Origin of the sequence: Pararhizobium sp. PWRC1-1 (assembly GCF_049897905.1) — a bacterium.
Lineage (GTDB): Bacteria > Pseudomonadota > Alphaproteobacteria > Rhizobiales > Rhizobiaceae > Pararhizobium.
Window position 1 is genome coordinate 111759 of record NZ_JAFCXE010000007.1, and the last position, 56670, is coordinate 168428.

Annotated in this window: 53 protein-coding genes (2 of these 53 running past the window's edge); 22 read left to right on the forward strand and 31 right to left on the reverse strand. The window is 59.8% G+C overall.

Translation table 11 applies throughout. The features are described 5' to 3' along the window. The 3 genes from murI to ACP7E0_RS13265 all read right to left on the reverse strand — a co-directional run. On the reverse strand, positions 1-201 hold the beginning of the coding sequence (gene murI / locus ACP7E0_RS13255; RefSeq protein ID WP_426125474.1) for a glutamate racemase. It extends 606 nt beyond the left edge of the window; the window shows 201 of its 807 coding nt (coding positions 1-201); it begins with the start codon at positions 199-201; the stop codon falls past the left edge of the window. Continuing rightward, positions 188-1021, reverse strand: a complete 834-nt coding sequence (locus ACP7E0_RS13260; protein WP_426125476.1) for an RNA methyltransferase — start codon at positions 1019-1021, stop codon at positions 188-190. Before ACP7E0_RS13260 ends, murI begins: the two co-directional genes overlap by 14 nt. A gap of 89 nt (positions 1022-1110) precedes the next feature. Continuing rightward, positions 1111-1638 (reverse strand): hypothetical protein, encoded by a 528-nt coding sequence (locus ACP7E0_RS13265; protein ID WP_426125478.1) that lies wholly within the window; start codon positions 1636-1638, stop codon positions 1111-1113. 203 nt (positions 1639-1841) lie between these two features. Between ACP7E0_RS13265 and ACP7E0_RS13270 the strand changes: the two genes are divergently transcribed. The 5 genes from ACP7E0_RS13270 (at position 1842) to ACP7E0_RS13290 (ending at position 6478) form a co-directional block, all read left to right on the forward strand. Further along, the gene (locus tag ACP7E0_RS13270; RefSeq protein WP_426125633.1) at positions 1842-2450 is read left to right on the forward strand and encodes a DJ-1/PfpI family protein; all 609 of its coding nucleotides are present in this window, start codon (positions 1842-1844) and stop codon (positions 2448-2450) included. A gap of 63 nt (positions 2451-2513) precedes the next feature. Further along, positions 2514-2906: a ribbon-helix-helix domain-containing protein gene (locus ACP7E0_RS13275; RefSeq protein WP_426125479.1), complete on the forward strand. Its 393-nt coding sequence runs from the start codon at positions 2514-2516 to the stop codon at positions 2904-2906. 125 nt (positions 2907-3031) lie between these two features. Beyond that, the gene (locus tag ACP7E0_RS13280) at positions 3032-4246 is read left to right on the forward strand and encodes an NADP-dependent isocitrate dehydrogenase (RefSeq protein WP_426125481.1); all 1215 of its coding nucleotides are present in this window, start codon (positions 3032-3034) and stop codon (positions 4244-4246) included. A 145-nt stretch (positions 4247-4391) separates the two neighbouring features. After that, positions 4392-5735, forward strand: a complete 1344-nt coding sequence (locus tag ACP7E0_RS13285; RefSeq protein WP_426125483.1) for a glycosyltransferase family 4 protein — start codon at positions 4392-4394, stop codon at positions 5733-5735. Beyond that, positions 5705-6478 (forward strand): HAD-IIB family hydrolase, encoded by a 774-nt coding sequence (locus ACP7E0_RS13290; protein WP_426125485.1) that lies wholly within the window; start codon positions 5705-5707, stop codon positions 6476-6478. Before ACP7E0_RS13285 ends, ACP7E0_RS13290 begins: the two co-directional genes overlap by 31 nt. 89 nt (positions 6479-6567) lie before the next feature. Here the strand turns inward: ACP7E0_RS13290 and ACP7E0_RS13295 are convergent, their stop codons facing one another. The 3 genes from ACP7E0_RS13295 to recA form a co-directional block, all read right to left on the reverse strand. After that, the gene (locus ACP7E0_RS13295) at positions 6568-7419 is read right to left on the reverse strand and encodes an AraC family transcriptional regulator (RefSeq protein ID WP_426125487.1); all 852 of its coding nucleotides are present in this window, start codon (positions 7417-7419) and stop codon (positions 6568-6570) included. Positions 7420-7584: 165 nt separating this feature from the next. Beyond that, on the reverse strand, positions 7585-10248 hold the full coding sequence (gene alaS, locus ACP7E0_RS13300) for an alanine--tRNA ligase (protein WP_426125488.1): 2664 nt from the start codon (positions 10246-10248) through the stop codon (positions 7585-7587). Positions 10249-10473: 225 nt separating this feature from the next. Beyond that, positions 10474-11565: a recombinase RecA gene (recA, locus tag ACP7E0_RS13305; protein WP_113318207.1), complete on the reverse strand. Its 1092-nt coding sequence runs from the start codon at positions 11563-11565 to the stop codon at positions 10474-10476. A 248-nt stretch (positions 11566-11813) separates the two neighbouring features. Between recA and ACP7E0_RS13310 the strand changes: the two genes are divergently transcribed. After that, positions 11814-12761 (forward strand): carbohydrate kinase family protein, encoded by a 948-nt coding sequence (locus ACP7E0_RS13310; protein WP_426125489.1) that lies wholly within the window; start codon positions 11814-11816, stop codon positions 12759-12761. Positions 12762-12793: 32 nt separating this feature from the next. Continuing rightward, positions 12794-13717: a pseudouridine-5'-phosphate glycosidase gene (locus ACP7E0_RS13315; RefSeq protein WP_426125490.1), complete on the forward strand. Its 924-nt coding sequence runs from the start codon at positions 12794-12796 to the stop codon at positions 13715-13717. Positions 13718-13768: 51 nt separating this feature from the next. Here the strand turns inward: ACP7E0_RS13315 and ACP7E0_RS13320 are convergent, their stop codons facing one another. After that, on the reverse strand, positions 13769-14842 hold the full coding sequence (locus ACP7E0_RS13320; protein WP_426125491.1) for a D-alanine--D-alanine ligase family protein: 1074 nt from the start codon (positions 14840-14842) through the stop codon (positions 13769-13771). A 247-nt stretch (positions 14843-15089) separates the two neighbouring features. After that, positions 15090-17690, reverse strand: a complete 2601-nt coding sequence (cckA, locus tag ACP7E0_RS13325) for a cell cycle histidine kinase CckA (RefSeq protein WP_426125492.1) — start codon at positions 17688-17690, stop codon at positions 15090-15092. 349 nt (positions 17691-18039) lie between these two features. Between cckA and ACP7E0_RS13330 the strand changes: the two genes are divergently transcribed. Next, on the forward strand, positions 18040-19062 hold the full coding sequence (locus ACP7E0_RS13330; protein ID WP_426125493.1) for a flagellar biosynthetic protein FliO: 1023 nt from the start codon (positions 18040-18042) through the stop codon (positions 19060-19062). 111 nt (positions 19063-19173) lie between these two features. On the opposite strand, the gene dksA is transcribed toward ACP7E0_RS13330, so the two are convergent. Next, positions 19174-19593 (reverse strand): RNA polymerase-binding protein DksA, encoded by a 420-nt coding sequence (dksA, locus tag ACP7E0_RS13335; protein WP_426125495.1) that lies wholly within the window; start codon positions 19591-19593, stop codon positions 19174-19176. A gap of 491 nt (positions 19594-20084) precedes the next feature. Between dksA and ACP7E0_RS13340 the strand changes: the two genes are divergently transcribed. The 3 genes from ACP7E0_RS13340 (at position 20085) to ACP7E0_RS13350 (ending at position 23282) form a co-directional block, all read left to right on the forward strand. Further along, on the forward strand, positions 20085-20615 hold the full coding sequence (locus ACP7E0_RS13340; protein WP_426125496.1) for a SixA phosphatase family protein: 531 nt from the start codon (positions 20085-20087) through the stop codon (positions 20613-20615). Between the two features lie 115 nt (positions 20616-20730). Next, on the forward strand, positions 20731-22206 hold the full coding sequence (locus tag ACP7E0_RS13345; RefSeq protein WP_426125634.1) for a YcjX family protein: 1476 nt from the start codon (positions 20731-20733) through the stop codon (positions 22204-22206). Then, complete coding sequence (locus ACP7E0_RS13350) at positions 22203-23282, forward strand: YcjF family protein (RefSeq protein WP_426125498.1); 1080 nt, start codon at positions 22203-22205, stop codon at positions 23280-23282. The genes ACP7E0_RS13345 and ACP7E0_RS13350 overlap by 4 nt, the downstream gene beginning before the upstream one ends. On the opposite strand, the gene ACP7E0_RS13355 is transcribed toward ACP7E0_RS13350, so the two are convergent. Further along, positions 23279-24070: a molybdopterin-binding protein gene (locus tag ACP7E0_RS13355; protein ID WP_426125499.1), complete on the reverse strand. Its 792-nt coding sequence runs from the start codon at positions 24068-24070 to the stop codon at positions 23279-23281. The two genes, ACP7E0_RS13350 and ACP7E0_RS13355, sit on opposite strands and share 4 nt — an antisense overlap. Further along, a complete protein-coding gene (locus ACP7E0_RS13360; protein ID WP_426125501.1) occupies positions 24067-24930 on the reverse strand; it encodes a cytochrome b/b6 domain-containing protein in 864 nt (287 codons plus the stop codon). The genes ACP7E0_RS13355 and ACP7E0_RS13360 overlap by 4 nt, the downstream gene beginning before the upstream one ends. 258 nt (positions 24931-25188) lie before the next feature. Here ACP7E0_RS13360 and ACP7E0_RS13365 point away from each other — a divergent pair, with 258 nt between their 5' ends. Continuing rightward, positions 25189-25740, forward strand: coding sequence for a hypothetical protein (locus ACP7E0_RS13365; protein ID WP_426125503.1), 552 nt, complete (start codon positions 25189-25191; stop codon positions 25738-25740). A gap of 51 nt (positions 25741-25791) precedes the next feature. On the opposite strand, the gene folK is transcribed toward ACP7E0_RS13365, so the two are convergent. From folK to folP, 3 genes are read right to left on the reverse strand one after another with little or no spacing between them, the layout of a single operon-like run. Next, a complete protein-coding gene (gene folK, locus ACP7E0_RS13370; RefSeq protein WP_426125505.1) occupies positions 25792-26319 on the reverse strand; it encodes a 2-amino-4-hydroxy-6-hydroxymethyldihydropteridine diphosphokinase in 528 nt (175 codons plus the stop codon). Between the two features lies 1 nt (position 26320). Then, positions 26321-26689 (reverse strand): dihydroneopterin aldolase, encoded by a 369-nt coding sequence (gene folB / locus ACP7E0_RS13375; protein ID WP_037159786.1) that lies wholly within the window; start codon positions 26687-26689, stop codon positions 26321-26323. Further along, the gene (gene folP / locus ACP7E0_RS13380) at positions 26686-27567 is read right to left on the reverse strand and encodes a dihydropteroate synthase (protein ID WP_426125508.1); all 882 of its coding nucleotides are present in this window, start codon (positions 27565-27567) and stop codon (positions 26686-26688) included. Before folP ends, folB begins: the two co-directional genes overlap by 4 nt. A gap of 219 nt (positions 27568-27786) precedes the next feature. On the opposite strand from folP, the gene ACP7E0_RS13385 reads away from it, so the two are divergent. Next, on the forward strand, positions 27787-28410 hold the full coding sequence (locus ACP7E0_RS13385; RefSeq protein ID WP_426125509.1) for a DUF922 domain-containing Zn-dependent protease: 624 nt from the start codon (positions 27787-27789) through the stop codon (positions 28408-28410). Between the two features lie 428 nt (positions 28411-28838). On the opposite strand, the gene ACP7E0_RS13390 is transcribed toward ACP7E0_RS13385, so the two are convergent. Next, the gene (locus tag ACP7E0_RS13390) at positions 28839-29159 is read right to left on the reverse strand and encodes a 2Fe-2S iron-sulfur cluster-binding protein (RefSeq protein ID WP_037095683.1); all 321 of its coding nucleotides are present in this window, start codon (positions 29157-29159) and stop codon (positions 28839-28841) included. Here ACP7E0_RS13390 and ACP7E0_RS13395 point away from each other — a divergent pair. Next, positions 29153-29338, forward strand: a complete 186-nt coding sequence (locus ACP7E0_RS13395; protein ID WP_426125511.1) for a hypothetical protein — start codon at positions 29153-29155, stop codon at positions 29336-29338. The two genes, ACP7E0_RS13390 and ACP7E0_RS13395, sit on opposite strands and share 7 nt — an antisense overlap. Positions 29339-29381: 43 nt before the next feature. On the opposite strand, the gene ACP7E0_RS13400 is transcribed toward ACP7E0_RS13395, so the two are convergent. Continuing rightward, the gene (locus ACP7E0_RS13400) at positions 29382-29750 is read right to left on the reverse strand and encodes an Hpt domain-containing protein (RefSeq protein ID WP_426125513.1); all 369 of its coding nucleotides are present in this window, start codon (positions 29748-29750) and stop codon (positions 29382-29384) included. Between the two features lie 662 nt (positions 29751-30412). Between ACP7E0_RS13400 and ACP7E0_RS13405 the strand changes: the two genes are divergently transcribed. The 3 genes from ACP7E0_RS13405 to ACP7E0_RS13415 all read left to right on the forward strand — a co-directional run bounded on the left by ACP7E0_RS13405 (position 30413) and on the right by ACP7E0_RS13415 (position 37965). Beyond that, a complete protein-coding gene (locus ACP7E0_RS13405) occupies positions 30413-37120 on the forward strand; it encodes a kinesin (protein ID WP_426125515.1) in 6708 nt (2235 codons plus the stop codon). 169 nt (positions 37121-37289) lie between these two features. Then, positions 37290-37643, forward strand: coding sequence for a hypothetical protein (locus ACP7E0_RS13410; protein WP_426125518.1), 354 nt, complete (start codon positions 37290-37292; stop codon positions 37641-37643). Continuing rightward, entirely contained in the window at positions 37633-37965 is a 333-nt protein-coding gene (locus ACP7E0_RS13415) for a type II toxin-antitoxin system PemK/MazF family toxin (protein ID WP_426125521.1), read from the forward strand. The genes ACP7E0_RS13410 and ACP7E0_RS13415 overlap by 11 nt, the downstream gene beginning before the upstream one ends. Before the next feature lie 80 nt (positions 37966-38045). Here ACP7E0_RS13415 and ACP7E0_RS13420 read toward each other — a convergent pair whose 3' ends face one another. The 6 genes from ACP7E0_RS13420 to ACP7E0_RS13445 all read right to left on the reverse strand — a co-directional run bounded on the left by ACP7E0_RS13420 (position 38046) and on the right by ACP7E0_RS13445 (position 45522). Continuing rightward, entirely contained in the window at positions 38046-38939 is an 894-nt protein-coding gene (locus tag ACP7E0_RS13420; protein ID WP_426125522.1) for a cytochrome c1, read from the reverse strand. Positions 38940-38968: 29 nt separating this feature from the next. Continuing rightward, a complete protein-coding gene (locus ACP7E0_RS13425; RefSeq protein ID WP_426125523.1) occupies positions 38969-40282 on the reverse strand; it encodes a cytochrome b in 1314 nt (437 codons plus the stop codon). 14 nt (positions 40283-40296) lie between these two features. Then, the gene (gene petA / locus ACP7E0_RS13430; RefSeq protein WP_037095693.1) at positions 40297-40875 is read right to left on the reverse strand and encodes a ubiquinol-cytochrome c reductase iron-sulfur subunit; all 579 of its coding nucleotides are present in this window, start codon (positions 40873-40875) and stop codon (positions 40297-40299) included. A gap of 370 nt (positions 40876-41245) precedes the next feature. Then, positions 41246-43114 (reverse strand): ABC transporter ATP-binding protein, encoded by a 1869-nt coding sequence (locus ACP7E0_RS13435; RefSeq protein WP_426125635.1) that lies wholly within the window; start codon positions 43112-43114, stop codon positions 41246-41248. 113 nt (positions 43115-43227) lie between these two features. Continuing rightward, entirely contained in the window at positions 43228-43611 is a 384-nt protein-coding gene (locus tag ACP7E0_RS13440; RefSeq protein ID WP_426125524.1) for a hypothetical protein, read from the reverse strand. 42 nt (positions 43612-43653) lie between these two features. Continuing rightward, positions 43654-45522, reverse strand: coding sequence for an ABC transporter ATP-binding protein (locus ACP7E0_RS13445; RefSeq protein ID WP_426125525.1), 1869 nt, complete (start codon positions 45520-45522; stop codon positions 43654-43656). A gap of 393 nt (positions 45523-45915) precedes the next feature. On the opposite strand from ACP7E0_RS13445, the gene ACP7E0_RS13450 reads away from it, so the two are divergent. Next, positions 45916-46380: a tRNA (cytidine(34)-2'-O)-methyltransferase gene (locus tag ACP7E0_RS13450; RefSeq protein ID WP_426125526.1), complete on the forward strand. Its 465-nt coding sequence runs from the start codon at positions 45916-45918 to the stop codon at positions 46378-46380. 15 nt (positions 46381-46395) lie between these two features. Here ACP7E0_RS13450 and ACP7E0_RS13455 read toward each other — a convergent pair whose 3' ends face one another. After that, entirely contained in the window at positions 46396-46965 is a 570-nt protein-coding gene (locus ACP7E0_RS13455) for an NADPH-dependent FMN reductase (RefSeq protein WP_426125527.1), read from the reverse strand. Between the two features lie 74 nt (positions 46966-47039). Between ACP7E0_RS13455 and soxR the strand changes: the two genes are divergently transcribed. Continuing rightward, positions 47040-47519, forward strand: coding sequence for a redox-sensitive transcriptional activator SoxR (soxR, locus tag ACP7E0_RS13460; RefSeq protein WP_426125528.1), 480 nt, complete (start codon positions 47040-47042; stop codon positions 47517-47519). Between the two features lie 34 nt (positions 47520-47553). Here the strand turns inward: soxR and ACP7E0_RS13465 are convergent, their stop codons facing one another. Then, entirely contained in the window at positions 47554-47814 is a 261-nt protein-coding gene (locus tag ACP7E0_RS13465; protein WP_426125637.1) for a hypothetical protein, read from the reverse strand. A gap of 211 nt (positions 47815-48025) precedes the next feature. Between ACP7E0_RS13465 and hemF the strand changes: the two genes are divergently transcribed. Continuing rightward, entirely contained in the window at positions 48026-48937 is a 912-nt protein-coding gene (hemF, locus tag ACP7E0_RS13470; protein WP_426125529.1) for an oxygen-dependent coproporphyrinogen oxidase, read from the forward strand. A 69-nt stretch (positions 48938-49006) separates the two neighbouring features. Here hemF and ACP7E0_RS13475 read toward each other — a convergent pair whose 3' ends face one another. Next, entirely contained in the window at positions 49007-49261 is a 255-nt protein-coding gene (locus ACP7E0_RS13475; RefSeq protein ID WP_426125530.1) for a sulfur globule protein precursor, read from the reverse strand. Positions 49262-49417: 156 nt separating this feature from the next. Between ACP7E0_RS13475 and ACP7E0_RS13480 the strand changes: the two genes are divergently transcribed. Beyond that, positions 49418-49681, forward strand: a complete 264-nt coding sequence (locus ACP7E0_RS13480) for a BON domain-containing protein (protein WP_426125531.1) — start codon at positions 49418-49420, stop codon at positions 49679-49681. Here ACP7E0_RS13480 and ACP7E0_RS13485 read toward each other — a convergent pair whose 3' ends face one another. From ACP7E0_RS13485 to ACP7E0_RS13500, 4 genes are all read right to left on the reverse strand, one after another. Further along, a complete protein-coding gene (locus tag ACP7E0_RS13485; RefSeq protein ID WP_426125532.1) occupies positions 49682-50296 on the reverse strand; it encodes an ABC-type transport auxiliary lipoprotein family protein in 615 nt (204 codons plus the stop codon). A 212-nt stretch (positions 50297-50508) separates the two neighbouring features. Next, entirely contained in the window at positions 50509-51879 is a 1371-nt protein-coding gene (locus ACP7E0_RS13490) for an MlaD family protein (protein ID WP_426125533.1), read from the reverse strand. Positions 51880-51981: 102 nt separating this feature from the next. After that, positions 51982-52797 carry an ABC transporter ATP-binding protein gene (locus ACP7E0_RS13495; RefSeq protein ID WP_426125534.1) on the reverse strand — a complete coding sequence of 272 codons (816 nt, stop codon included), beginning with the start codon at positions 52795-52797 and terminating at the stop codon, positions 51982-51984. Positions 52798-52832: 35 nt separating this feature from the next. Further along, complete coding sequence (locus ACP7E0_RS13500; protein ID WP_426125535.1) at positions 52833-53975, reverse strand: MlaE family ABC transporter permease; 1143 nt, start codon at positions 53973-53975, stop codon at positions 52833-52835. A gap of 140 nt (positions 53976-54115) precedes the next feature. Between ACP7E0_RS13500 and dgcA the strand changes: the two genes are divergently transcribed. Continuing rightward, positions 54116-55099, forward strand: coding sequence for an N-acetyl-D-Glu racemase DgcA (gene dgcA / locus ACP7E0_RS13505; RefSeq protein ID WP_426125536.1), 984 nt, complete (start codon positions 54116-54118; stop codon positions 55097-55099). Here dgcA and ACP7E0_RS13510 read toward each other — a convergent pair. Together ACP7E0_RS13510 and ACP7E0_RS13515 are read right to left on the reverse strand one after the other, a co-directional pair. Continuing rightward, a complete protein-coding gene (locus ACP7E0_RS13510) occupies positions 55051-56271 on the reverse strand; it encodes an MFS transporter (RefSeq protein ID WP_426125537.1) in 1221 nt (406 codons plus the stop codon). The two genes, dgcA and ACP7E0_RS13510, sit on opposite strands and share 49 nt — an antisense overlap. 93 nt (positions 56272-56364) lie before the next feature. After that, positions 56365-56670, reverse strand: the 3' end of a protein-coding gene (locus tag ACP7E0_RS13515) for a UDP-2,3-diacylglucosamine diphosphatase (RefSeq protein ID WP_426125538.1). The gene runs 528 nt beyond the window's last position; only the last 306 of its 834 coding nucleotides appear in the window; the start codon falls outside the window, past its right edge; it ends in the stop codon at positions 56365-56367.

The window sequence follows — 56670 nt, forward strand, 5'->3', positions numbered from 1 at the left end:
CTCGGTGAGCAGCTTGGCGAACAGCGAGATGACGCGCTGCTTCAGCGCTTCCTCTTCCCAGCCGCCATAGGGGAAACCGGCATCATCGGCGATGTAGATAAAATGCCGCTCCGGCATCAGCACGCGCGCTTCGCGCAGCACGGTCAGCCCGCCGATGCCGCTGTCGAAAACCAGGATGGGTTTTAGCTCAGGTATCGTCACCGGCGTCGTCAACCTTGTTCGCGCGCGAATTTTCCGGCGCTCCGGTACCGCGCGGCGCCTCGCGGGTGAAACGGTCGAGCGACGAAATGACGCCGCGCACCAGACGGATTTCGGATTCGGTAAAGCCGGGGCGGGTCAGGACTGCGCGCAAATTGTCGACCAATTTCGGCTTTTTGGCGACAGGCCGGAAGTAACCGCGCGCCTCCAGCGCCTCCTCGACATGGTCAAACAGTCCCTGCAACTGGTCCTTGGTCGCCGGGTTCTGCGGCAGTGCCTGAAACGACGTGTCCTCCCGCGATTCCATGGATGTCTTCAGCCATTCGTAGGACATCAGAAGAACCGCCTGCGCCAGATTGAGTGAGGCAAAGGCCGGGTTGACCGGGAAGGTGACGATCTCGTCGGCCAGCGCCACCTCTTCGTTGGTGAGCCCGGTGCGCTCGCGGCCAAACAGGATGCCGGTCGCCTCGCCGAGATTAAAGCGGTTGCGCAACGTTTCGGCGGCCACCAGCGGCGAGCGCACCGGCTTGTAGCCGTAGCGGTCACGTGCGGTCGTCGCATAGACGAAATTCAGGTCGGCGATCGCTTCGGGGACCGTCTCGTAGACCTTGGCCGCATCGATGACGTGATCGGCCCGGCTTGCGGCAGAGCGGGCCTTTTCGCTTGGCCAGCCATCGCGCGGGCTGACCAGCCGCAACTCGGAAAGACCGAAATTGGCCATGGCGCGCGCCACCATGCCGATGTTCTCGCCAAGCTGCGGATGCACCAGAATGATCGCCGGTCCTTCGGTGAGAAGTACGCGCTCGCTATTGGTTCCTGCCATTCCGGTGCTTTCGTCTCTGTTTCAGCGTCTGGGTTTCCGCGCTTCCTTGCACAGATGCACGCATTTTGAAAGCCGCAGCCCGCGACGGCCTATTGCGGATTGGTGACACCCTGGCTGGCGATCCCCTGTAACTCGCCTTTCAGCGAGCCTGTTTCGCCCGTCCGGACAATATCGTCGATGACGGCTTTACCGGCTTCCTCGATCACCATGAAATGCAACTCGCTCGGTTTCCAGTCGCTGGCGCGCTCGCCAAAACAATGGGTATTGTCGAAGGTGACCTTCACATCGGTCTTGCCGTCCGTTTGCGGACCAGCGGTGACGGAGAGGTCCTTGATCGAGCAGCTGTCCTGACCGCTAACGATCACATCATAGTCGAAGGGCGAATCGCCTTCGTCATAGGCCGGGAATTTTGCCGCCTCGTGGTAGGTCTTGGCGAAATCCTGGCTATAGATGCGGCCCAGTCGCGCCTTAGAGAAATAGTCCTCGCCGGATTGCGCCTCTTCCGCCCAGCCCTTGACCGCCTCCTGCATGATCTCGTTGACGGGGGCCGCCGGGTCGGCCGCCTGCGCCGTCGAAAAGGCCGCGCAGGCAAGAACGACAAGCATCAACCGTTTCATCGACCATCTCCAATTTAAGGCGCAGCTGGTCTGCCGGCGCCACACCATGTTCGGTTGGTCATAACCATTTTCTGAGCGTCAGGCGAGGCCGGAATGAGCGGCAGAGCCCCTCGCACACCTGCAGCAATGTAGTATCCGGCTAATACCCGGCAGGGCAACGCCCGTGGCATCCTGACTGCTGACGCAACCCGATGGAGGATATGATGGGCGGCAAGAAAATTCTGATGATCTGCGGCGATTTCACCGAGGACTACGAGACGATGGTGCCGTTCCAGGCGCTGCTCGCGGTTGGTCATACGGTTCACGCGGTCTGCCCCGGCAAGGCGGCCGGCCAGCAGATCGCAACGGCCATCCATGATTTCGAGGGCGACCAGACCTATTCGGAAAAACGCGGCCACAATTTCACCCTGAACGCGACCTTCGCCGATACCAAGGTCGAAAGCTACGACGCGCTGGTTATCCCAGGCGGCCGCGCACCGGAATATCTGCGGCTCGATGCCAACGTCATCGCCATGGTTCGACACTTCTTCGACGCCGGCAAACCGGTGGCGGCGATCTGCCATGGTGCGCAATTGCTGTCGGCGGCCGGCGTGCTGAAGGGACGCACCTGCTCTGCCTACCCCGCCTGCCGTTTCGACGTCGAGCTTGCCGGTGGACATTATGCGGATATCCCGGTGGACCAGGCAGTCACCGACGGCAATCTGGTGTCGGCACCCGCCTGGCCCGCCCACCCCGCCTGGATCGGCCAGTTCCTGACAGTGCTCGGCACAGAAATCCGCCACAGCACGCCGTTGACAAGATCAGCCGCCTGACAGCGGCCTTGCCAAACCGCACCGAAGGGTGAACACTTCAGGCTGGAGTTCTGGGAGGAACGGATGTGCAGGCTATTCATCGGCGCCGACCCGGCGCTCTGGCAAAGTGTCACCCGCTCGGTGCGGATCGACGGGGTAGCGACAAGCATCAGGCTTGAAAGCTTCTTCTGGTCCATTCTGGACGATATCGGCGACCGCGACGGCATGTCGGTTGGCCGTCTGATTGGCCGGCTCTATGTCGAATCGCTCGGCGAAGGCCATCCGCCGGAGAATTTCACATCCTTCCTGAGGGTTTGCTGCGGCCGCTATCTGGCGCTGCAAGTCGAAGGGCTCGTGCCAACTGATCGCCATACACCGATTGCCGCGCTCGATGCGGACAGCATTCTTGTCCGCGAGGACAGACGCTATGCAAAACCGCGCGCTGCAGATTTTTCGCGCTCCGTCCGGGGCCATTGAACAGAGGTTTTGCAATCGGCAGGTAACGCAGGCGGAATCGCGCGCGTATGTCTTTGCCTGTGGTGAACTGGATGCTATAGGGGCGCAAACCCTTCTCCATCCAACCCCATGCAGAGGTTTGCAACATGACAAAGATCAAGGTCGCCAATCCGGTCGTCGAGCTCGACGGCGATGAAATGACCCGCATCATCTGGCAGTTCATCAAGGAAAAGCTGATCCATCCCTATCTGGATATCGATCTGGAATATTACGACCTTGGCATGGAAAACCGCGATGCGACAAACGATCAGGTGACGATCGATAGCGCCAACGCCATCAAGAAGCACGGCGTCGGCGTCAAGTGCGCGACCATCACCCCGGACGAACAGCGCGTCGAGGAATTCGGCCTGAAGAAGATGTGGAAGTCGCCGAACGGCACAATCCGCAACATTCTGGGCGGCGTCATCTTCCGCGAACCGATCATCTGCAAGAACGTGCCCCGGCTTGTTCCCGGCTGGACCAAGCCGATCATCGTCGGCCGTCACGCCTTCGGCGACCAGTACCGCGCCACCGACTTTAAATTCCCAGGCAAGGGCAAGCTGACGATGAAGTTCGTCGGCGAAGACGGTACGGAAATCGAGCACGAAGTCTACGACGCGCCGGCAGCCGGCGTTGCCATGGGCATGTACAACCTCGACGAATCGATCACCGATTTCGCCCGCGCATCGCTGAACTACGGCCTGCAGCGCGGCGTCCCGGTCTATCTGTCGACCAAGAACACCATCCTCAAGGTCTATGACGGCCGCTTCAAGGATATCTTCCAGGCTGTCTTCGACGCCGAATTCGCGGACAAATTCAAGGAAGCCAAGATCTGGTACGAACACCGCCTGATCGACGACATGGTCGCTTCGGCGCTCAAGTGGTCCGGCGGTTACGTCTGGGCTTGCAAGAACTATGACGGCGACGTCCAGTCCGACATCGTGGCCCAGGGCTTTGGCTCGCTCGGCCTGATGACCTCGGTTCTGATGACGCCGGATGGCCAGACGGTCGAAGCCGAAGCCGCCCACGGCACGGTGACGCGCCACTACCGCCAGCACCAGAAGGGCGAGGAAACCTCGACCAACTCGATCGCCTCGATCTTCGCCTGGACGCGTGGCCTTGCCCACCGCGCCAAGCTCGACAACAACACTGAGCTGGCAAAGTTCGCCGACACGCTGGAAAAGGTCTGCGTCGACACGGTCGAGAGCGGCTTCATGACCAAGGATCTGGCGCTGCTGATCGGCCCCGACCAGCCATGGCTTTCCACCACCGGCTTCCTCGATAAGATCGACGAGAACCTGAAGAAGGCAATGGCTGCCTAAGCATACACGGAGTCATCAACAGATAACCCGGCCACCGTGCCGGGTTTTTTTATGGAACCTTCTTATGCTTCGCCCGTTCGCGATGTGAGACCCTTGCATGCTGCGCTGCATGCTTCACCTCCCAAAAGATCGTGAACCTTTTTAAATGACTGTTTCTACCGAGAGAACCCAACCGCTTCTTCCGCGCATCGCGCTGGTTTCAACGCATGGATATGTCGCCGCCGAACCACCGCTTGGCGCTGCCGACACGGGCGGTCAGGTCGTCTATGTCATCGAACTCGCCCGCAAGCTGGCGCTGCTCGGTCATCAGGTCGATATCTACACGCGCCGGTTCGAGGACCAGCCGGAATTCGACGAAGTCGATGACCGCGTCCGCGTCATTCGCATCCCCTGCGGCGGCAATGACTTCATTCCGAAGGAATATCTCTATAGGCACCTGCTGGAATGGTGCGAAAACGCTGTGCGCTTCATTCGCAAGAACAATTTTACCTACACGCTGATCAACAGCCACTACTGGGACGCCGGTATTGCCGGACAACGGTTGTCCGAAGCGCTTGCCGTTACCCATATCCATACGCCGCATTCGCTGGGCATATGGAAGAAGAGCCAGATGGAGACGGATTATCCGGACAAGGCGGCCGAGTTTGACAAGGAATTCAATTTTTCCGAACGCATCAAGCATGAGCTGATCATCTACCGCTCCTGCAGCATGGTGATTGCCACGACGCCGATTCAGCTGGAAATGCTGGTCAACGACTATAATCTGCCGCGCGACCGGGTGCACATGATCCCGCCCGGCTACGACGACAACCGCTTCTTCCCCGTATCGAGGGCAACGCGCGAAATGGCCCGCCAGCGCTTTGGCTTCGAGGGCAAGGTGGTGATGGCCATGGGGCGTCTGGCCACCAACAAGGGCTACGACCTCCTGATCGACGGCTTTTCGGTGTTGGCTGAGCGTGTGCCGGAAGCGCGGCTGCACCTGGCCGTCGGCGGCGAGAACATGGACCCACAGGAGGCAGGCATTCTCGCCGAACTGAAGGGCCGCGTAGCCTCGCTGGGCCTTGAGGACAAAGTCGTCTTTTCCGGTTTCGTGGCCGACGACGACCTGCCGGATTTCTACCGTGCTGCCGATATTTTCGTGCTGTCGAGCCGCTACGAGCCGTTCGGCATGACCGCTATCGAGGCCATGGCCAGCGGCACGCCGACTATCATCACCATTCACGGCGGATTGTTCCGCGCCGTTAGTTATGGCCGCCACGCGCTGTTTGCCGATCCGTTCGACAAATACGACCTGGGCATCACCATGATGAAGCCGCTGAAACACGAGCGGCTCTACGGCCGCCTGTCGCGCATGGGTGCCCATAAGGCCCGCAGTCTGTTTACCTGGACCGGCATTGCCCAGCAGCTGATCGGCGTCGTCGAAGGACGGCCGATGCCGCAGGCAATGGATGACAACGAATGGGCGGAACCATGGACGGATGGAGATTGAAGCGCGTCCGGTTGTTCTGCAGCGACATAGACGGGACGCTGGCAGGAAACACGGATGCAGAGGCAAGATTTGGTCAGGCATGGCAAAGCCTCAGCCCGGACGAGCGGCCGCTTCTGGTGCTCAACAGCGGCCGGCTGATCGCCGATCAGAAGGCCTTTGTCGCCACGACGGCATTACCGAGGCCGGATGTCTATATTGGCGGCGTCGGCACGATGCTCGACCACGAAAATGAACCATCCCATGGCGCGGCCTATTCCAGCTCCATCGGAGCGGGTTTCGACCGTGAGAGAATTGCCGAAGCTCTTGCCGGTATCACCGGCATCGCCGTCCAACCCGACGCCTACCAGCATGCGCAGAAATCCAGCTGGTATCTGCTGGACGCCGATGCGGTAACCCTGGCTGGCATCGAGGAACGGCTGGCGAGCGCTGGCATTGCCGCACGCCTGGTCTATTCCAGCAACCGAGATCTCGACATCTTGCCCGACGGCGTCGACAAGGGGGCCGCCCTCTCCTGGCTCTGCCGCCAGCTTGGCCTGTCGCATGACGATGTCGTGGTGGCCGGCGATACCAACAACGACCGCAGCATGTTCGAACTGCCGGGCGTGCGCGGTATCGTCGTATCCAATGCTTTGGCGGAATTGAAGGCCATCGCTGAGGATCGGCCGGAGATTTACAGCGCCCAGGGTTCCGTCGCCGATGGCGTGCTTGAGGGGCTTGTGCATTGGGGTGTCCTTGAAAAGTGATCCCCACGCCTCACAAGCCGAATTTCATTAGCCAGCTCATGAAATAGAGTACCCGGCATCGCGATTTCAACGCCGGGTCCTGCTAACTGCTATTTCAACGGCAGATGAATGTCGGTCAACAGCTCCGTCGGCGCGGCATCTCGCGGGTTGTTGACATATTCCTCGAACATCACGGTATCGCGGACTTCCCGGCCCGATTGCGGTAGCCATGTGCCATAGAGCCACTGATAGGCCTTGTGCATATCGGCGTAAGGCCCCTTGTGGCGCAGAACGGCATAGTCGCCGCCATCCAGATGCTGTCGAACCAGCGGCTCGTCCGCCGGCACATGCTCGCCTTCGGTCACGCAGGCAAACGCACGCAGCTTGTCCTCCGCCACCAGATCCGGGTCGTCCAGATAGAGGCCGACCATCTTCATCTCCGGCCTGTAGAGACCGCGCGCCTGTAGCGTGCCGCCCAGTGTTTCGAAAGCCCGGCCTATGCCCATATAGGAGCCGGTATGGCTGACCCCGACCAGTTCACGCGGGGAAATCGTTATCGTCGTAACAGGATACATGTCGCCAAATCCTTTGCCGTTTGCCGATTGAAAGACCGTGTGGCTGCCCTCTCTCCGGTAGCGGGCCGGTGGTATGCCGAACACCGATTTGAAAATCCTGTTGAAGGATTGGAGATTGGGATAGCCGGTCCGTCTTGCGATTTCCTCGACAGAAAGAGGGGTGCGCGCCAGATCACCCGCCGCCCGGTGCAGCCGCAACCGCTTGACGGTCGCCGCCAGCGTCTCGCCGTGCACGGCCCGGTAGATCCGGTGCCAATGATGCGGCGATAGGCACGCAATATCCGAGAGCCGATCGAGATCGAGCTCCTCGTCCAGGTGATCGTGAATATAGGCCGATACGCGCCGCAGACGCTGCTCGTAAACCGCCCAGATGCTGTCTTCCTTCATGCCGATCCTCATACAAGCCGAACAACCAGACAGAACCACATCCGCATTTGACAAATCCTGCGGAGTTGGCGCGCACGATTTGAGCACGAGAAAAAACGATTGGGCAAAGAAAAACCGGGCCTTTCCGCCCGGTTTCTCAAACATCGCAAGGAACCGAAGGCCGGATTACCCGGCCAGTGCCGCAGCAACCGCATCGATCGCTTCCGCAGCCTTAGTAACATCCGGGCCACCGGCCTGCGCCATGTCGGCACGGCCGCCGCCGCCTTTGCCGCCGAGCGCTGCGGAGGCGATGCGAACCAGATCGACAGCGCTGAAACGCGACGTTAGATCGTCGGTCACCGCCACGACGGCGCTTGCCTTGCCGTCTGCGGAAACGCCGACGAAGGTGACGACGCCGGAGCCGAGGCTCGTCTTACCGTCATCGGCGAGACTCTTCAGGTCCTTCGGCTCGACGCCGGTAACCACCTTGCCGAGGAATTTGACCCCGCCGATATCCTGGATCTGATCGGCAGAACCACCGGAGCCGCCGCCGCCGAGCGCCAGCTTCTTCTTCGCCTCGTTCAGTTCGCGCTCCAGCTTGCGGCGCTCATCCATCAAGGCTTCGACACGGGTCAGAACGTCGGCCGGTTGAACCTTGAGCGTCGTTGCCAATGTCTTGACCCGCTCGTCCTGTTCGTTGAGATAGGCAAGTGCCGACACCCCGGTCAAAGCTTCCAAACGGCGAACGCCCGCACCGACGGCGCTTTCGCCGACGATCCGCACAAGGCCGATCTCGCCGGTGGCGCCGACATGGGTGCCGCCGCAGAGTTCGACGGAGTAGGGCCGGTTGGCCTTGGCGCCATGGATGCCCTGCCCCATAGACACGACGCGCACTTCATCGCCGTATTTTTCGCCGAACAGCGCCATCGCACCCTCGGCAATCGCGTCATCGACGCTCATCAGCCGCGTCGTCACCGGGCTGTTCTGCACGATGATCTCGTTGGCCATGTCCTCGACGATCTTCAGCTCCTCAGCCGACATCGGCTTGGGATGCGAGACGTCGAAACGCAGGCGTTCGGGCGCAACCAGTGAGCCCTTCTGGGCAATATGGGTTCCCAGCACTTCGCGCAGCGCTTCATGCAGCAGATGCGTGGCCGAATGGTTGGCACGCAGGCGCGAGCGTCGGGCGTGATCGACCGTGAGTGCGGCAGCGTCGCCAACCTTGACCGTTCCGTCTTCCACAACACAGGAGTGCACGAACAGGCCTTCGCCGCGCTTCTGCACGTCGGTCACCGTCAGCTTGGCGTGATCGGTCGAGATGACGCCGGTATCGCCCATCTGGCCGCCGGACTCGCCGTAGAATGGGGTCTGGTTGAGCACCAGCTGCACCGTGTCGCCCTTCGACGCGGTTTGGATCGCCTTGCCATCGGCAACGATCGCCTGAACCACGCCCTCGGCGGTCTCTGTGTCATAACCGAGGAATTCGGTGGCGCCGAGCTTTTCCTTCAGCTCATACCAGATCGTTTCCGTTGCCTTGTCGCCGGAACCGGACCATGAGGCGCGGGCCTCCGCCTTCTGTCGTTGCATGGCCGCGGTGAAAGCCTCGGTATCGACACCGATGCCGCGAGCGCGAAGTGCGTCCTGCGTTAGGTCAAGCGGAAAACCGAACGTGTCGTAAAGCTTGAAGGCGGTATCGCCGTTCAGCTGGTCACCTTCGACCAGATCCGTCGTTGCATCTGACAGCAGGCCGAGACCACGCTCCAGCGTCTTGCGGAAACGGGTCTCTTCCAGCTTCAAAGTTTCCGAAATCAGCGATTCCGCCCGGATGAGCTCCGGATAAGCGCGGCCCATCTGGCCGATCAGCGCCGGCAACAGCCGCCACATCAGCGGGTCACGGGCGCCCAGCAGCTCCGCATGGCGCATGGCGCGGCGCATGATCCGGCGCAGCACGTAGCCACGGCCTTCCTTCGACGGCAGAACACCATCGGCAATCAGGAAGGCGGACGCGCGCAGATGGTCGGCGATCACACGGTGGCTGGCGCGACTGTCGCCTTCAGCCTTGACGCCCGTCGCCTCTTCCGAAGCTGCGATCAGCGCGCGGAAAAGGTCGATTTCGTAATTGTCATGCTTGCCCTGCAGCAGGGCCGCAACACGCTCGAGGCCCATGCCGGTATCGATCGACGGACGCGGCAGGTCGACGCGTTCTTCCTCCGTCACCTGCTCGTACTGCATGAAGACGAGGTTCCAGATCTCGATGAAGCGGTCGCCGTCTTCATCCTTGGAACCGGGTGGGCCGCCCCAGATATGATCGCCGTGATCGTAGAAAATTTCAGAACAGGGACCGCACGGACCGGTATCGCCCATCGCCCAGAAATTGTCGCTGGTGGGGATACGGATGATCCGGTCGCCGGTCAGACCGGCAATCTTCTTCCACAGGCCGAAGGCCTCGTCGTCCGTATGATAGACGGTGACCAGCAGGCGTTTGGCGTCGATGCCATACTCCTTGGTGATCAGGTTCCAGGCAAGCTCGATCGCCCGCTCCTTGAAATAATCGCCGAAGGAGAAATTGCCGAGCATTTCGAAGAAGGTGTGGTGACGCGCGGTATAACCGACATTGTCGAGGTCATTGTGCTTGCCGCCGGCGCGCACGCATTTCTGCGCGGTCGCAGCCGTCGAATAGGGGCGCTGCTCGAGGCCGGTAAAGACGTTCTTGAACTGCACCATACCGGCATTGGTGAACATCAGGGTCGGGTCGTTGCGTGGAACCAGCGGGCTCGACGCTACGACTTCATGGCCGTTCTTCTTGAAGTAGTCGAGGAACGTCGACCGGATTTCATTCACGCCGCTCATATTGCGCCCTTATCTCTTGCATCGGACCGTCCGCGACCTGCCTGGCCGAACCGCGAACCGGAAACTTTTGAAAATTGCGGATCACCGGACATCCGCCGATCCTCTCCCGCCCCATGGGAACACAGGCTTTTATCGTCCGGGCCAATCCCTGTCCAGACGGCAAAAGAAAACCGGCCGCCCTTGGAAAGGGCGGCCGGCAAACATGATGTCGAAAATCAAGCGATCTTATGCCAGAGCGGCATCGTCATCCTCGTCTCCGGCTTCCGGGCCGCCGTTCTCAAGGAATTTTTCAGCGATCAAGCCTGCATTCTGGCGCAGCGACAGCTCGATCTCCTTGGCCGTATCGGGATTGTCACGCAGGAACATCTTGGCATTCTCGCGGCCCTGGCCGAGGCGCTGGCTGTTATAGGAGAACCAGGCACCGGATTTTTCCACAATGCCAGCCTTGACGCCCAGGTCGACCAGTTCGCCGGTCTTGGACACGCCTTCGCCATACATGATGTCAAATTCGACCTGCTTGAAGGGCGGCGCCATCTTGTTCTTGACGACCTTGACGCGTGTCTGGTTGCCGATCACCTCTTCGCGATCCTTGACCGCGCCGATACGGCGAATGTCGAGGCGAACGGAAGCGTAGAATTTCAGGGCGTTACCGCCTGTCGTCGTTTCCGGTGAACCGAACATGACACCGATCTTCATGCGAATCTGGTTGATGAAGATGACCATGCAGTTCGACTTGGAGATCGAAGCGGTCAGCTTGCGTAGCGCCTGGCTCATCAGGCGGGCCTGGAGGCCCGGCAGGCTGTCGCCCATTTCGCCTTCGATTTCAGCGCGCGGCACGAGTGCAGCAACCGAATCGATGACCAGTACGTCGATAGCGCCGGAGCGCACCAGAGTGTCAGTAATTTCCAGGGCCTGTTCGCCGGTATCCGGCTGCGAGATCAAAAGGTTTTCGAGATCGACGCCAAGCTTGCGGGCATAGACCGGATCCAGCGCATGTTCCGCATCGACGAAGGCGCAGATGCCACCCTTCTTCTGGGCTTCGGCAATGGTCTGCAGCGCCAGCGTCGTCTTGCCCGAGCTTTCCGGTCCATAAATTTCGATGACGCGCCCCTTGGGCAGCCCGCCAATACCGAGCGCGATATCCAGGCTCAACGATCCCGTCGAAACGGTTTCGATTTCGACAATGCTGTCTTTTCCACCGAGCTTCATGATCGATCCCTTGCCGAACGAACGTTCGATCTGGGAGAGTGCCGCTTCAAGTGCCTTGCTTTTATCCACCGATTTGTCCTCTACAAGCCGCAAAGAGTTTTGTGCCATGTGATCCACCTTTAAATTATGGAAGCTGTTGAGGCAATGAAGTCGCCGATGAAAGCTATGTACACTTTTTGTTCTCATTTTGCAAGAGCTATCTATGGACTTGAATTATCAACATAAACGGTTGCGTGTTCTTTTCTTGTTCCACGTTTGGTCCCACGGATTTCACAATCGGTGGAAATGACTGAAACAAAAAGCGGATCAACATCATAGCGCAACGAATCGCCAGGGATCGGCACACGGGAAAACGCATGACAGGCAGACAAGTTTCCATCTTTGGCGGCGCGCATATCGACCGCAGGGCACGCATCTTCGGCACCACCGTTCCGGGATCGAGCAATCCCGGCAGCTGGTTCGAGGAGGCCGGCGGCGGCGGGTTCAACGCGGCCCGCAATCTGGCGCGGCTTGGACTTGACGTTCGCATGATCAGCCCGCGCGGCGGCGATGCCGCTGGCGAGACGGTCGCCCGGGCTGCGAGTGAAGCCGGCGTTATCGATTGCCCCTTTATCTTCCTTGATCGCAAGACGCCAAGCTACACGGCCATTCTCGAAAACGACGGTAATCTGGTGATCGCACTTGCCGACATGGAACTCTACCGCCTGTTTTCTCCCCGCCGATTGCAGCAAAAGGCCATGCGCGAGATCATCTCGCTGAGCGATCTGATCGTCACCGATGCCAACCTGCCCGAAGAGACGCTGACTGGCCTGGTTGCCCGTGCAAACGCCGAATCAAAGCCGATCACCGCCATTGCCATCTCACCGGCGAAAGTCGCGCGGCTGGTGAAAAGTCTGTCCGGGCTCGATTTTCTCTTCATGAACGAGGCGGAAGCGCGGGCCCTGACAGGCCGCGACAGCGCCGAGGCGGCGGAATGGCCTGTTCTGCTGAAGGCGACCGGCTTGGCCGGCGGCGTCATTACCCGCGGCGGCAAGCCCGCGATTGCATTTCACGACGGGCAAACCGTTACGGTGGCACCGCCGCAGCTTGACGCGCTTGCCGACGTCACTGGTGCTGGCGATTCGCTTGCCGCCGGGTTCCTGTCGGCATTTGTTGCGGGCGAACCGCTCGACATATGCCTTCGTTCTGGCGTCGCCGCTGCCGGCATCACCGTCCGTTCGCCGCTGGCCGTATCGGAAAAAATGTCGCGGGCAATGCTCGAAGAAGCAATTCGACTTGTGCCGCCAGCCGAAATCCTGTCATGAACGCGCCTTAAAAAGCCAAATAAGGATCCGCGATGACCAAGCCCTTCTCCCCCCTTCTGCCGATGGAATATTCCAGAGAAGTCGCGGCCGCCAAGGCTCGCGGCGCAGCGATCGTCGCGCTGGAATCGACCATCATCACCCATGGCATGCCCTTCCCCGGCAATCTCAACATGGCGCGCAGCGTCGAAGCGATCATCCGCGAGGAAGGTGCTGTTCCGGCAACCATCGCCGTCATCGACGGCATCCTGCATATCGGCCTGGAAGACGCCCAGCTGGAAGCTCTGGCGCAGACGGAAGGCGCCATGAAACTGTCGCGTGCCGATCTTGCCTTTGCGATCGCCGAGCGCCGCACCGGTGCGACCACAGTTGCCGCAACGATGATCGCTGCAGCCCGCGCCGGCATCCGCGTCTTTGCCACCGGCGGTATCGGCGGCGTGCATCGCAAGGCCGAAGAGAGCTTTGACATCTCCGCCGACCTCGACGAGCTGGCGCGCACCGGCGTCATCGTCGTCTGCGCCGGTGCAAAGGCCATCCTCGACATTCCAAAGACCCTGGAAGTCCTGGAAACGCGCGGCGTTCCGGTCGTCACCTATGACAGCGACATCTTCCCGGCCTTCTGGTCGCGCGACAGCGGCCTGAAGAGCCCGTTGATGCTCAACAGCCCGGCGGCAATCGCCAATTTCCAGAAGATGCGCGACCTGCTCGGCGTCGATGGCGGCATGCTGATTGCCAATCCGGTGCCGGAGGCAAACGAAATTCCGCGCGACGAAATGGAAATCTACATCACGCGGGCACTGGACAATGCCGCCCGCGACGAGATCTCCGGCAAGAAAGTCACGCCCTACCTGCTCGACAGCATTTTCGGCCTGACCGACGGCCGCAGCCTCGAGACCAATATCGCGCTGGTCGAGAACAACGCCCGGCTCGCGGCCGAAATTGCCGTTGCACTGGTCTGAGTTAGAACAACCATTGGAAAAATCGGGGGCTGGCTGCCAGCCCCCGTAACGTCAGCTCTGCCGCCCTGCCCGTGCAAGGCCATGTTCGATCAGCCGGTCGATGATATCGGCATAGGCAATTCCGCTAGCGGCCAAAGCCTTGGCATACATGCTGATATCGGTAAAGCCGGGGATCGTGTTGACCTCGTTGACGACGGCGCTGAGGTCAGGCCGCACAAAAAAGTCGATACGGGCCATGCCGTCGCATCCGAGCGCCCTGAAAGCGCCTTGCGCCATCGATCTGAGATTTTGCGCAATTTCATCCGGAAGTTGAGCGGGAATGCTGAGAATGGCACCGTCCGGGTCGATATATTTGGCATCATAGCTGTAAAAACCGTGGCTACCGGCGGGAATGATCTCTCCTGGAAGAGAGGCGATGAGCGTGCCGTCGGCCTGTTCAAGAATGCTGCACTCGATCTCCCGCCCCTCGATAAATTCTTCGACGAGGATTTTCTGATCGTGGTGGAAGCCTTCCGCGAGTGCAGCGAGAAATTCGTCTGCCGTTCGAGCCTTGCTGACGCCGACTGACGAGCCCTGCCGGGCCGGCTTGACGAAAACCGTCGATCCCAGCGCCCCGACGACATCGTCGAAGGATGGAGCGTCGCCCTCATAGAAGGTCAATGAGCGCGCCACGGGCAATCCGGCTTCGTTCAGCAGGCGCTTTGCCACATCCTTGTCGATGGCGGTGGCCGAGCCCAGAATCCCACATCCGGCAAACGGCACCATCGCAACCTCGGCAAGCCCCTGCACCGAACCATCCTCGCCATGCGGCCCATGCAGAACCGGAAACACAACATCGATCGGCGGCAGTTCGCGGATGGCTTCGTCTTCGGGAACGATGAAAAGGCGGCCGCGGCCGCCGGGTAAAAGGCAGACTTGTGTATTCGCGGCTGGCAGCGGATCCGGCAAGGCTCTATCGCGTAGCTGCTGCAGAAGCCATTTCCCCTGACGGTCGATCAGAATCGGCACGACATCATATTTTTCAGTATCAAGCGCCTTGAAGACATTGCGCGCCGAAAGAACGGAAACATCGTGTTCGGCAGAACGTCCGCCAAAAAGAACTGCAACCCTTAGCTTTGAATTCATTCGAGCGCTCGCAAAATCGGGGAATGGGACGCTGCGTTTGAGCTAAAGGCCGGAAAACCTGTCGGACCATGGCGCAACGCGTGACACCGGTAGATGCAATCGCGAAACGGGCCTTTTTACGACGGCCGAAATCCGGCTGAACATATCTCAGCAAGCGGTTAACGCACAGCTCTCAGCCGATTGGCGGCCGCCCTCAGAACCAGCCGAGAACGGCTCTAGAATCTTGTCGATGGCTGGCGGTTGCAGATCAGCTGTCGAGCATTTCGCGCACAGCGACAGCCAATTGCTTCAATGAGAAAGGCTTGGGCAGGAAGCCGAATTTGGCGTCGGCCGGCAGGTTTCTTGCAAAAGCATCCTCGGCATAACCGGAGACGAAGATGAACTTCAGATCCGGATAGGTCTTGCGAATTTCCTTCAGCAAGGTCGGCCCATCCATTTCCGGCATGACCACATCGGACACGACGATATCGACGGCGCCGTTCAGTTCCGCCATGACTTCGAGCGCTTCGACACCGGAACCGGCCTCGTGCACCGTGTAGCCGCGGGTTTCCAGCATCCGCTTGCCACCGCGCCGCACGGCCTCTTCGTCTTCCACCAGAAGAACCACTGCCGAATTTCCGGTCAGGTCAGTCGGTTCCGGCTTGGTTGGGGCTTTTGCGGCGAGCGCGGCCGCAGCTTGCGCCTCGCCGGCTTCGCCCGGCAGTGGCGGTTCTTCGATGTAACGCGGCAGCAGGATGCGGAACGTCGTTCCCTTGCCGACTTCGGATTCGGGATAGATGTAGCCGCCGGACTGCTTGATGATGCCGTAGACCATCGACAGTCCGAGCCCGGTGCCCTTGCCGACTTCCTTGGTAGTGAAGAAAGGTTCGAAAATCTTGTCGAGGATTTCCGGTGGTATTCCGGTCCCCTGATCCGCCACCTCGACCATCACATAGTCGTCTTCCGGAAGTTCGCGCAGATTAAGCGCTGCAACTTCGGCGGCCGGCAGGTTGCGGGTGCGCAAGGTGATGACGCCGCCATTGGGCATGGCATCGCGGGCGTTGACGGCCAGATTGAGCACGACCTGCTCGAACTGGCCGAGATCTGTGCGTACCGGCCAGAGATCACGGCCATAATCGACCTCAAGCTTGACATTGGTTCCGGTCATCCGGTCAACCAGCATGCGCAGGTCGCCAACGACATCGGTCATTGACAGCACGCTCGGCCGCATCGTCTGTTTGCGCGAGAAGGCGAGAAGTTGGCGCACCAGCACTGCCGCGCGGTTGGCGTTGCGCTTGATCTCCATCAGATCGGCAAAACTCGCATCCGACGGCCGGGCGGACAAAAGCAGATGGTCTGAAGAGAGCAGGATCGCCGTTAGCACATTGTTGAAGTCATGGGCAATACCGCCCGCCAAAGTGCCGACGGCATTCATCTTCTGCGTCTGCGCCATCTGGGTTTCGAGCGCTTTTTGCTCGGTGATCTCGACCGCATAGACGATCGCCGCCTCTTCCGGCGCCTGGTCGCTCTGGTCGATGACCGCGTTCACATAGAAGCGGAAATGCCGCGTCTCATCGGTGGGGTGGAGCGAATCGATCGGTGCGATGTCGCCCTGCCGGTCCTTGGCGGCGTCCAGAGCAGCGCGCAGGCGCGTCTGGTCGGTCGCGTGAACGAAGGCCTCCAGCAATGCGCCGTGCTCCATGTCATCCTGCGAGACGACAGCGGAGAACAGCTTGAGGAATGGTGCGTTGGTTCGCAAAATCCGGCCATCGCCATCGACGGAGGCGATCGCCATCGGCGTATTGTTGAAGAATCGGGTAAAGCGCATCGCAGCGATCGAGGCTGACTGGTCGCTTTCGTCGTCGTTGGACCGGGCAAGAACAATCGTGCGGCTTTCACCGGGGGCACCATCGCGGGCTGAGGAAACCCGGTGCACCATGCGCACGGCAAAGCTTTGACCATTGGCCTTGCGCAGATCGAGATCGAGCGTCTTGGTCTTTTTCAGACCAGGTTCGGCCTGCACCGACTGAACCAGCGCCAGTCCCTCGCCCGCGACGAGATCCGCTATCGTCATCGATCCCGGCTGGAACTTGGTCAGATCCAGGCCCAGCCAGTCGGCCAGCGTCGCGTTGACATAGAAAATCTCGCCCTTCTTGCCGGCCGAGAAGAACCCGGCCGGGGCGTGATCGAGATAGTCGATCGCGTTCTGCAATTCCTTGAAAAAGCGCTCCTGATCGTCACGCTCGGACGTGATGTCGGAAATCTGCCAGATATAGAACGGGTTGCGGTCGCCGTCTTCGAGTGGCAGGACACGCGCCTTCAGACGGAACCAATGGGCGCCGGACCCAGCCGAACCGCCGGCTGCCCGCAGCGGCTTCAGCAGACGAAACTCCTCGTGACCGGCCTTACTTTCATGCAGCCCGTTGGTCAGCCGGTAGATTGCCTCGGTCGCTTCGCGATTGCGCGACAGGATGGTCTCAAGCGACTGTATTTCGGTCGCCTTGGTCGCACCGGTCAACGCGCCATAGGCAGCGTTGGCATAGATGATCCGGCCTTTGCGGTCGGTGACCAGTGTGCCGTCCTGATGACCATCGAGAAATGCGCGGGCAAGCTCGTCGGGACGCGACTGCGGCATCACCTCGATGAAGCCGATGACCGAGGACACCAGGAAGAAAATGCCGACCATGGCCAGCACGCCCAGGATGCCAAGCACGATCTGGTTTTCCAGCTGGTTCTTGAAGATGACGAAGGCAACGGCCGAAGCAGTCAGCACGATGGCGAGCAGAATGATCCGCAGCACCGTGCCGGGCCGCGTTCCACGGTCTACAATCGGCATGTGGTAGTCACCTGCCTGCCGCAATTTCGTCATAAGGCCCTCGTTTTCAACCGTACTAGTTGCGCCCGGAATGAACGCGCGGGTTCGGTCTGTCTGCTTTGCTCAACGGCAGCCGGGGCGGATCAGCAACCCGCGCCGGCGGACCGCGAAACACCGAGCAAGAATCATCTTTAACAGCCGCAGGGAAGAGCAGAAAGCATCTGTTTCAACGCCCTTGGCCTGAATTCACAGGGAATGTCCGCTAAGGCCTCGCCGATGATAAAAACAGCGCTACATTGGCGCTAGGACAATCAGACTTGGACAATACCTATCACGGCTTGTATCAGTCTGAAAAAAGCCGTCAAATAGGCCCAGGATAGGGGTTCACGAAGGAGTACAGCACATGATCGAAGATATCGTTGGCAACAACGGTACCCGTTTCATCATTGCCGCAGGCGCTGTGGCCCTTGGCCTGCTTTGTCTCGTGGCAGTGCTCTGGTTCATCCGCAACCGCCCGTCATCACCTTTTATCCGTGGCGGCAAGAACCGCCAGCCGCGGCTGGCCGTGCTAGATGCCGCAGCAATCGATACGCGAAGGCGGCTCGTTCTCGTCCGTCGCGATGATGTCGAGCACCTGATCATGATCGGCGGGCCGACGGACGTGGTCATCGAAAGCCGCATCGCATCCACCGCCCAACCATCGGTGCAAACTGCCATTGCTCAGCCTCCGGCCGATGCCGCGATTGCCACGCGGCCAGCTACAGAGCGCCCAGCGCCTGAACGCCGGATTGCCCCTGCCCTACAGGCCGAAGTTAAATCAGCGCCGGTGTCCGCAATGGGCCAGGTTCTCTATGGCGAAGGCGCAGATGTCTCCACGCCACCGGCGCGGACTGTCCAGCCGGTGCAGACACGAACCGATGCCGTGGCACCGCGCCAAGCCCTGCCGGAACGAACTATTCCGATGCAGGCTCAGGTTCGTCCTCAATCCGTCGCATCCAACACGCCGCCCGTAATGCTCGATACGGCCAGATCGCCTGAAGATATCTTGTACGCTGCACGATCGCGGGTGCTAACGGCAAATCAGCCGGCCGCCGCCGAGCAGCCTTTGCGTCAGACGCCTCCTGTTGCGGTCACTGCGGTGCAGACACCAGCCGTTCAAAACCAGCCAGATGCTCAAGCTCAGAAGGACGCGACCGCGCTTGAGTTTGAACGTATTCTCGATGCGCAGATTACCGGTGACCTTGGCAAGCTGACCGCCGATCCCGTCCATGTTGATGGCGAAACGCGAGCAGGCACCACCGTGCCCAATCCGGCTGGCCGCCAGGAACCTCGACTGGGTGCAGCACAGGGCAACCGCACTGAACCCTCGTTGGAAGATGAGATGAACCGAATGTTGAACGAGATCGCCGCAAACCGTAAGAACTGAGCGACGCTACAGACATCGACAGGGATGTGGCGTTCGGCACAAGCACCAATGACCACAAAGCAAAAACGGCGCGATCATCTCGCGCCGTTTTTATGTTTATGACTGAAACGATTACTCGTCGCGGTAGACTTTTTCCCGCCGTTCGTGACGCTCCTGCGCCTCGATAGACAGGGTGGCGATCGGCCTTGCGTCGAGACGCTTCAGTCCGATCGGTTCGCCGGTTTCCTCGCAGTAACCGTACGTCCCCTCATCAATTCTCTGCAGGGCTGCATCGATCTTGGAGATCAACTTGCGCTGCCGGTCACGTGCCCGAAGCTCAATGGCCCGGTCGGTTTCCGAAGATGCTCTATCTGCAAGATCAGGGTGGTTTGCACTTTCCTCGGCCAGATGTCCGAGAGTTTCCCGGGCCTCACGGAGTATGTCATTTTTCCAGGCGTTCAGCTTTGCTCTAAAATATGCACGCTGGTTGGTATTCATGAATTCCTCGGCCTCAGACAAGACAAAGGAACTAAGATCGATCTTCTCACTCAACGCGATTCTCCTGAAGAACATCTCATGTGCGGCGGTGTATAGACCCATGCACGCGCCGTTTCAAGTCTTTGAAAAACAGCCCACCGTTTTTTAAGCCTTGCTTACGTGAAAGGCTAACAGATTAATATTTCATCAAAATTACAGAATTTGAAGTTTTCCGAAATTTGCCTTGCGGCAGACATGCATCATCTCCAGCAAAATCCCCACGCGAGTTCCGCAATTTGGCCGCAACCGTTTTTCGCGGGAAGATTCACTGCACAAAAAATAGGCGCAGAATTTTTCGTGATTTTCCGCCATACACCGGATACTGGAAAAGAGCTTCTACTCGCACACCACAACTGCAACCGAAGCAAATACCATCCGTATCACGCCGAAAAGCGAACTCTGCGACTTGATCTTTCATCTGCCCCGGCAGACAAAGTGGGCGCAGATCCGATTGAAGCCGCTCGGCTATATCTTCGTTTGCACCGTGATTTTCTGGAACCAGCCTTATGCCTTCTCAACCCGCCCCGGTTTTCCGGCTCTATCTCCTCCGGCATGCCAAAGCTGCCTGGACGCTTCCAGGTCAGAAGGACTTTGACAGAACGCTGGACGAGACCGGTTATGCCGACGCGGAAATCGTCGCCGACATGGCGGCGGACAAGGGCTTCATTCCGGATCTCGTTGTCTGCTCGACGGCCGTCCGTTGCCGCCAGACGGCCGAAGCGCTGCGGCGCGCCATGGGCGAGGACCTGGAGATCCAATATATCGACGCGCTCTATGCCGGCGCTTCCGCTGTCTACCTCGACCTCATCGGCAGCCAGGACGCCTCTCTCTCCTCACTGATGGTGGTCGGACACAATCCGGTGATCGAGGAGGTGTTACGCGGAGTTTTGGGCGAAGAGGCAGCGATGGAGGCTATTCCAGCCGGCTACCCGCCGGGCGCTCTCGCCGTCATCGACGTCTATGAGCCCCCTTGCGATGGTGTACTTCCGTCCGGAAAGCTGGTCGATTGGCTCGATCCGGATCACCGAAAACCGTGAGTGCCTGGCGCCAACGGCGTGCCTCAACCTTTATTCGGTCGCTCCCGCGCCCTATATCCCAGCAAACGACCATGGCCTTGATGCCATACCCACCGCGTATTCGAGGCTCGAAATCTTGCCGCCATTCATGACCCGCTTCACCGATGACGCACGGCTCGCGCTCGATACCTTGACCGATCGAGCATCCAGCCTGGTCAATCCGACGTTGCGGCTAGGCGTCACCGGGCTTTCGCGCGCCGGCAAGACCGTGTTCATCTCGTCGCTGGTCCATAATCTCTTGAACGGCGGCCGCCTGCCGGTGTTCGATGCCGTTCGTTCCGGCCGGGTATCGAAGATCCGGCTGGAGCCGCAACCGGACGATGCGGTACCGCGCTTCCAATACGAAGACCACATAACCGCCCTTGTCCGCGACCGCGTCTGGCCGGATTCGACCCGTGCGATCTCGCAGCTGCGCATCACGCTTGACTACGAGAGCGCCAGTGGCTGGAACAGGCTGTTTTCTCCCGGCCGGCTGTCGATCGATATCGTTGACTATCCCGGCGAATGGCTGCTCGACCTGCCGCTGCTCACCCAGGATTTCCGCACCTTCAGCGCCCGCACAGCTGATCAGGCCAAAACCGGCATGCGAACTGAACTTTCGGCAGACTGGCTGGCGATGGCCGTGTCGGTGGATATCACCGCACCCGCCGTCGAGGCCGATGCCCGCAGGCTCGCCGAAACCTTCACCCTCTACCTCAAGGCCTGCAAATCCGACGAGCGCTCCCTGTCGACCCTGCCGCCCGGCCGCTTCCTGATGCCCGGTGACCTTGAAGGTTCACCGGCGCTGACCTTCTCGCCGCTGCCCGCCCTGCCCGACGGCCGCGCGCCAAAAGGCTCGCTCTGGGCGATGATGGAGCGGCGCTACGAGGCCTACAAGACGCATGTGGTCAAGCCGTTTTATCGCGAGCACTTTGCCCGGCTCGACCGGCAGATCGTGCTGATCGATGCGCTGCAGGCGATCAACCGCGGCCCGGAATCGCTGCTCGATCTGGAGACCGCGCTTGCCGATGTGCTGGCAAGCTTCCAGCCGGGAACCAATTCCTTCCTGTCGTCCTTCCTCACCAAGCGGATCGACAAGGTGTTGATTGCCGCGACCAAGGCCGATCACCTGCATCATGAAAGCCACGACCGGCTGGAGCGGATCACCGAGCGGCTCGTCCACCGGGCAGTCGAGCGTATCGGCATGAGTGGCGCCGGCCTCGACGTGATGGCGATTGCCTCCGTCCGGGCGACCCGGGAGGCGACTGTCAATCATGATGGCCATGTCCTGCCCGTCATCGTCGGAACACCGATTGCCGGTGAGACGATCAATGGCGAGACCTTCAACGGAGAACGGAAAACAGCCATATTCACCGGTGACTTACCGAAGAATCCGGATTCTCTTTTTCAAGACCTTGCATCAAAACCGGAGGAAAGCCTGGTTCCCGATCTAACCTTCGTGCGCTTCCGCCCGCCGCATATCGAGGAGACCGGCGGCGGCCTGAAATTGTCCGTGCCGCACATCCGGCTCGACCGGGCGATGCAATTCCTGTTCGGAGACCGCCTGGCATGAGCGACCCATCCAACAAACCGGGGCGAAAGCCCACCGTATTCACCATCGAGAACGACCCGTCCGGCACGCCCGAAAAACGGAGCGCCACACGCCGTTCGCCAGCCAGCTTCGACGAGAATATCGTCATGACGCCGGATGCCGAAGACCCCTTCGCCGCGACCACGAGAACCCTGCCCGACACGCCGGAAGCAGCGCCGCGCAAACGGCGTTTTTCGTTCGCCAAGATCGCCTTCGGTGCACTGAGCATTCTGGTTTCACTGGCAGTGGGCCTGTGGATCGACAGCCTTATCCGTGACCTTTTCACGCGCGCCGACTGGCTGGGTTATCTTGCCATCGCGGCAACCGCAATCGGCCTCCTAGCCTTCCTCATCATCATCGCCAGGGAGCTTTCCGGCCTGATGCGATTGAACGCGGTGCAGGCCCTCAAACAGGAAGCGATCGAGGCGAGTCTCTCGCCGACGGCAAAGCCCGCCCGGCAGGTGATGGCGCACCTCGTTCACCTGCTTGCTGCCAAACCGCAGACGGCGCGGGGGCGCCTGCGGCTGAAGGAAACGGAAACCGAGATCATCGATGGGTCGCATCTGCTCGACCTGACGGAGCGGGAATTGCTGTCGCCCCTCGACCGCGAAGCGAGGGGGCTCATCCTCAACGCATCGAAGCGCGTTTCGATCGTCACGGCGGTCAGCCCCCGCGCATTGGTCGATCTCGGCTATGTGATCTACGAATCTGCCCGGCTGATCCGGGCGATGGCCGATCTCTATGGCGGCCGCCCTGGCTCGCTTGGCCTGTTGAGGCTGATGCGTGACGTCATTGCGCATCTCGCCGTCACTGGCTCGATTGCAGTTGGCGACAGCCTGATCCAGCAGGTTCTGGGCCATGGTCTGGCATCGAAGCTTTCGGCACGGCTTGGAGAAGGCGTGATCAACGGCCTGATGACTGCGCGCATCGGAATTGCAGCGATGGACCTCTGCCGGCCGATGCCGTTCAGAGCCCTCAAGCGCCCCGGAATCGGCGATTTCATCGGCGACCTGACACCGGGCACGATGAAGGCAAGGCCGCCGGAAACCGGCGGCTAGATGCCGCCGTACCAATCGTAGCCAAGGTCTTCCCAGAAGCCGCCCTTGCCGCTGCCGAACGGGGCGAGCGTCGAGACAAGCTCGATGCCCTTGATATATTTCGCCATCTTGTAGCCGAGCTGGCGCTCGACCCTAACCCGCAGCGGTGCACCATTGGCCACCGGCAACGGCTTGTCGTTGTTGCCATAGGCAAGGATCGTCTGCGGATGCCGTGCATCGATGAGGTCGATCGATTCATAGTAGGGCACGGCACCCTGCAGGCCGAGATTCATCGTGTCGTAACAGTGGAACACCACGAAGCGCGCCTGCGATTTCACCTGTGCCTCATCGAGAATGTGGTGCAGTGGCACGCCGGTCCATTTGGCGATGCAACTCCAGCCCTCGACGCAGTCATGCCGGGTGATCTGCGTGCGGGCCGGCATATTGCGCAATTCATCAAGACTGAAGCTGACCGGCTTTTCGACCAGCCCGCCAACCGCCAGCCGGTAATTGGCAAAGGACGTGTCCTTGAGTGCCAGATAATCGGCCTCGGTCGGATCGGTGGACCCGTTCGGCCGTTGCCCCTGGCGGATTTCGCTGGCGGCAAATTCCGGCGCCAGCGTATTGTCCCCGATCAGCATGCGGTGTGCGCGGTATGTCAGGCTGTTGGCCGATGCGAGAAAATCGCGCACGGGGCTCTGGCCGGACAGCAGAGTGTCAAAGGCATCACAGCCTGACAAAGGCACGGTGGCAGCCGCAACGCCGGCAAGGGTCAAGAATTTCCGGCGGTTGACGATGAACTGGCTCATGCCGAATGCTCCGGATTCTTTTTTTCGTCTGTGCGGTACCAGCCAGTGATGATCGAGCGCATTTCGTTCAACAGGCCTGCCGCAAGAACCATGAAAATGTGGATCAGGAAGAAAGCGACCAGCGCCGCCATGCAGAGGAAGTGGATGGTGCGTGCCGTCTGCCTGCCACCGAAAATATCGAGCAACCAGGGCCATGCTGCATTCATGCCCGGCGACATGGTCAGCCCGGTCAGGATGATCAGCGGGAAGATCCCCAAGAGAACGCCGGCATAGGCAAACTTCTGCAGACCATTGTAGCGGCCATCATGATGGAAGCGGAAGCGCAGGTGATCGGCAAAGCTCTGCGGCAAGGCCTTGATATCGGCAATCGACGGAAGAATGTCGCGTTTCAGGTGTCCGCTGATCAGGCTGCTCACGAACCAGACCAGGAAAGCAGCAACGAAGAACCAGGCAAAGAAGAAGTGGATGACGCGCCCGGTAGAGAGATCCTGATAGGACGGCAATGTCGCCCATGCGGGAAAACCGCGATAGGACGGGTTGTCCGCCGGGCCGCTCATGCCGAAGACGCCGGTCGTCTTGAAACTGCGTCCGAAAACGGTGGTGTAGCCATCGACGCTGCCATCGCCAGCCTGCATCGCCCGCATCGACAATACGCTGTTTTCGAACTCGAAGCCCGATTGTTTGCCGATATAGAGTTCCGGATGGGCGTTGAATATCTGTAGACCGCTCAAAAGCAGGAAGAACAGGGCGATCGTCCAGGTCCAGTGCGTGACGCGGGTGGCAATCCGGTGCCGGTAAATCACCCTGCCCTCGTCGGGCTGTGGAGCGGTGCGCGATTCGATGTCGTCAACGATGGTCATGGCGATCTCCTATATGCGCAATTACGTAACAAACCGGGTTATTGTTTCAATGCAACTCCTGTCACCGGTACACACATCAGGGTGATGCTGGCGTGAAAGGGTAATGATTTCCTATGATTTCCAGAAGCTTGGCAAAGACCGGCGAAATACATCGCGAGCGCCGCAAAAGCCGCTGCAATAGCGCCAGGCAACGCTCCATTAACCATTTAAGTGCAAAGGTAACCTCACATTAATGACATCGACCATCAAGGATCGTTTATGTTTTCGCGCCCTTCTTTGATTGCCTGCAGCATAGCCGCAGCCTCGCTCGCAGCCGTAACCGGCACCGCATCGCCGGCGTTTTCGGGCAGTAATGACAAGGCGTTCTTCGGGCAAGTCTCCGGCCAGTGGAAAGGCCCCGGCGAGATCGTTGCCGGCAAATACAAGGGCACGAAATTCACCTGCGACCTGATCGGGGAACCCGTGGACGGCTCCTCCGCCGGCATCAAGCTGGATGGCACCTGCCGCGTCGGGGTGTTCAAGCAGCCGATGTCTGCCGTCATCACCCAGAAGGGCAAGAGCTATACCGGCCAGTTCCTCGACGGTGCCGATGGCAAGGGGCTTGATATCGTTTCTGGAAACGTCGCCAAGGACAAGGTTGTGCTCGGCATCAATCGCAAGAAGCTCAACGGCGCGATGATCGCGAGGCTCCAGGACTCTTCGACCCTCAACATCACCATCTCCGTCAAGGTCGAGGACACCATGGTCCCGGTGATTGGCGTCAGCCTCAACCGGCAGGTCGATAACATGGCCGTCGGATCGATCGAGTAAAGATTGCCGGATTAAAGTTCAAAGAGCCGGCTTGTCCGGCTCTTTTGCGTTTTAGCCAGGTGATTCAGTGCTATTCTGCCGCCACCAGCCGTCCGACGGGTTGGCGATTTCTATGCCCTTTACATCCGCATCCCGCAGCCATTCGGCAACCGTCCGCCCGGCAACGGTAAGATCGGGAGCAAAATCTGCGAGAGGCATCAGTACAAATCCGCGCTCTGTCATGCGCGGATGCGGAAGTTCCAGCATCGCAGACTGGTGCTGGGTATCCCCATAGGTCAGAATATCGATATCGATCGTCCGCGGGCCCCATCGCTCCAACCGCTCACGTTTCATCTGGCGCTCGATCGAAAGGCAGGCGTCAAGCAGGTCCTCGGGAGAGAGCAAGGTGCGCACCGCCGCACAGGCATTGAAAAACCACGCCTGATCGGTCTTCCCCCAGGGCGGCGTGCGGTAGAGTTTCGACACGGCCGTGACCGTGCAATCCGGCCGGGCATCGAGAAGGTTGAGCGCCCGCGCCATCGCAGCGGCGGGATCGCCGATATTGCCACCAAGGCCCAGTGTGGCGATCTGCCCGTCCATATCAGGCAAAATGCTCGACCGTCACTTCGACGTAATCCAGCACGCCTGGAACCGGTGCGTTCGGCTTGCGAATCGATATTTTCGCCCGGCGGATCTGCGGGAAAACCGAACAGAGCGTGGTTGCCACTTCCAGCGCCAAGGCCTCGATCAGGTAGCGGCGGCGCCCGGTGATGATCTTCTCGATCTCGGTGAAGGCAATGCCGTAATGCACTGTATCATTGATCGAATCTTCGACCAGCGCTGTTCCCTGCTCGACATCCAGTTCCGCATCGACGAAGAAGCGCTGCCCCAGGAATTCCTCCTCGTCATGGACGCCGTGGCGCGCAAAGAAGGCGCAGTTCTTCAGGGTGATCGTGTAGATCGCTTTCATGGTCGATTTTCCTTCCCAGGCAGTCCGGTCATGTTTCTTTTTGCGGCCAGCATAGCATCCGCCACCAGAAGCGCATCCCTGTTGATTGCGACATCGTGTACCCGGAAAACAGCAGCACCGGCCATTCTGAGGAGCGCCGTCGTTGCAGCCGTGGCGGTATCCCGATCCTGCGCCTCACGATTTGTAATGGTTCCGAGAAAACGTTTTCGCGAGGTGCCGGCCAACAGCGGCAGCCCGAAAGCGGACAACTCGTCAAAACGCGCCATCAACGCGACGTTCTCGTCGGTATCCTTGGCAAAGCCGAAGCCTGGATCGAGAACGATCCGCTGACGCTCCACCCCGGCCGCAGCGGCAATTTCCAGTGACCGCCCGAGGAAATGAAATTGATCGCGCACCACGTCGGTGAGCTTCTCGCGGTCGCGGCCCGTGTGCATGATGCACAGCCCCGCCCCGGTCGCGGCGGCAACATTGGCAAGATCGGGCTCGCGCTGCAGTCCGTGCACGTCGTTGATGATATGAGCGCCGGCAGCGATCGCGAGGCTTGCGGTCTCTGCCCGGTAGGTATCCACAGAAATGATCGCATCGGTCCGGCTGGCAAGCGCTGAGATCACCGGCAGCACACGGGCCTGCTCCTCACCGGCCGTTACCACGGCGGCGCCCGGACGGGTCGATTCACCGCCGATATCAATGATCTCGGCGCCATCTTCGATACAACGCAGCGCCTGCGAAACTGCCGAATCTGTTTCGGTGTAGCTGCCGCCATCGGAAAACGAATCCGGCGTCACGTTGATGATCGCCATCAACCGTCCCGTCGGACCAAGCGTCAATGTACGGCCATGTGCCAATGCCCATTCAAAAGGCTGGAAAGGATCGATCATGATGGTTTCATTCCCTTTCTTGCACCTGGCCAGTCACCCGGTAAGTCACCTTGCGGGCACTGGACGACACGGAGAGGCACACGCAAACCGGGTAGCCGCAAATATCCGAAATTCATTGGCTTTTCCGGTTTGCCGGGAGCTGTTGCCTATTTGCTGTTGCGCTTCGGCTGGCTATGCCCCAAGCTCTTGGGAAGTTCAACTGCCGAGACCTGTAAACATATGCCGACTGGCCGCATTTCATTCGCCGCGCTTTTGATAGCAAGCATCGTGGCGAGCACTTTTTCGACAGCCTACGCCGAAACCGTCGTGAACAAGAGCATCACGTATTTTTCGATCGGCGGCCGCACGGCGGAGGAGCTGGACAAGGCTCTGTCAGAAAACGGGCCGATGATGAAAAGCAGCGGCTCGCGCCATCCCGGCGCCACCAAGATCAAGTTCGGCGGCACGGTCACCTATGTGAAACACGGCAACCGCTGTGCCGTCGGCAGCGCAAAGGTCACGCTCAGCACCCGGTTGATCCTGCCGCGCTGGAAAAATCGCCGCAAGGCGAGCCGCGACCTCGGCCTCGTCTGGGATACGCTGTCGAGCGACATCAAGCGCCACGAGGAACGTCACGCCGAAATCGCCCGCAACCACGCGCGCAAGCTCGAAAGGGACTTCCTCGCGCTGAAACCCGAATCGGATTGCGAGCGCATGCAGGCCCGCGTCGCACGGCTGAGCGAAACGGCCATCCAGGACCATGATCGCGATCAGGCCCGTTTCGACAGGATGGAAGCCGCCAATTTTGACCGCCGGATGATCCGGCTGCTGCAGTACCGGCTTGATACGCTGACCAAGCGGTAAACACCGCGCTTATGGCAGAATCCGCAGCCCCAAACAATCCAACTGGTGCATCACGTGGCCTGCCCGAAGCTTGCGCGTCAACAGTATCTCATTGGTGATTTCTAGCGATACAACAACGCCGCAATATGAGGTACAGTGCAAGCATAGAATGAAGAACTGGCAAACAGACCGGCTTCATTCCAGCCCGGATTACTGAGTACGCATCCATACGGCGGCGCCAAATCCGGAGTATTGTTTCGTGCTTGACTGTCTCGTCCGGATTGATGTTCGACCGGCCGGAGCCATCATGCAGGTTGTGTTCTCCTGGCGTATCCTTATGCAGCAGATGTTCCCTCCCTCATCTGCATGCGATGCGCCCTCCTGGCCCTGCCCGTCGATCGCGACAGGCGGGGCTATTTTTGGGCAATCTCAATGGAGTTGGCCTCAACTCAGGCCTGGCGCTCGGGAACATGAACGACGAGCCCGTCAAGGCCGTCGCTCATCTTGATCTGACAGGACAGCCGCGAGGTCGGCTTCACGTCATAGGCGAAGTCGAGCATGTCTTCTTCCATCGCCTCCGGTGCGCCCACCCTCGCCGACCATTCGTCATCCACATAGACATGACAGGTGGCACAGGCACAGGCGCCGCCGCATTCGGCCTCGATGCCAGGCACCGAGTTGCGGACGGCGTTTTCCATGACGGTGGAACCAGCTTGAACCTCAAGATCGTGGCGCGTGCCGTCAAAGGCAATGATACTCAGTTTTGGCATTGTTTCTTCCGGATGCTTGTCGTTGTGTCGGCTTGCCGCAAGAACAAACGCGCCGCCCCGAAAAAGAGGCGGCGGCGGAACGCGGCGAATTCAGCCGATTTCTTCCAACAAATCCCATCGCCAGTCAACTCGGCCAGTCAACTCGCATGGATTTTGGCAAAGTCCGGCATCATCCGTGACCCTGTGTGACTGAGGCGTTTCACCGGCGGATGCCGATGGAAATTACCGGCAGAGTTTCAGGATAAACAGTTCGGCCTCAAGCACGGCCGCCCCGAGTGCGGCAAGATTGCCGGCATCCTGCGGAGCAGCCTCGACGGCGGCTGCAGTCTCGGCCACACCAAAAGCGCCAACCGCAAGAGCAGCGCCCCGCAGCCGGTGGGCAGTGGCCAGGCGGGCATCGGCGCTGTCGGACGACAGGTCTTTCATCAACTGCCGGGTCTGGCGGGCAAACATTTGCAGCACTTCGATTTCGAGAAGCTTGTCACCCATCGTCTGCGTTGCCAGATGCACGAGATCGATGGGCCTCGACGTGGAAGAGCAAGCGCCCCCGAAATTGTCGGGTGCTTCGAATGCGATCTTGAGAGCCGCCATGTGCCAATGTCCTTGTTGTGTTTTCTTCTGACGCACCGGCTCGCAACCGATCGTCCCGTTTTTTCCCGGTTCGCACTGCCATGACGCCCCGGACTGCCCGGATTTGTCTGGAAGTACCTGACCAGTCTATCTATTATACGGCTTCAAGATGGCGCGGACCGTGTGGTCCCGTGCCCTGCAAAGCCGCTATTTCCATCGTCTCTGGCACTGATTAAGCCGGAGCGGGGCTGCTATCTGATTAAAACGCGGCGCAATGAGGGCAGCTTTCGCTTGGCATGGTTAACGGCCATTAAACCGCCTGATTACAAGGGTTTTTGACCAAAACACCTCCAATTTTCATTAAGAACTTGTTAGGATTTTAACGAATGCCGGAGGGCCTTAATTGTAAGAAACCGGTGAATGTGTCACTACGGTACGTTGAGGGATAAGTTTATGTCTTTGGGTGTAAACGGTCCTGACGGAAAACTGTATTGAATGAAGCACCTACGGGTCTCAATGCGTTATCCGTCGGTGCGTGGTTGAAATGGGTGCATGTCAGGGTTCTGCGTAGATGTGATGCGCGTATCCTCATGTCACCGTCCGAGTTTCGGAGGTGTTCCCAATGCAGGCGGTGTTGCGGCGGATCCTTCTGGAAGGACAGTTTGGTAACGAGGCGTATCCGCATGGCGACAAATAAAAGCAATGAGTCGATCGACGACAAGGCATTTCAAGCGTTGGAAGACGCTCTGAAAATCGATTTTGACGAGCTTAAGTCTGCCCTCAACGACAAGATTTCCCTGGACCACCCGGGGGAAAAGGTGTCTGAGCCGAACAAGCAGGCACCTGTGCCCAACCAGGCGAAGACCTCCAACGCACAGCAGGAACAAGCCGCCAAGGCTGCCCGCGCCGCCGAAACCCAAAGGAGCCTGTCTCCCGAGCCCGCTCCCAAAGCCCCCTCGTTTGCCCCTGCAAACGACGATGGCCGCAAGACGCCGGCTGCGATCCTGCGATCGTTGGATGTCCGCTCCAGCCGTTCGGCGATGCGCATTGCCGCCGCCGTCTCGGCTCTGTGGATTGTCGGTGGCCTCGGTGTCGCCAATCTTCTTTACGGCCCGGAAATCTGGCAGATCCGCTCGCTTGCCGATCTGTCGGCCATGCCGGGCGCCATTGGCGTGGCGATTTTCATCATCCTGCCGGTGATGCTGTTCTTCTCGTTCGCCATCATGATTTCCCGCGCCCAGGAATTGCGTAGCGCCGCCCGCTCCATGGCAGAGGTCGCCCTGCGCCTCGCCGAACCGGAAACCGCCGCCTCCGAGCGCATCATGACCGTCGGCCAGGCGGTTCGCCGCGAAGTATCGGCGATGAACGAGGGCATCGAGCGGACGATCGCGCGTGCCACCGAACTCGAAACGCTGGTTCATTCCGAAGTCAACGCGCTGGAGCGCAGCTATAGCGACAACGAACTGCGTGTCCGTACGCTGGTCCAGGAACTCGGCCTTGAGCGCGAATCCATCGTTGGCCATGCCGAGCGCATCCGCTCGTCGATCTCTGGTGCCCATACCCAGCTCAAGGACGAACTGGCGATTGCCGGCGACGATATTTCCAACCGTATCGCCACATCCGGCGAGGCGTTTGCCTCGATGATCGAAACCCGCGCCGCCGCACTGATGGAGCGCTCCAACAGCGCCACCCAGACGATCGGCGCCATGCTGTCGACACGCACCGACGCCCTGGTCTCAGGCCTGACGACGGCGGGCGTTTCGCTCAGCAACGAATTCGATACCCGCCTCGACAATCTGAGCCAGACGCTGGCAAAGCGCGGCCAGCAGCTGCTCGGTCAGTTCGAGACCCGCGCCTCCTCGCTCGATGCCAATACCGAAAAGCTGAACGCAGCGCTCAACGAGCGCGCCCGCCAGCTCAACGAGACGCTAATTGCCCGCACACGCGATCTCAACGAGAGCCTGAACATCGGCCAGCAGGCTATCACCGGCGGCCTCGACGATATCCTCAACACGCTGAATGCCACGCTCGACGAAAAGGGCGCGAATTTCCGCCAGAGCCTGAAGTCCAGCGCCGACGACATGATCATGGACATCGACCTGCGCACCGGCTTTTTCGACGAAAAGCTGCAGACGACGGTGGGTCATCTGTCGACGGCCTTCGACAGCCGCTTCCATGAGTTCGCCACAGCCTTCGACAAGCGCGCAGGCATGCTCGATTCCAAGCTGATGGAAAGCCTGGCCCGCATCAACCAGTCGGTGACCGGCGGTGCCGACTCGATTGGCGGTATTCTTGACGGCGGTATCGAACGTTTCGAATCCGCGCTGTCGGATCAGTCGCTGACACTGGCGACGACGCTTGGCACCACGCAGGATTTCATCGAGCAGACCATCAGCGGCAAGACTGCCGAACTCAGCGACGCCATCGGCAACGCGCATGTCCGCATCGATAGCGTTCTACAGGAGCGCTCCGGCACCCTGATGGGCGCACTGACGGCGGCGCAGGATCGGCTTGAAACCGGCTTTGCCCACCGCGCAATCTCGCTTGAAACGGCCCTCACCGAGAGCCAGCAGCGGCTTGCCGAAACGCTTGATGCCCGCACCAGCGCGATTACGGCCAGCAATCAGCAGCTTGCTCAGAACTTGGATACGCACACCACCGGCTTTATCGACGGTCTGCAGGCAATCCACGGCCGAATCGAGGAAACCCTCACCAACCGTGCCGACGAGATCACCACATCGATCGCCGCCAGCCAGCTGCGTCTCGACAACACGCTTTCGGAACGGACCGTCGAACTCTCCGGCCTGCTCGCCGCAAGCTCGGAATCCATCGACAGCGCCTTTGAAGGTACGGCGGAACGGATCGATACGATCCTGTCGCAACGTACCGGTCACCTTGCAAACGTGCTCTCATCCTCGACGGCAGCGATCGACGGTGCATTCGATGGCACCGCAGAGCGGATCGATACGATCCTGTCGCAACGTACCGGTCACCTTGCAAACGTGCTGTCCTCATCGACCGCAGCGATCGACGGCGCGTTCGATGGTACCGCAGAACGCCTCGATACCATCCTGTCGCAGCGCACGGGCGCACTTGCAAACGTGCTGTCATCCTCAGCGGCAGCGATCGACGGTGCATTTGATGGCACCGCAGAACGTCTCGACACCATCCTGTCGCAGCGCACCGGTGCCCTTGTAAACGTGCTGTCCTCATCGACCGCAGCGATCGACGGCGCGTTCGATGGTACCGCAGAACGCCTCGATACCATCCTGGCGCACCGCACCGGCGCGCTCGCCAATGTGCTGACGTCCTCGGCCGGTGCAATCGAACAGGCCATCGGCGGCACCACCGAGCGCCTGGACAGCGTGATGTCCGAACGCAGCCGTGCCCTTGGCGAAACACTCTCGGCCCAGACCGCCACCCTCGACACGCTGCTCTCCGAACGCTCTGCTGAAATCGCCGGCACGATGTCTGCGCGTGCCACCGAAATGACGGAGACGCTCAGCAGCCACACTGAAGAAATTGCCGACAGCCTGTCCTATCGCGCCAGTGCGATTGCCGAAACGATGGCCGACCGGGTCGGTGACATCGAAAAGCAGCTTTCCGGCCGCGTTGCCGAAATCGCCGACAATCTCTCCGGCCGTGTCAGCGATATCGCCGGCACAATGACCAGCACATCGGCGGAGATTGCCAGCGCCCTTTCCGGCCACGCCTCCGAACTGGCCCTGGCCATGACAGGAAGGGCCTCCGATATCGAGCAGACCCTCTCTGGCCGTGCTGACCAGCTGGCGACATCGCTTGCATCCACACATGACCAGATCCGGGCAACGCTCGACGACCGGATCAACGCGATCAACGTCGCGGTTGCCAGCGGAACCGACCAGCTCTCCGACGTCTTGGCCGAACAGTCGATGTCGATTGCCACGACGCTGGCCACCAGTGCCAGCATGCTGGAAATGTCGCTAGACGAACGCCAGGCAGAACTCGGCAGCACCATCGACAAGAGCGCGCTTGCCCTTGAGCAACGCATGCTTGCCAGCACCAGCCACGTCGCCACCCAGCTTGGCGAAACCGCCGACCAGATCAGCCGCGCTGCCGACACCCTGACGCACCGGATGGACACGTCGCTCACCAACATCAACAGCAGCGTCGACGAGACCGGCGCACGCATTGAAAGCAGCCTCGGCGTACTGGAAGGCCGCATCCGCGAAAGCGTCGGCGGCGTCAGCGAATTCGTTGACAATGCAGGTCAGCGAATCGCCGATACCCTGTCGGCCAAGGTGTCCGAACTGGATCAGGTAAGCGACCGTGCAGCCGCGCGCATCGCAAACAGCCTTTCCGGCCATACCGGCGAAATCGACCGGATCGGCGGCGTTGCCGCAGCACGGATCGCCGAAACGCTGTCTGCGCACACGGCTGAATTCGATCAGATCAGCACGGCCGCTGCCGCGATGATTACCGACAGCCTGGCTGGCCGGACAGAAGAGATCGACCGCGTCGGCAATGCTGCCGCAGCGCGCATCGCCTCGACGCTCTCTGACCACACGGCAGAATTGGACCGCGTCAGCACCCTCGCCGCCGACCGGATTGCCGGCAGCCTGACCGGCCGCACCGAAGAGATCGACCGGATCAGTGGCGCAGCCGCAAGCCGCATCACCGAGACGCTCACCACCCACACCGCCGAACTTGACCGCGTTACGGCAGCTGCCGCGACACGGATCGAGGCCAGCATCGAAGGCGGCACAGGCCGCATCGAAGAGCGCCTCGGCACAATGGACCGTGCCCTTTCGATCGGCCTCGACAATGTCAGCCGCACGATCGAGAGCAAGGCCGCAGGCCTCGTCACCAATCTGCGCGGCGCTGTCGGCGAAGCGGCCCAGGGCATCGACGCGGAAGCATTGCGTTCTGCCGAACTGTTGGCCAAGGCTGGCGGCGATTTCGCCCAGGCGATGGCTGCGAGACAGGCCGATTTCCAGTCGGCTGTAGAACAGACGGCCGCGACCGCAGCAATGCGCAGCGCCGAACTGGCCCGTTCCGTCGGTGAAGCATCCGATGGCGCAGCCGCCCGGATTGCCCAGACACAGTCGCGCGTTGCCGAACAGGCGTCGTCGCTGAGCCAGAGCCTCACGGATGTCGAGAAGGCCCTGGAAGCGCGTGGCAACACCATCCGCACCACCCTCGACGACAGCACCCGCGAGCTCAACTCGATGCTGGCCGGCCGCTCCGCCGAGCTGTCACGCATTATCGACGAGCAGGCCCGCCCGATCATCGATCAGTATGCCGCAACAGGCAAGGAAGCAGCCGACCGGATCAGTGAAGTGGCTCAGCAGAGTGCAGAGCGCCTGCGCGCCGAAAATGCCACCCTGCTTGACAGCCTGAGCGCACGCACCGGCGAAACGCTGAATGCGATCTCAAGCCGCGCCGAAGAGACGGCCAAGGCCATGAAGATGGTCGAGAACCGTCTGCAGTCGACGGCGATGGGCCTGATCGACCAGTTGGCCGCAAGCAACAGCTCGATTGCCGGCGTCATCGAACAGGCCAGCACCAATCTCGGTGCCATGGACGAACAGCTGGAATCGACAACCGCACGCTTCTCCGAATCCGCCACCCGCGCCTCCGACATGCTGTCCACCTCAACCCGTCTTCTCGAAGGCAAGGTCGACAAGCTGGCGGATATTTCCGGCTCGACCCTGTCGCAGATCGGCGGCATCGTCGGGCGCTTCGAGGATCATTCCAAGGTTCTCGGCCAGGCGTCCGATCTCCTGGCCGCCGCCCAGTCCAATCTGGTCAGCACGCTGGAAGAACGCCAGGACGCCCTGCGGACACTTTCCATCGGCCTCGTCAGCCGGTCCGAAGAAATTGAAAAGACCATGCATGCTCTTGAAGGCTTCGTCGATGGCGCCTTCCAGCGTGCAGAAGACCGCTCGGCCCAGGTCGCAGGCAATCTGCGTTCCGGCATCCAGTCGTCCTTCAGCGATGTCGGCCGCATTCTGAGCGAAGCCGAACAACGCGCCGCATCGGCCGCCGAAGCCATGCGCAATGCGGTCGTCAAAGCCGGCGACGAAGCCAGCATGTCGGTCGAATCGGTGTTCGTGCGGGCCGAAGAACGCTCCAACGAGATCGCCAGCAACCTGCGTGCCGGCGTCCAGTCATCCTTCGCCAACGTCAGCAAGACCCTGTCGGAAGCTGAAGCCCGTGCCGCATCGGCCAGCGAAGCCATGCGCGCCGCCGTCACCAAGGCCGGTGAAGACGCAAGCCTCTCGGTCGAAGGCGCCTTCGTCCGCGCCGAGGAACGTTCCAAGGAAGTCGCTTCCCGCCTGCGCGGCAGCGTCGGCGCATCGCTGTCGGACATCGATCGCCTGATGACCGAAACCAGCAAGAAATCGGACGGTGCAGCCGAACACATGGGCTCGGCTATCCGCCAGGCCGTCGAAGAGGCGGTCAGCCGCTTCAGCGGCGCCACCGACGAAATCCGCCGCTCGGCTCACGAGATCCGCAAGGAACTCGACATGACCCGCGAAGAGCTGAAGCGCGGCGCCTTCGACCTGCCGGAAGAAGCCAAGGAAAACGCCTCGGTCATGCGCCGTGCGGTCGCCGAACAGATCAAGGCCTTGCAGGAGCTTTCCGACATCATCGGCAAGTCGTCAGGCCAGCTCGAGATCTCCCAGCCGGTCGTCCGTCAACAGACCGCAGCACAGCAGGCAGTCCAGCAGGCTGTAGCGCCCGCCCCGGTCCGCGCCGTCGCCCACCAGCCGGTTGCCGAGCAACGCCGCCCAGAGCCAGAGACGGCCCTTCGCGGTAGCCTCGGCATCGAGCAGCCGCGTCCCCTCGTCCAACAGCCAGCCGTCCAACAGCCGGTTGGCCGCCAGCCGGAGCCGCAGGCAGCAACCCGCCAGCGTGCCGAAGAAGGCAGCGGATGGATGCGTGACCTGCTGCGTGGAGCCTCGCGCGACGAAGAACCGGCAACTGCCGCACCGGTCCAGCAGCGTGCCGCCGAAGCACAGCCAACTCCTGCGGCCCGCAACGGCGACACCCGCAACCCGCGCCACGTGATGGAATCGCTGAACTCGCTGTCGGTCGATATCGCGCGCGCCATCGACCACGATGCCTCGGTAGACCTGTGGCGCCGTTACCAACGCGGCGAGCGCGACGTGTTCACCCGCCGCCTCTATACGCTGAAAGGCCAGCAGACCTTCGACGAGATCAAGCGCAAGTATGATCGCGAACCGGAATTCCGCACCGCCGTCGATCGCTACATCGCCGACTTCGAAAAGCTGCTCGGCGACGTCGCCCGCAATGACCGCGACAAGGTCATGACGCAGACCTACCTGACGTCGGATACCGGTAAGGTCTATACGATGCTGGCACATGCGGCTGGACGGTTCAGCTAAACTCAAGTCAAACTGCACAACTTAAAAATGGCTCCATCGGAAACGATGGAGCCATTTTCGTTTGCAACGAAGTCAGCTGGATTTGCTGAACCTAAAGTTCGAAACATTGACAAGGGTCTCCGACCAGATACTATACCCCCATAGACCCCTCTTGCGCGAGTGAGGCAGCATGGTTCCCCAGGTAAAAATTTCTGATATTGCCATTTGGATCAAACATATCGAAAGCCCCCAACTTCAGGCGCGATTAAAGGCTTTACCGGAGGAAGAGTTTATCAATCTGGAAACGGACGGCATTGTCGGCCGATGGGTTCGAATGAAGACGGGAAAAGACGGTCGGCCGACAGAAGGCATCCGTCCAGACGGTAACATGAAAAAGGTTTGGAGCGATTGGTATAGAAACAGGAGAGGCGAGCTGATTTCCATTCGTGAGGTTCAGCTCGCAGACGATTATCTGATCAACGTCTCGAAGCTATTTGTCGAATGGGACAGCCCTGAGGACGAGGAAGCATTTCGTGATCTGTGAAAGATACGAAACCATTGTCGTCCCCTTTCCCTTCTCCGACATTCCCGTTTTAAAGCGGCGCCCGGCAGTTGTCCTTTCCGGAAGGAAATTTAACGACACCAACGACTCGACCGTGGTTGCCATGATTACCACGGCCAAGGCGACATCATGGCCCAGCGATGTCGTCCTCACGGATTTGTCGCCCGCACATCTTCCGCAGCCTTGCCTCGTCAGGTGGCGTCTGGCTACCATCCCGAACACCCTTATTCTCAGAAGACTTGGAGCACTATCTGCCATTGATAGGCTTGCTTGCGAGCGCGAGTTCGCCAACATTTTGATCTAACTCAGACATCGTTTAGATATGAGCAACAAAAAAGGCGGCCACATGGGCCGCCTTTTGTCATTTCAAAGCTTGAGGAAACCTCAATGCTCCTTGTTGGCGTAAACCGACTTCTTCGTCAGGTAGATCAGGCCGGTGAAGATCAACAGGAAGATCATCACCATGAAGCCGGTGCGCTTGCGCGCTTCCAGATGCGGCTCGGCGGCCCACATCAGGAACGCGGAGATGTCGCGCGAATACTGCTCGACCGTCTGCGGCGAACCGTCGTCATAGGTCACCTGATCGTCGGAGACCGGCTTTGCCATGGCCAGAGCCGCAGCGTTGGCGAAGTACGGGTTGTAGTGTGTGCCTGCCGAAATCTCGACACCCTTCGGCGGTTCCTGGTAGCCGGTCAGCAGCGCGTGAATGTAATCCGGGCCACCTTCCTGATACTGGGTGAACATGTCGAAGATGAAGGTCGGGAAGCCGCGCTCGATACCGCGTGCCTTGGCGATCAGCGAGAAGTCCGGCGGTGCAGCACCATTGTTGGCGGCAGCAGCAGCCTCGGCGTTCGGGAACGGCGACGGGAAATGATCCGAAGGCACGGCCTTGCGGGTGTACATTTCGCCTTCGGCGTTCGGGCCGTCCTGAACTTCATAATTGGCCGCGAAGGTTTTCACCTGTGCTTCCGAGTAGCCGAGGTCTTCCAGGGTGCGGAACGACACAAGGCTCATCGAGTGGCAGGCGGAACAGACTTCGGTATAGACCTTCAGGCCGCGCTGCAGCTGGCCCTTGTCATAGTGGCCGAACGGTCCGGCAAACGACCATTTTTCCTGTTCCGGCTTGTGGATCGGGAAGTGGGGCGTACCGCCGCCATGTTCTTCCTCGGCGGCAGCACCGGCAGGCTTGGCTTCGCCGGTCTCAGCGGCGAACACCATGCCTGCACCAAGTCCGGCGACGACTGCGAGCGAAAGAATGCCTGTAACAAGCTTTTTCATTGTTTTGGGTTCCTTGATCTTCGCAGACATTACGCAGCAACAGGCTTTTTCGCTGCCCGTTTTTCCAGAACCGCTTCGGTAATGGAATTTGGGATGCGTTTCGGCGTTTCGATCAGGCCGAGAACCGGCATGATGACGAGGAAGAAACCGAAATAGTAGAGAGTGCCGAGCTGGGAATAGCCGACGTAGTTACCCTTCAGGTCGCCGGAGAAAATCAGCCCCAGCAACCCGGTGCCTTCGGCAGGGCGCGAGCCCAGCCAGCCGAGCAGGATGGCATTGACCACGAAGAGCCAAAAGAACAGCTTGTACCAGGGACGATAAACGGCCGAGCGAACCTTCGACGTATCGAGCCAGGGCAGAAAGAACAGGACGATGATCGCACCGAACATCACCAGAACGCCGCCGAGCTTGGAGTCAATCGGGCCGACATTGAAGGTGATGGCGCGCAGCATCGCGTAGAACGGCAGGTAGTACCATTCAGGAACGATGTGAGCCGGGGTCTTCAGCGCATTGGCAGGAATGTAGTTGTCCGGGTGGCCGAGGAAGTTCGGCATGTAAAAGACGAACCATGCGTAGACCAGCAGGAACACCGATACACCAAGCGCGTCCTTGAGGGTGGCGAAGGGGGTAAAGGCAACCGTATCCGTCTTGGTCTTGACTTCGACGCCGGTCGGGTTCGTCTGGCCGACGACATGCAGCGCCCAGATATGCAGGACAACGACGCCGGCAATCATGAACGGCAGTAGGTAATGCAGCGCGAAGAACCGGTTGAGCGTCGGATTATCGACGGCAAAGCCACCCAGCAGGAACTGCTGGATCCAGTCGCCGACCACGGGGAAGGCGGTGAAGAAACCGGTGATAACGGTTGCGCCCCAGAAGGACATCTGACCCCAAGGAAGAACATAGCCCATGAAGCCGGCAGCCATCATCAGAAGGTAGATGACAACGCCGAGTATCCAGAGGATTTCGCGCGGTGCCTTGTACGAGCCGTAGTAGAGACCACGGCCGATATGCAGGTAGACGGCGATGAAGAAGAACGACGCACCGTTGGCATGCATGTAGCGCAGGAGCCAACCCTGGTTGACGTCGCGCATGATCTTTTCGACAGAATTGAAGGCGACTGTCGTTTCTGCAGCATAGTGCATGGCCAGAACGACGCCGGTCAGGATCTGGATGATCAGCATGACCGAAAGCATGGCGCCGAATGTGTAGGCGTAGTTCAGATTGCGCGGAACCGGATAGGAAACGAAGCTGTCATGCACGAGCCGCGGCAGCGGCAGGCGCGAATCCACCCATTTCTCGAGACCGGACGTCGGCATATAGGTTGAATGATCACCACTCATAATCAGTATTCCCCTCAACCGATCTTGATGACTGTGTCGGTAGCGAACGCAAAGGTCGGTACGGCGAGGTTCTGTGGTGCCGGGCCCTTACGAATACGGCCAGCCGTATCGTAGTGAGAGCCGTGGCACGGACAGAACCAGCCGCCAAAATCGCCAGCCTGGCCGAGCGGAACGCAACCGAGATGCGTGCAGGAGCCGATCATGACGATCCAGTTTTCTTTTTCCTTGCCGGCGGAGCGATCAAGGTCTGTCGCAGTCGCATCGGCTGGAAGGTTGGCGTTGCGCGCAACCGGGTCTTTCAGGTCAGCCAGCGCAACAGCGTTGGCTTCCTCGACTTCCTTGTCGGTACGGTTGCGGATGAACACCGGCTTGCCGCGCCATTTTACTGTCAGCGACATGCCCGGCTGCAGGCTTGCAACATCGACTTCGATCGAAGCCAGCGCCAGCGTCGAGGCATCAGGCCGCATCTGGTCGATGAATGGCCATGCTACGGCTGCTGCGCCGACTGCGCCTGCCATCCCAGTCGTCAAATACAGGAAATCGCGGCGAGTGGGCTCGCCCGAGGTTTCGCTTGATATCTCGTGTTCGCTCACGGCTGAACCATCCTTTCACGCAATGTTTTGCGGAAACCGCACTGTCCCCGGCGTCGATCCGCGCCCCGTGCTGACACTTGAGCGAAAGAACAGCGCCAAATCAATAAGCCTCTATGCACGATTCGAAGAAAACTTTCGCCCTCCCGCGTCATACATCAAAACCGGGCGAACCCCACACGTATCAGAAACGGCAGATTCCCCGGCATTCCGGCGCGTTCTATGCTTGATCGCTGGGGATGTCTAGCCTTGAGCGCAAGAGGTGAGCCACAATGTCGCGGGAAAACCGAAGCCAATGTTCGCAAACCGATTTTTGCCGTCCGGCGCGGTCAAAACAAGGCTTTTCCACGCCCGTGGATAGCGGCTTGGTGCGCTATTCGGCCGCAGCTTCGCGGGCGAGAAATCCACCGGACTGGCGCAGCCAGAGATCGGCATAGAGACCGCCGGCTGATATCAGCTGGTCATGGGTTCCATCTTCGACAATCCGGCCCTGATCCATGACGATCAGACGGTCGAGCGCTGCGATGGTGGAGAGCCGGTGGGCGATGGCAAGCACGGTTTTTCCACGCATCAGCCTATCGAGATTGGACTGGATGGCAGCCTCGACTTCCGAATCAAGCGCCGAGGTCGCTTCGTCGAGCACGAGGATCGGCGCATCCTTCAGCATCACCCGCGCAATCGCCACCCGCTGACGCTGTCCGCCCGACAGCTTGACGCCACGCTCGCCGACATGCGCGTCAAATCCCTTGCGTCCGCGCTGATCCTGCAGGTTCTCGATGAAATCCAGCGCTTCGGCTTTTTCCGCCGCTTCGCGCAAGCCGTCTTCATCCGCATCCGGCCGGCCAAACAGGATGTTGTCGCGGATCGACCGGTGCAGCAGCGATGTATCCTGGCTGACAACGCCGATCTGCATGCGCAACGATTCCTGGCGCACCGTCGAAATGTCCTGCCCGTCGATCAGAATGCGGCCGGCTTCAAGATCGTAGAAGCGCAGCAGCAGATTGACGAGCGTCGTCTTGCCTGCGCCTGAGCGGCCGACAATGCCGATTTTTTCACCCGGCCTGACCACCAGAGACAGGTTGTCGATGACGCCCTGCCCCTTGCCATAGTGGAAGTGGATGTTTTCAAAACGGATCGCCGGGCTGTTGACGACGAGGCTTTGCGCATCCGGCCGGTCGACAAGCTGCACCGGCTGCGAAATCATCTCGGCGGCATTCTGGATCGTGCCGATATTACGCATGATGCCGTTGAACTGCACCATCATCCGGCTCAAGAGAAAATTCAGCCGCAGGATCAGCGCCATCGTAAACGCCACCGCACCCGAACTGATCGCGCCCGAAAGCCAGAGATTGACGCTGAGCCCCGCCATGGTGACGATCATGATGCCCGACAGAAACGCCATCGACGCACGCACGCCGGTGATGAACCGGGTAAAGCGGATGATGCTGTCCTGGAAGATATCGAAACCCTGCCGCATGTAGCGGTCGTTTTCCTCATCGCGCGCAAACAGTTTGAGCGTCTGCATATTGCTGTAGGCATCGACCATGCGGCCGCTGAGCATCGACGACGCTTCCGCCGTTTCCCTCGAATGCTTGCGGATGCGCGGAACGAAATAACGCGCCAGGAAGGCAAAGCCGATCAGCCAGAGAAGAACGACAACGGCAAGCGACAGATCGAGCTGGCCGACCAGCACCAATGTCGAGACCGAGTAGATGCCGACGAACCAGACGCTTTCCATCAGCGAGGTCACGACATCGCCGACCGCCTGCCCGCCCGACCAGACCTTGGTGACGATGCGGCCAGAAAAATCATTTTGGAAGAAGGACAAAGACTGGCGCGAGACATGCAGGTAGGACTGCCAGCGGACAAGATTGTAGAATCCGGGCGTGATCACCTGCTGATCGACCAGCGCCATCACCAGCGACACCACAAAGCGGATGATGCCGATCAGGACCAGCATGCCGAACAGCTCGGCGCCGTGGGCTGCAAGCAGCCCGCTCCAGCCGTCGCTGGGTTTGACCGTTGCAAGAATATCGACGACGCGGCCGACGAACCAGAACAGCGTCGCCTCGATCGCCGCCGTCAGGCCGCCGAGAACAAGCATGGCGATGAACGGCGCCTTGGCCTGGCGGATGTAAAACCAGACGTAAGGGATCAGCCGTTCGGGCGGCTGCAACCCGTCGCGAACAGCGAAAGGCTGTATCCAGTTTTCGAAGTAGGCGAACAGGGCGCGCAAGAGCATATGTACGATATAGGCGGATTCGCGCGCGCGGCAATCGGCAATCAACCGCGAATGCCGATGATCTCGATTACAAATCCGTCATGTTTTCCAAGGGACGCTTTCAGATTCAGTTTTCAGTCGTCGTCGTGGTCGGTGGAAGGATAAAGGCAAAAGCCGACTTCGTAGCCGAGTGCCGAAACCAGCGCCATGGTCGAGGGTTTGAGGCCAAGGCTCAAGGCCGTCATCGTCGCACTGTCAAAATGAACTGCAATGCGGATGCCATGACCATGGCCAAGGCCCCTCAGCGCCGAAAGCTGCGCCGCATAGGCATCGACATGCCGAGCCACGAAGGTACTAGCATCCGGTTCATCGACCGCCAGCTGCGGCGGCTCGGCCAGGAAACCGCCATTCTTTCCACAGCGGCATTTCCAGTCCGGATTGGCAGTGGTGAAGACATCGAAGGCCTGCGTGCGCTCACCCTTGATCAGGATGTCGAATTCAAAACCGATATCGCTCACGTTGATCGTCCCGGGAGATAACATGCAATGCTTGGAGGCGGCCTATTCGGCCGCCGCCTCCTTTTGGTTTGCTGCATTATCGCCATCATCGGCGATGAAACCGCCGGACTGTCTCGACCAGAGGTCGGAATACAGGCCACTGCGGCTGATCAGCTCGGCATGGCTGCCGGTCTCGATGATCTTGCCAGCTTCGAGAATGACCAGCCGGTCCATCTCCGTCAGCGTCGACAGGCGGTGGGCAATCGCAATCACCGTCTTGCCCTTCATCAGGGCAAACAGGTTTTCCTGGATCGCGGCTTCCACTTCCGAATCGAGCGCCGAGGTCGCCTCGTCGAGGATCAGGATCGGCGCGTCCTTCAGGAAGACACGGGCAATCGCGATCCGCTGGCGCTGGCCGCCGGAGAGTTTGACGCCCCGCTCGCCGACCTGCGCATCGAGCCCCTTGCGGCCCTGGTTATCCTCGAGCAACTCGATGAAGTCCCAGGCATTGGCCCGCTTGGCGGCAGCGATAATGTCGGCATCGTCAGCCTCGGGGTGACCATAGGCGATGTTGTCGCGGATCGAGCGGTGCAGCAGGGACGTATCCTGCGTTACCACGCCGATCTGTGCGCGCAGGCTGTTCTGCGTTGCCGCAGAAATGTCCTGCCCGTCGATCCGGATCGTGCCCGATTCGAGATCGTAGAAGCGCAACAGCACGTTCATCAGCGTCGTCTTGCCGGCACCCGAGCGTCCGACCAGGCCGATCTTCTCGCCCGGCTTGATGTCGAGCGAGAGGTTTTCGATCACGCCCTTGTTCTTGCCGTAGTGGAAGCCGATGTTTTCGAACGCGATGGCACCCTGCGGCGCCTTCAGCACCTTGGCATCGTGATTGTCGACGATGTCATGTGCCTTGGTCATCATGCTCATGCCGTCATAGACGGTGCCGATGTTTTCAAACAGCGCCGAGACTTCCCACATGATCCACTGCGACATGCCGTTGATACGCATGGCGAGCGACACGGCAATGGCAATCGAACCGACCGACATGCCGCTGGTCATCCAGAAATAGATGCCGAGCGCCGAGATCGCAAACAGCGCGATGCAGTTGTTGGTGTAGACGAGCACATGGAACAGCGTCACCTTGCGCATCTGCCGGTGCACGGTCTGCAGGAACGCATCCATGCTTTCCTTGGCATACACCTCCTCGCGGCCGGCATGCGAAAACAGCTTGACGGTGGCGATGTTGGTATAGCTGTCGACGACGCGGCCGGTCATCATCGAGCGCGCATCCGCCTGATCCTTGGAGATCTTGCGCAGGCGCGGCACGAAATATGTGACGATGCAGACATAGATGATGATCCAGACGATCAGCGGCGCGAGCAGCCGCCAGTCGGCCGCAGCGACCACCACCAGCATCGAGATGAAATAGGCGACGACGTAAACGAAGACGTCGAGGATTTTCATCACCGTTTCGCGCACGGCAAGCGAGGTCTGCATCACCTTGGTGGCGACACGGCCGGCAAACTCGTTGGCGAAAAAGGTCATGCCCTGCCGCAGCAGATAGCGATGCATCTGCCAGCGTGCAATCATCGGATAATTGCCAAGCAACACCTGGTGCATGATGATCGAATCGATGGCGACGACTGTCGGCAGACCGATTAGAATGAGCGCGCCCATCCAGATCAGTTTGGTGCCTTCGCTTTGCAGGAACGTGTCCTGCTTGGCCGAAGACAGCCAATCGACGACATTGCCGAGGAACTGAAACAGTGCCACTTCGCCGATCGCGATCAGCATGGTGCAGATCGACATGGTTAACAGCCAGGGGGCCGCCGGCTTGGTATAGTGCCAGCAGAACGCAAACAGACCCTGCGGCGGAACCGTGGGTTCCTCGACGGGATAGGCATTAAGGCGGGATTCAAACCAGCCGAACATGATAGGCTCCTTCAGGAATCCAGTGAAGGAAGGCGGGGAAGCCCCGCATTCATCGATCAGACATTAAAAACCGGAAAACAACTCAATCTTGCACACGAAACGTGTTCGTCCGGAAAGCGGGCGGTCGTGCGCAATGGTGCCAAAAAAGGAAAAGCGCGAAACCGGTCAGCCCAAGAGGACTGGAGGCACAGCCTGGAGGCTGGTGATCATTCGAATACCCATGTAAGCCTCCTGTGGTTCGCGTTGCAGATGCTCCAGACATAGATTGATTTGTGCCGGTACGCCAGATTGCCGATGGCGTTTTTTTCATCATTTTTGTCTCAGCCAGGATTCTGTTGCCATTACGGCACAGATTGATTACGGCCATTGATTAACCCCATAAGACTTGTTGATATGTCGTCCCATTCACTCCGCATCGCCCTCTACCAGCCCGATATTCCCGGTAACACAGGGACGATCCTTCGCCTTGCCGCGTGCCTGGGTCTTGCCGTCGACATCATCGAGCCGGCGGGCTTCGACCTGTCGGACAAGAACCTCAAGCGCGCCGGCATGGACTACATCGCCTCGGTCACGCTGACGCGGCACGTCAACTGGGAGCGTTTCGAGGAGGTCCGGCTTGCCGAGGGGCGCCGGTTGGTGCTGGCCTCCACCAAGGCCGCCGAGCCCTACACGCGCTTTTCGTTCCAGCGGAATGATACCCTGCTTTTCGGCCGCGAAAGCGCCGGCGTGCCGGACCACGTCCATGACAAGGCCGACGGGCGCATTATCGTCCCGATGGTCGAGGGACAACGGTCGCTGAACGTTGCGATGTCGGTGGCGATGATCGCCGGCGAGGCGATCCGGCAGGTCAACGGCTAAACCTGCCGGCCAGCCTTATGCCGCGACCCCGCCATAGGCATTTTCGGCCCGGGCAGCCTTCAGCGCCCTCGCCCACCATTTCAACCGCCGCAACATCACTATCAGTCCAGCCTTGGCTTCCGCCGCTTTGAAGGGATTGCCGGCCGCATCGAACTGCGCCCAGACATTGGCAAAACTGACGGTATCGCGGATCGTCACGGTGTGCAGCTCGGCAAAGACCTGGCGCAACTGCTCGACGGCCCGCAATCCGCCCGAGACGCCGCCATAGGAGATGAAACCAACCGGCTTTGCGTGCCAAGGCTCATAGCAACTGTCGATCAGCTCCTTGAGCGGAGCCGGATAGCCATGATTGTATTCCGGTGTGACAATGATGAACGCATCGGCCTCGGCGATCTTTTCCTCAAGCGCTTCGGCGTTCAAAGTCGCATCACCGGTTCCTGCCTTGAGCTCAAGAGGGTCGATGAGCGTAATGCGAAAACCGCTTTCGGCCCACAACTCCGTCAAGGCCCAGTTGACGACCGTGTCGCAGAAGCGGCCTTGCCGTGCACTGCCATAGACGACGGCGATGGTCATTTTCTCATTCATGTCTGCAAAAGCTCCGTTGTCGATACGATGGAGCTCATGGTATAAAACCTCAACTAAAGTTGAGGTCAATAGACATGCCAGAAAAATATCGAACCGATCTGCCACGCCGCGAACTGACCGTCGGAGAGGTCGCCACGCGTAGCGGCGTTGCGGTATCGACACTGCATTTCTACGAGACAAAAGGCCTGATCAAGAGCATGCGCAGCCGCGGCAACCAGCGCCGCTATCCCCGCAGCGTTTTGCGCCGCATCGCCGTCATCAAGATTGCCCAGCGCACGGGAATTCCGCTCGCCGACATTCATAAGGAACTCTCCGCCCTGCCAAACGACCGGCAATTGCTGGCGAGCGACTGGGCGCATCTGTCGGAGCACTGGAAGACCGATCTGAACGAGCGCATCACCAAGCTCACCGCCTTGCGCGACCAGTTGACGTCCTGCATCGGCTGCGGCTGCCTTTCCATGCGTGACTGTCCGCTACGCAATCCATACGACGAGCTGTCGGAAAAGGGCGCAGGAGCGTATCTGATCGAGCATGCCGGTGAGGAACAGGACTGAGGCACCGACTGTAGAAGGTCAGCAATGTGAGGCATCAATCCGCGCTGGGCAGACGCCGCATGGTGAATTCGATCTGGTCGCCATCAAGTTGGCGCCAGCTCTCCACTTCGGTCCAATAGGCCGCTTTCGGCCAAGCATCGAACCATTCCTGCGCCTTCTGGCGCGCATCGGTGCGATCAAGCCGAAATGTCTCGCGCACGAACAGCCCGTCATTGCGTTGCGGGTTGCCGTTTCGGTGCCGGGCGATCTGACGTTTCAGGCCGTCAAGCGGCGGCCCTGCCGGGATTCTTGCCATGAGCTCACCTTTCGCCAGTCGAGCCTCTTGCATAGAAGATAAGGAGATATTCCTTATTTTGCGAGTCGGAATCTCCGCATAGACATCTGCGGCAGACTGACCGCCTGAAGCCTGCACAGTTGCAGCTGTGGCAAAAATATGAACTGTCGGCCAATATGCGAATCGGCGTTCTTCTTGCCGCTTGAGGCCACGCCAAACAGGATTACTTTTCATGGAACGACCCAACCTGCCGCAGGGATTGCCCGCAGATATCGAAGACAAGAAGGCCAGAGCCACAGCCTGGTTTCAATCCTTGCGGGACAGCATTTGCACCGCGTTCGAAACCATCGAGGATGAACTGGCAGGCCCGTTGTCGGACCGCGAGCCAGGGCGTTTTATCGGCAAGGACTGGTTGCGCGACAAGGGAGCCGGCGGCGGCGGGCGAATGTCAATGATGGACGGCCGCGTCTTCGAAAAAGTCGGCGTTCATACATCGACAGTCTACGGCGAATTCTCGCCGGAATTCCGCAGCCAGATTCCAGGTGCGGAAGAAGACCCGACCTTCTGGGCGTCCGGCATCTCGCTGATCGCTCATCCGGTCAATCCGAACGTTCCCGCCGTGCACATGAACACGCGCATGGTCGTCACCACCAGCCACTGGTTCGGCGGCGGCGCAGACCTCACACCCGTACTCGATAGCCGCCGCACACAGGCCGACCCGGATACGATGCTGTTTCACAAAGGCATGGAGATCGCCTGCAAGCGGCATCCGGTTGCCGATCACGCCCGCTTCAAGCAATGGTGCGATGAGTATTTCTTCCTTAAGCACCGCAACGAACCGCGGGGCACCGGCGGTATCTTTTACGACTGGTTGCATTCCGATGCGGAGAAAGGCGGCTGGGAAGCCGACTTCGCGTTCACCCAGGATGTCGGCAAGGCTTTTAGCCTGATCTACCCGAAGATCGTGCGCGCCAATTTCAACAAGCCCTGGAGCGAGGAAGACCGCGACGAGCAGCTGGTTCGCCGTGGCCGCTACGTCGAATTCAATCTGTTGTACGATCGCGGCACAATCTTCGGCTTGAAAACCGGCGGCAACGTCGATTCGATCCTGTCATCGCTGCCACCCGTGGTCCGCTGGCCTTAAAGCCGGATTGCACGAACGAAAAATCCGGCCGTTTGCGCGGTCGGATTTTTGTTGTCTGAAGGATGCGTATCAGTCGCAGATCTTGATGCGGCGGATATGCAGGTTGCCCCACCGGTCCCAGCGCTTCACCTTCTTGATGTAGCAGGATGGCTCATAATAGCCGCCGCCGTAATAGTCGCCGCCATAGTAGCCGGTGTTGTAGAAGCCGATCGAAAACCCGCCATGGTGACGGCCGTGATGGCCATGTCCGCCGGCCTGCGACGGAGCGGCAAACGAAACGGCGGCAATGACTGCGACGGCGGCAGAAATGATGAGCTTGCGCATGTTGATGTTCCCTCTGTTGGTTCCTGACGAGTTCGTCTCATCCAGTGACCCAACACTCTCACGCGCCACTTATCCGCGCTGTTTCGAATGGAACAGGTCCGAACAAAAGCGTCTCGACCGCGTTATCTGCGAATAACCGTATAGGAGAACTGAGCCATGGTTTTCAAAGAGCGAACATTTTACGGCAAAACCCCCGAGGAGCTTTTCGAGGGAGATCATGCGGACCTGGAAACGCGGGTCGCGAACTGCCTGGCCACGGTGGACGGGCTCGACGCCTCGGATGTGTCCGTGGTCTCGAAGGGAAATACGGTCGTACTGAGCGGCACGGTCGCCACCATTGAAGAGGCGGAGCGTGCGGAAGAAGCGGCAAACACCGTCGAAGGTGTCGCCGAAGTCGTCAACCGGATCGCGGTTTCCTGATCAGATCGCCTTGAGGGTCCAGCGGACGATTTCGCCTGCAACCTCTGCAAACGCACCATCAAGGGCTGCGACGAACGCCGCCGCCCCGTTGCCACGCACGGGAAAGGTCGCGCGAAAAGCATTCTGCGCGCCGACAGTGCCGTTGCGGTCATTGAGGATCTTGGCAAAGATCTCCACGACGGCCGTATCTGAACCTTCGGTCGATATTTCGAATGACCTGATTTCGGTGATCACCTGATAGTCAATAGCAAGCCCCTCGCCCGGCTTGCCGACGCCACCGATCTTGCCCGTATTCTCGAAGGCTTGCACCAGTTTTGCCTGCACCATCTTCGGCAGACGGTCGCTCCATTGCGACTTTGCCAGATACTGGATTTCCGAACCCGACAACCTGATCACCACCTGATCGCTATCAAGCGCTTTCAGCGCAGTCGGCTCGGGAACGAGTATCTGTTTCTTGCTCGAAGACGGACCTTCAATGACAGGCGAAGCAGACAGGCTATAGGTGTCATTGTTGGCCTTGCCGGCGCAAGCAGACAGCGCGGCGATGATAAGAAATGCAGAACAGGCCCGGATCAAACCTGCCTTCCGACCAAACGACGCACCAGGAAAATTCATTTCAAACACTATCCTTCGCCAATCAGCAGCAACGTAGAGGCTGACCCGGTCAAAACAAGCCAAAAAAGCAGTCACGCCGGCGCAGGCACGGCAAAAATCCGCCAAGGCTTGCAGCCTTGCCACGCAAACGTCACGCCTGGGGAAGCAATACCCGATTCGTCAGCATCAGCAGCGGCAATTTCGAATATAAATCACCGCCCGGTACTATCGGCTCAGCGGCGTGTGCGTCCGTCATACTGCTTCACCGTTTCGCCACCGAACAGCAACCGCTGCGGATCCTTGTCGAAGGTCGAGATCGTCGTATCGAGCGTGTTGACTGTCCGGCGCGTATCGCTGACCAGGGCCTCGATATCGCGCAATCCGGAGCCGGAAAAGCGCTTGAGGTTTTCGGCGATCGGCCCGATCTGCGCATTCAGGTTGTCGGCCACCTTGCGGAAGGATTCGAGCGTAGCGCGGGCATCCGCCGACAAGGACGGCGCGTCCGCATCGCCGAGGAAACCGTCAAGCTTGACCAGGATGCCATCGACACGGCTGGAGGCGGCATTCAGCTTGTTGGCCATCTGGGTGACATCGGTGATCGTCTGGTCGATATCGTTCTGCCGGCCTTTGATCCGGTCTGCAAAATCCGCGATCGAGGCAACGGCCTTGCGCGCATCGGCGCTTGCTGCCGAGACGTCGTTGACGACGCCGGAAACCTTCTGCGTGTCGATGGAGGCAATCAGTGTATCGACGCGATCGAGCGACGCGGTGGCCTTTTCCCCGAACCGTTCATAGGTCTCGGCTGTCTTCTTGAACGAGGCAACGGTATCGGCCACGCCCGTGGATGCGGCACTCAGATCATTGCTCATCTTCTCGACATTGCTGACGATGTGGTCGATCTTCTTCGGATCGACCGATTTCACCAGAATGTCTGCTGCAGACAGTGTCGAATCAAGCTTACCGGCCGCAGCTGTAATCGAGGTCGACAGTGCGCTGACGCTCTTCAGGAATTGATCGATGCCCTCGGAATTATCGGCCAGCGACTTGGTGAAACGATCGGCGTTGGAAATCGTATTGGTCAACGGTCCGCGCACGTCCTTGACGAACCCCTGGATGTCGCCGATCGCGTCGTTGGCGCGGTCAAGGATCTTGTCGGCTGTCGCCAGAAGACTGGTCACACTGGACTGATCGGCGGTCAGCTGCGCGGATGTGCCGGTATCCAACGCCTTGCGCAGGATGTTCTCGTCACCCTTGTTGCCACCGCTGAGTTCGATATAGGCAGCACCAGTCAATCCCTGGATCTCCAGCGTCGCCGTCGTCGATTTCAGCACCGGAGCATCAGCGGACACCTCGGTCACCGCAACGGAATAGCGCGGATCGTTGGAATTGATGGCGAGGCTGCGGACCGAGCCGACGGGAATGCCGTTGAAGCGCACCGGCGATCCGACGCTCAAGCCGTTGGCCGATCCGGGAATGCTGATGACCAGCTCCGCCATTTCGCCGCTTCGGCCGTATTGGGACATCCAGTAAACAAAGCCGAAGGCCGCGAAAATGACAGCGACCGTGAAAAATCCGACGATGGCGTAGTTGGCTTTTGTTTCCATTGCTACCGGTACCCTTGGGGGACGCCGCCGATGCGGCTCCTTGCTTCAATTAATCAGTCGGCTTCAAACAATCACGTGCAACATCTCAATCATGCAACGCTGTCAGGAAGCTTTCTTGTCATCCTCGCGCACGATCGAACGCGCGCGCTTGCCCTGGAAATAGGACGTCACCCACTCGTCGTCGCAGGCGAGCATGTCCTCGATCGTGCCTTCGACGAGAACCTTTTTCTTGCCGAGCACTGCAATCCGGTCGCAGACCGAAAACAGGCTGTCGAGGTCGTGAGTCACCATATACACGGTCAACCCAAGGGTGTCGCGCAGTTTGGCGATCAGGTTATCGAACTCGGCTGCCCCGATCGGGTCTAGCCCCGAGGTCGGTTCGTCGAGAAAGACAAGGTCGGGATCGAGCGCCAACGCCCGGGCCAGAGCAGCGCGCTTGATCATGCCGCCGGAGAGTTCGGAGGGGAATTTGTCGGCCGCTTCCGGCGCCAGCCCCACCATGTCGATCTTCAGTCGGGCCAGTTCATCCATCAGCTCCTGCGGAAGATTGAGATATTCCCGCATCGGTACCTGGATGTTTTCCTTGACCGTCAGCGCTGAAAACAGCGCGCCGTGCTGGAACAGAACGCCAAGACGCATATCGAGTTCCATGCGCTCCTCTTCGCTCACCGCATCGTATTCGACGCCGAGAATCTCGATCGAGCCGGACCGGCGCGGCAAAAGGCGGAGGACCGTCCGCATCAGCACCGATTTTCCCGTGCCGGATGCTCCGACGAAACCGAGAATTTCGCCGCGATAAATATTGAGGTTGAGCTTGTCGAGGACGATGTTCGAGCCGAAACCAACCGTCAGGTCCTTAACGGATAGAACGACCTCCGGGCCGTTTTCCCCGGTCTCCTGGGCCGCGCCCGCTGTCATGTCTTCCCTCGGATCCACCGGCAAAACCTCTTCCATCAGAAATTGATCGCCGCGTAGAAGATCGCAAACAGGCCGTCGACAAGAATGACCACGAAGATCGACTTCACCACCGACTGCGTCACGTGCTTGCCGAGTGATTCGGCACTGCCGCCGACTTTCAAGCCTTCGACAGCCGCAACGACACCGATGATCAGCGCCATGAACGGCGCCTTGATCATACCAGCCAGCACGGAGGAAAAATCCACCGCCTCCTGCAACCGCGCCAGGAACGTCGCAAAGGTGATCCCGGAATAGCTCCAGGTGACGACAGCTGCCCCAGTGAGAGCAGCGAAATTGGCGATGATCGTCAGGAGCGGCAGCGCAATCGTGAGCGCGACGAGCCTTGGAAACACCAGAACGCCGATCGGGCTCAGCCCCATCACTTTCAGCGCGTCGATTTCCTCGCGCATCTTCATCGAGCCGATTTCGGCGGTGATCGCACTGCCGGAACGGCCGGCGATCATGATCGCGGTCAGCAGCACGCCGATTTCGCGCAGCTGCAGGATACCGACCAGATCGACGACGAAAAGTTCGGCGCCGAAATAGCGCAGCTGGAACGCACCCTGCTGGGCAATGATTGCACCGATGAGGAACGACATCAAAAGGATGATCGGCACCGCTTGGACGCCCATACGATCGATCTGACTGACGATCGCCGCCGGCGACAGGCCGCTATGGCGGCCGAGCTTCAGCTGCGCGCCACGCACGGCCGATCCGAGAATGAACATCGCCGCAACGGTGTCTTCCCAGGCGGAGACCACCGAATTGCCGATAGGGGTAAAAATGCGGACGAAAAGCGAGCCGGGTTTCTTCTCCTCGGTGGCTGGTTCCGGCAGCATCTCCGGCAGGGCATTCATGAGTTCGAGATAACGCGGCTTGTCGCTCGTCAGCTTCACCTCGCCGATCTGCGTCATGAAGCGGCGAATAACCCATGCGCCAGCCGTGTCCATGGCGGTGACTTCGCTCAGATCGACCTCGGCCGGGTCGCCGCCCTTGGCGGCCAACGCATCCAGCTTCGGCGTCGCCAAGTGAATGGAGACGCTGCGCCAATCGCCGCTAAAACGATAAGCCCGGTTGCTGCCATCGTCAGCTTCTGCGAGCTGCACGTCGGTGTCGGTTTTCTCTTGGGAACGCGTCACGTCTGTTGGGTCTTCCGGAGATGGCTGCATTTGATAAAACGTCAGCGACTCATAGCCGCTTGAGCCCGGTCTGTCACCGATGGAAACGTTTCTGTACCAAACGGTTGGCCGCTGCGATATCGATGCCACAGGAGAACGCCATGACCCGTTTGATGCAAACCGCTGTCGAACACTTCCCGATCGCCGGCAGTTTCACGATTTCGCGTGGCAGCAAGACCACCGCCTCCGTGGTAACCTGCCATATTTCGGAGGGCGTTTTTGCCGGCATGGCCGAATGTGTTCCCTATGCACGCTACGGCGAAAACATCGACAGCGTGCTGACAGAAATCGAAACCATCCGGCCGCGGATCGAGGCGGGCATAGACCGCGAGGAACTGCGGCAGATGATGAAGGCCGGTGCCGCACGCAATGCCGTCGATTGCGCGCTGTGGGATCTCGAAGCCAAGACCACCGGCAATCGCGCTTTCACTCTCGCAGGACTTGCGGAACCGGCGCCGCTCACCACCGCCTACACAATTTCGCTCGGTGAGCCTGAAGCGATGGCAGCGCAGACGGAGCAATATGCCCATCGGGCACTTCTAAAGGTCAAGGTCGGAACCGCTGACGATGCCACTCGCATTCGCGCCGTTCGGGCCGCAGCCCCAAACAGCGCCATCATTCTGGATGCCAATGAAGGTTGGACGGAAGCCAATCTCGCCTATCATTTTGAGGTCTGTGCCGAATCGGGTGTCGCGCTGATCGAACAGCCCCTGCCCGCCGGACATGACGCCCTGCTGTCCTCCATCCGCCGCCCGGTTCCCGTCTGCGCCGATGAAAGCGTGCACAAAACCGAAGACCTGCCAAAGCTCGCGGGTCTCTATGATGCGGTCAATATCAAGCTCGACAAGACCGGCGGCCTGACCGAGGCGCTCCGCATGCGCGATGCGGCACGGGCGCTGAACCTCAAGATCATGGTTGGCTGCATGGTCGGCACGTCGCTCGGCATGGCACCGGCGGTGCTTTTGGCGCAGGGCGCCGATTTCGTCGATCTCGATGGTCCGCTCTTGCTGGCACGCGACCGGGAGCCCGGCCTGCGCTACGAGGATTCGCTGGTCTTTCCGCCTCTCCCCGCTCTCTGGGGCTGAAGATACCAGGCGGCAAAGGCGGAACAGCAGCCGATAAAGGCAACGACGGACATCGAATAGAAGCCGTGAACACCGAACCAGGTGTAGAAATAGCCGGATGTGAAGGTGAAGATCGCCGAGAACACGCCGGTATAGAAGAAATACAGGCCCTGCGCCGAGGATTCCTGTTCTTCGGGAACCCGCTGTACCAAAATGTTCTGCATGCCCGTGTGCATGATCGCATAGGTGAAGGCGTGGAAACACTGCAGCGCGAAATAGCCCCAGAAGCCGAGGTCCATCGGAAAGATGATCCAGCGCACGACGGCAAGCACGCAGCCTGAAAAGATCATCGTCCACAGGCTGAACCGCCGGATGATCATCTTGGCGCAGAAGAACATGAGAACTTCGGCAGCGACCCCGGCGCTCCACAACAGGCCGATCTCGGTGCCGGTAAAACCGATGTGCTGCCAGTAGATCGCCGAGAAGGCGAACAGCATCGCGTGGCTGCCGTTGACCAATGTCACGCCGATCAAAAGCAGTTGCAGATCGAGTTTTCGAAGAGACTTCGGCTGCGGTTCCGTCAACGTTGTCAGCGTCGACGGTCGTCGTGGCCGGCCGACGCGTGGCGCAATGAAGGTGAGCATGATCATCAGCAGAAAACCGCCGGCCATGGCCGGCAGGACCATCGAGCCACCATAGAGCCCGATCATCACGCCACCCAGCATCGTCGCGCAGATGAAGGCGACGGAGCCCCACACGCGCATCGTCGCATAGTCGTAACCCCAGCGCCGCACGCCGGTCAGCGCGATCGCCTCGACGATCGGCACATAGGGCGCATAGACGCCGCCCTGTACGGCATAGATGATCAGGACGAACCAGAAACTGTGGGAAACGAACAGCGCCAGAGCCGTCAGAAGCGACAGGACGGCCGACCAGATCAGCACTTCGGCGCGCTCGCCGATCCTGTCCGCCAGAAGCCCGACCAGCGGCGCCGTGATGACGCGCACGAACATCGGCAAGGCAAGGATGATGCCGATTTCGAAATCGCTCAACGACAGGGTGCTCAGCCAGACCGGAAAATACGGCATTGCGAAACCATTGACGACGAGAGGCGCGCAGAAGAGCAAGGCAATGCGCGGCACGAAATAGCGCGGCGCTTCCTCGTGAAAGGGAGGCGGAGATGAGGGAATCATGGAAGGACCTGACAGTTGCGCCCACGATTTACCACGGCAGCCAAGAACAGCGCCAGCCGCTAGTTTTCCCTACAGTCGCCAATACCTGCGGTTTTATGCCGCCTGTTGCGAAAGAGCCCGTGCCATCATCATTTCCACTTCGGCCGTGTCTTCACGAACCGCAGGGACGTTGCTCAATTCCCGCCAGGTGATCAGTTCCATGGTCCCATCATGGTGCTCGGCAATCGCCGTGCAGCTTTCCACCCAGTCGCCGGTGTTGATGTAGCGGATGCCGCCGATATCCTCGATCACAGCGTGATGGATATGGCCGCAGATGACGCCATCGGCCTTTTCGCGCCGCGCCTCATCGGCAACCACGCGCTGGAATTCGCCGATGAAGTTGACCGCATGCTTGACCTG

What these genes read in the sequence shown, in the direction of transcription:
- ACP7E0_RS13260 (WP_426125476.1), bottom strand. Translation starts at nt 1,021, where the DNA reads ATGGCAGGAACCAATAGCGAGCGCGTACTTCTCACCGAAGGACCGGCG.
- ACP7E0_RS13265 (WP_426125478.1), bottom strand. Translation starts at nt 1,638, where the DNA reads ATGAAACGGTTGATGCTTGTCGTTCTTGCCTGCGCGGCCTTTTCGACG.
- ACP7E0_RS13270 (WP_426125633.1), top strand. Translation starts at nt 1,842, where the DNA reads ATGGGCGGCAAGAAAATTCTGATGATCTGCGGCGATTTCACCGAGGAC.
- ACP7E0_RS13275 (WP_426125479.1), top strand. Translation starts at nt 2,514, where the DNA reads ATGTGCAGGCTATTCATCGGCGCCGACCCGGCGCTCTGGCAAAGTGTC.
- ACP7E0_RS13280 (WP_426125481.1), top strand. Translation starts at nt 3,032, where the DNA reads ATGACAAAGATCAAGGTCGCCAATCCGGTCGTCGAGCTCGACGGCGAT.
- ACP7E0_RS13285 (WP_426125483.1), top strand. Translation starts at nt 4,392, where the DNA reads ATGACTGTTTCTACCGAGAGAACCCAACCGCTTCTTCCGCGCATCGCG.
- ACP7E0_RS13290 (WP_426125485.1), top strand. Translation starts at nt 5,705, where the DNA reads ATGGGCGGAACCATGGACGGATGGAGATTGAAGCGCGTCCGGTTGTTC.
- ACP7E0_RS13295 (WP_426125487.1), bottom strand. Translation starts at nt 7,419, where the DNA reads ATGAAGGAAGACAGCATCTGGGCGGTTTACGAGCAGCGTCTGCGGCGC.
- alaS (WP_426125488.1), bottom strand. Translation starts at nt 10,248, where the DNA reads ATGAGCGGCGTGAATGAAATCCGGTCGACGTTCCTCGACTACTTCAAG.
- recA (WP_113318207.1), bottom strand. Translation starts at nt 11,565, where the DNA reads ATGGCACAAAACTCTTTGCGGCTTGTAGAGGACAAATCGGTGGATAAA.
- ACP7E0_RS13310 (WP_426125489.1), top strand. Translation starts at nt 11,814, where the DNA reads ATGACAGGCAGACAAGTTTCCATCTTTGGCGGCGCGCATATCGACCGC.
- ACP7E0_RS13315 (WP_426125490.1), top strand. Translation starts at nt 12,794, where the DNA reads ATGACCAAGCCCTTCTCCCCCCTTCTGCCGATGGAATATTCCAGAGAA.
- ACP7E0_RS13320 (WP_426125491.1), bottom strand. Translation starts at nt 14,842, where the DNA reads ATGAATTCAAAGCTAAGGGTTGCAGTTCTTTTTGGCGGACGTTCTGCC.
- cckA (WP_426125492.1), bottom strand. Translation starts at nt 17,690, where the DNA reads ATGACGAAATTGCGGCAGGCAGGTGACTACCACATGCCGATTGTAGAC.
- ACP7E0_RS13330 (WP_426125493.1), top strand. Translation starts at nt 18,040, where the DNA reads ATGATCGAAGATATCGTTGGCAACAACGGTACCCGTTTCATCATTGCC.
- ACP7E0_RS13340 (WP_426125496.1), top strand. Translation starts at nt 20,085, where the DNA reads ATGCCTTCTCAACCCGCCCCGGTTTTCCGGCTCTATCTCCTCCGGCAT.
- ACP7E0_RS13350 (WP_426125498.1), top strand. Translation starts at nt 22,203, where the DNA reads ATGAGCGACCCATCCAACAAACCGGGGCGAAAGCCCACCGTATTCACC.
- ACP7E0_RS13355 (WP_426125499.1), bottom strand. Translation starts at nt 24,070, where the DNA reads ATGAGCCAGTTCATCGTCAACCGCCGGAAATTCTTGACCCTTGCCGGC.
- ACP7E0_RS13360 (WP_426125501.1), bottom strand. Translation starts at nt 24,930, where the DNA reads ATGACCATCGTTGACGACATCGAATCGCGCACCGCTCCACAGCCCGAC.
- ACP7E0_RS13365 (WP_426125503.1), top strand. Translation starts at nt 25,189, where the DNA reads ATGTTTTCGCGCCCTTCTTTGATTGCCTGCAGCATAGCCGCAGCCTCG.
- folK (WP_426125505.1), bottom strand. Translation starts at nt 26,319, where the DNA reads ATGGACGGGCAGATCGCCACACTGGGCCTTGGTGGCAATATCGGCGAT.
- folB (WP_037159786.1), bottom strand. Translation starts at nt 26,689, where the DNA reads ATGAAAGCGATCTACACGATCACCCTGAAGAACTGCGCCTTCTTTGCG.
- folP (WP_426125508.1), bottom strand. Translation starts at nt 27,567, where the DNA reads ATGATCGATCCTTTCCAGCCTTTTGAATGGGCATTGGCACATGGCCGT.
- ACP7E0_RS13385 (WP_426125509.1), top strand. Translation starts at nt 27,787, where the DNA reads ATGCCGACTGGCCGCATTTCATTCGCCGCGCTTTTGATAGCAAGCATC.
- ACP7E0_RS13390 (WP_037095683.1), bottom strand. Translation starts at nt 29,159, where the DNA reads ATGCCAAAACTGAGTATCATTGCCTTTGACGGCACGCGCCACGATCTT.
- ACP7E0_RS13400 (WP_426125513.1), bottom strand. Translation starts at nt 29,750, where the DNA reads ATGGCGGCTCTCAAGATCGCATTCGAAGCACCCGACAATTTCGGGGGC.
- ACP7E0_RS13405 (WP_426125515.1), top strand. Translation starts at nt 30,413, where the DNA reads ATGGCGACAAATAAAAGCAATGAGTCGATCGACGACAAGGCATTTCAA.
- ACP7E0_RS13410 (WP_426125518.1), top strand. Translation starts at nt 37,290, where the DNA reads ATGGTTCCCCAGGTAAAAATTTCTGATATTGCCATTTGGATCAAACAT.
- ACP7E0_RS13420 (WP_426125522.1), bottom strand. Translation starts at nt 38,939, where the DNA reads ATGAAAAAGCTTGTTACAGGCATTCTTTCGCTCGCAGTCGTCGCCGGA.
- ACP7E0_RS13425 (WP_426125523.1), bottom strand. Translation starts at nt 40,282, where the DNA reads ATGAGTGGTGATCATTCAACCTATATGCCGACGTCCGGTCTCGAGAAA.
- ACP7E0_RS13435 (WP_426125635.1), bottom strand. Translation starts at nt 43,114, where the DNA reads ATGCTCTTGCGCGCCCTGTTCGCCTACTTCGAAAACTGGATACAGCCT.
- ACP7E0_RS13445 (WP_426125525.1), bottom strand. Translation starts at nt 45,522, where the DNA reads ATGTTCGGCTGGTTTGAATCCCGCCTTAATGCCTATCCCGTCGAGGAA.
- ACP7E0_RS13450 (WP_426125526.1), top strand. Translation starts at nt 45,916, where the DNA reads ATGTCGTCCCATTCACTCCGCATCGCCCTCTACCAGCCCGATATTCCC.
- ACP7E0_RS13455 (WP_426125527.1), bottom strand. Translation starts at nt 46,965, where the DNA reads ATGAATGAGAAAATGACCATCGCCGTCGTCTATGGCAGTGCACGGCAA.
- soxR (WP_426125528.1), top strand. Translation starts at nt 47,040, where the DNA reads ATGCCAGAAAAATATCGAACCGATCTGCCACGCCGCGAACTGACCGTC.
- ACP7E0_RS13465 (WP_426125637.1), bottom strand. Translation starts at nt 47,814, where the DNA reads ATGGCAAGAATCCCGGCAGGGCCGCCGCTTGACGGCCTGAAACGTCAG.
- hemF (WP_426125529.1), top strand. Translation starts at nt 48,026, where the DNA reads ATGGAACGACCCAACCTGCCGCAGGGATTGCCCGCAGATATCGAAGAC.
- ACP7E0_RS13475 (WP_426125530.1), bottom strand. Translation starts at nt 49,261, where the DNA reads ATGCGCAAGCTCATCATTTCTGCCGCCGTCGCAGTCATTGCCGCCGTT.
- ACP7E0_RS13480 (WP_426125531.1), top strand. Translation starts at nt 49,418, where the DNA reads ATGGTTTTCAAAGAGCGAACATTTTACGGCAAAACCCCCGAGGAGCTT.
- ACP7E0_RS13485 (WP_426125532.1), bottom strand. Translation starts at nt 50,296, where the DNA reads ATGAATTTTCCTGGTGCGTCGTTTGGTCGGAAGGCAGGTTTGATCCGG.
- ACP7E0_RS13490 (WP_426125533.1), bottom strand. Translation starts at nt 51,879, where the DNA reads ATGGAAACAAAAGCCAACTACGCCATCGTCGGATTTTTCACGGTCGCT.
- ACP7E0_RS13495 (WP_426125534.1), bottom strand. Translation starts at nt 52,797, where the DNA reads ATGACAGCGGGCGCGGCCCAGGAGACCGGGGAAAACGGCCCGGAGGTC.
- dgcA (WP_426125536.1), top strand. Translation starts at nt 54,116, where the DNA reads ATGACCCGTTTGATGCAAACCGCTGTCGAACACTTCCCGATCGCCGGC.
- ACP7E0_RS13510 (WP_426125537.1), bottom strand. Translation starts at nt 56,271, where the DNA reads ATGATTCCCTCATCTCCGCCTCCCTTTCACGAGGAAGCGCCGCGCTAT.